This is a genomic window from Streptomyces sp. NPDC001002, assembly GCF_053599215.1.
In genome coordinates this window covers 1-52,627 of record NZ_JBSFLV010000062.1, presented here as the reverse complement: position 1 = coordinate 52,627, position 52,627 = coordinate 1, and the positions used below count along the sequence as shown (strand labels likewise).

The 52,627-nt window shown below is 70.9% G+C and carries 53 protein-coding genes and 1 riboswitch; of the genes, 11 read left to right on the top strand and 42 right to left on the bottom strand.

The genetic code is table 11. The annotated features are described in order from the left end of the window. The 5 genes from ACWDR3_RS26580 to ACWDR3_RS26560 form a co-directional block, all read right to left on the bottom strand. Positions 1-475 (bottom strand): aminotransferase class I/II-fold pyridoxal phosphate-dependent enzyme (locus ACWDR3_RS26580; RefSeq protein ID WP_450355089.1); only part of this gene is annotated, 475 nt, incomplete at its 3' end. 56 nt (positions 476-531) lie between these two features. Continuing rightward, complete coding sequence (gene tdh, locus ACWDR3_RS26575) at positions 532-1,560, bottom strand: L-threonine 3-dehydrogenase (protein ID WP_450355088.1); 1,029 nt, start codon at positions 1,558-1,560, stop codon at positions 532-534. A 152-nt stretch (positions 1,561-1,712) separates the two neighbouring features. Then, positions 1,713-2,087, bottom strand: a complete 375-nt coding sequence (locus tag ACWDR3_RS26570; protein ID WP_450355087.1) for a YybH family protein — start codon at positions 2,085-2,087, stop codon at positions 1,713-1,715. A 67-nt stretch (positions 2,088-2,154) separates the two neighbouring features. Continuing rightward, the gene (locus ACWDR3_RS26565) at positions 2,155-2,874 is read right to left on the bottom strand and encodes an SDR family NAD(P)-dependent oxidoreductase (protein ID WP_450355086.1); all 720 of its coding nucleotides are present in this window, start codon (positions 2,872-2,874) and stop codon (positions 2,155-2,157) included. A 205-nt stretch (positions 2,875-3,079) separates the two neighbouring features. Then, complete coding sequence (locus ACWDR3_RS26560; RefSeq protein ID WP_450355085.1) at positions 3,080-4,009, bottom strand: LysR family transcriptional regulator; 930 nt, start codon at positions 4,007-4,009, stop codon at positions 3,080-3,082. 138 nt (positions 4,010-4,147) lie between these two features. On the opposite strand from ACWDR3_RS26560, the gene ACWDR3_RS26555 reads away from it, so the two are divergent. From ACWDR3_RS26555 to ACWDR3_RS26545, 3 genes are read left to right on the top strand one after another with little or no spacing between them, the layout of a single operon-like run. Beyond that, on the top strand, positions 4,148-4,450 hold the full coding sequence (locus tag ACWDR3_RS26555) for a muconolactone Delta-isomerase family protein (protein WP_450355084.1): 303 nt from the start codon (positions 4,148-4,150) through the stop codon (positions 4,448-4,450). Beyond that, complete coding sequence (locus tag ACWDR3_RS26550; RefSeq protein WP_450355083.1) at positions 4,447-5,703, top strand: YbfB/YjiJ family MFS transporter; 1,257 nt, start codon at positions 4,447-4,449, stop codon at positions 5,701-5,703. Before ACWDR3_RS26555 ends, ACWDR3_RS26550 begins: the two co-directional genes overlap by 4 nt. 13 nt (positions 5,704-5,716) lie before the next feature. After that, positions 5,717-6,322, top strand: coding sequence for a GOLPH3/VPS74 family protein (locus tag ACWDR3_RS26545; RefSeq protein ID WP_450355082.1), 606 nt, complete (start codon positions 5,717-5,719; stop codon positions 6,320-6,322). A gap of 16 nt (positions 6,323-6,338) precedes the next feature. Here the strand turns inward: ACWDR3_RS26545 and ACWDR3_RS26540 are convergent, their stop codons facing one another. The 10 genes from ACWDR3_RS26540 to ACWDR3_RS26495 all read right to left on the bottom strand — a co-directional run bounded on the left by ACWDR3_RS26540 (position 6,339) and on the right by ACWDR3_RS26495 (position 15,078). Then, positions 6,339-6,932: a TetR/AcrR family transcriptional regulator gene (locus ACWDR3_RS26540; RefSeq protein WP_450355081.1), complete on the bottom strand. Its 594-nt coding sequence runs from the start codon at positions 6,930-6,932 to the stop codon at positions 6,339-6,341. 55 nt (positions 6,933-6,987) lie between these two features. Next, entirely contained in the window at positions 6,988-7,569 is a 582-nt protein-coding gene (locus ACWDR3_RS26535; RefSeq protein ID WP_450355080.1) for a GAF domain-containing protein, read from the bottom strand. A gap of 61 nt (positions 7,570-7,630) precedes the next feature. Next, the gene (locus ACWDR3_RS26530) at positions 7,631-8,230 is read right to left on the bottom strand and encodes a GTP-binding protein (RefSeq protein ID WP_450355079.1); all 600 of its coding nucleotides are present in this window, start codon (positions 8,228-8,230) and stop codon (positions 7,631-7,633) included. After that, positions 8,208-8,579, bottom strand: coding sequence for a DUF742 domain-containing protein (locus ACWDR3_RS26525; protein ID WP_124002318.1), 372 nt, complete (start codon positions 8,577-8,579; stop codon positions 8,208-8,210). The genes ACWDR3_RS26530 and ACWDR3_RS26525 overlap by 23 nt, the downstream gene beginning before the upstream one ends. A gap of 2 nt (positions 8,580-8,581) precedes the next feature. Next, positions 8,582-9,016, bottom strand: coding sequence for a roadblock/LC7 domain-containing protein (locus ACWDR3_RS26520; RefSeq protein WP_124002046.1), 435 nt, complete (start codon positions 9,014-9,016; stop codon positions 8,582-8,584). Between the two features lie 68 nt (positions 9,017-9,084). Then, a complete protein-coding gene (locus ACWDR3_RS26515) occupies positions 9,085-11,214 on the bottom strand; it encodes an ATP-binding protein (protein WP_450355078.1) in 2,130 nt (709 codons plus the stop codon). Positions 11,215-11,602: 388 nt separating this feature from the next. Next, the gene (locus tag ACWDR3_RS26510; RefSeq protein WP_450355077.1) at positions 11,603-11,890 is read right to left on the bottom strand and encodes a hypothetical protein; all 288 of its coding nucleotides are present in this window, start codon (positions 11,888-11,890) and stop codon (positions 11,603-11,605) included. Between the two features lie 60 nt (positions 11,891-11,950). Continuing rightward, a complete protein-coding gene (locus ACWDR3_RS26505; protein WP_450355076.1) occupies positions 11,951-12,784 on the bottom strand; it encodes a DUF1206 domain-containing protein in 834 nt (277 codons plus the stop codon). A gap of 79 nt (positions 12,785-12,863) precedes the next feature. Beyond that, a complete protein-coding gene (locus ACWDR3_RS26500; RefSeq protein ID WP_450355075.1) occupies positions 12,864-13,712 on the bottom strand; it encodes a ribonuclease BN in 849 nt (282 codons plus the stop codon). A gap of 166 nt (positions 13,713-13,878) precedes the next feature. Continuing rightward, positions 13,879-15,078 carry an MBL fold metallo-hydrolase gene (locus ACWDR3_RS26495; protein WP_450355074.1) on the bottom strand — a complete coding sequence of 400 codons (1,200 nt, stop codon included), beginning with the start codon at positions 15,076-15,078 and terminating at the stop codon, positions 13,879-13,881. A 267-nt stretch (positions 15,079-15,345) separates the two neighbouring features. Between ACWDR3_RS26495 and ACWDR3_RS26490 the strand changes: the two genes are divergently transcribed. After that, a complete protein-coding gene (locus tag ACWDR3_RS26490) occupies positions 15,346-16,524 on the top strand; it encodes a Glu/Leu/Phe/Val dehydrogenase dimerization domain-containing protein (RefSeq protein WP_450355073.1) in 1,179 nt (392 codons plus the stop codon). A 103-nt stretch (positions 16,525-16,627) separates the two neighbouring features. Continuing rightward, positions 16,628-17,248: a TetR/AcrR family transcriptional regulator gene (locus tag ACWDR3_RS26485; RefSeq protein ID WP_450355072.1), complete on the top strand. Its 621-nt coding sequence runs from the start codon at positions 16,628-16,630 to the stop codon at positions 17,246-17,248. Positions 17,249-17,359: 111 nt separating this feature from the next. Here ACWDR3_RS26485 and ACWDR3_RS26480 read toward each other — a convergent pair whose 3' ends face one another. The 3 genes from ACWDR3_RS26480 to ACWDR3_RS26470 all read right to left on the bottom strand — a co-directional run bounded on the left by ACWDR3_RS26480 (position 17,360) and on the right by ACWDR3_RS26470 (position 21,972). Next, positions 17,360-18,145: an SGNH/GDSL hydrolase family protein gene (locus ACWDR3_RS26480; protein ID WP_401712171.1), complete on the bottom strand. Its 786-nt coding sequence runs from the start codon at positions 18,143-18,145 to the stop codon at positions 17,360-17,362. A 266-nt stretch (positions 18,146-18,411) separates the two neighbouring features. Next, on the bottom strand, positions 18,412-19,413 hold the full coding sequence (locus tag ACWDR3_RS26475) for a M23 family metallopeptidase (RefSeq protein WP_450355071.1): 1,002 nt from the start codon (positions 19,411-19,413) through the stop codon (positions 18,412-18,414). 2 nt (positions 19,414-19,415) lie between these two features. Further along, a riboswitch (cyclic di-AMP (ydaO/yuaA leader) is annotated at positions 19,416-19,587 on the bottom strand. A 306-nt stretch (positions 19,588-19,893) separates the two neighbouring features. Further along, a complete protein-coding gene (locus tag ACWDR3_RS26470) occupies positions 19,894-21,972 on the bottom strand; it encodes an alpha-galactosidase (RefSeq protein ID WP_450355070.1) in 2,079 nt (692 codons plus the stop codon). Positions 21,973-22,151: 179 nt separating this feature from the next. On the opposite strand from ACWDR3_RS26470, the gene ACWDR3_RS26465 reads away from it, so the two are divergent. Further along, on the top strand, positions 22,152-22,949 hold the full coding sequence (locus tag ACWDR3_RS26465) for a tyrosine-protein phosphatase (RefSeq protein WP_450355069.1): 798 nt from the start codon (positions 22,152-22,154) through the stop codon (positions 22,947-22,949). Between the two features lie 37 nt (positions 22,950-22,986). Here the strand turns inward: ACWDR3_RS26465 and ACWDR3_RS26460 are convergent, their stop codons facing one another. The 20 genes from ACWDR3_RS26460 to ACWDR3_RS26365 form a co-directional block, all read right to left on the bottom strand. Continuing rightward, on the bottom strand, positions 22,987-23,112 hold the full coding sequence (locus tag ACWDR3_RS26460) for a DUF6126 family protein (protein ID WP_450355068.1): 126 nt from the start codon (positions 23,110-23,112) through the stop codon (positions 22,987-22,989). Beyond that, positions 23,109-23,732: a helix-turn-helix domain-containing protein gene (locus ACWDR3_RS26455; RefSeq protein WP_450355067.1), complete on the bottom strand. Its 624-nt coding sequence runs from the start codon at positions 23,730-23,732 to the stop codon at positions 23,109-23,111. Before ACWDR3_RS26455 ends, ACWDR3_RS26460 begins: the two co-directional genes overlap by 4 nt. A gap of 86 nt (positions 23,733-23,818) precedes the next feature. Then, entirely contained in the window at positions 23,819-25,204 is a 1,386-nt protein-coding gene (locus tag ACWDR3_RS26450; protein WP_450355066.1) for an aspartate aminotransferase family protein, read from the bottom strand. Next, positions 25,201-27,105 carry a 1-deoxy-D-xylulose-5-phosphate synthase gene (dxs, locus tag ACWDR3_RS26445; RefSeq protein ID WP_450355065.1) on the bottom strand — a complete coding sequence of 635 codons (1,905 nt, stop codon included), beginning with the start codon at positions 27,103-27,105 and terminating at the stop codon, positions 25,201-25,203. The genes ACWDR3_RS26450 and dxs overlap by 4 nt, the downstream gene beginning before the upstream one ends. Before the next feature lie 27 nt (positions 27,106-27,132). Continuing rightward, positions 27,133-28,290: a flavodoxin-dependent (E)-4-hydroxy-3-methylbut-2-enyl-diphosphate synthase gene (gene ispG / locus ACWDR3_RS26440; RefSeq protein WP_450355064.1), complete on the bottom strand. Its 1,158-nt coding sequence runs from the start codon at positions 28,288-28,290 to the stop codon at positions 27,133-27,135. Between the two features lie 4 nt (positions 28,291-28,294). After that, a complete protein-coding gene (gene hpnH / locus ACWDR3_RS26435) occupies positions 28,295-29,317 on the bottom strand; it encodes an adenosyl-hopene transferase HpnH (protein ID WP_450355063.1) in 1,023 nt (340 codons plus the stop codon). A gap of 5 nt (positions 29,318-29,322) precedes the next feature. Next, complete coding sequence (locus ACWDR3_RS26430) at positions 29,323-29,964, bottom strand: phosphorylase family protein (RefSeq protein WP_450355062.1); 642 nt, start codon at positions 29,962-29,964, stop codon at positions 29,323-29,325. Beyond that, positions 29,964-31,970 (bottom strand): squalene--hopene cyclase, encoded by a 2,007-nt coding sequence (shc, locus tag ACWDR3_RS26425; RefSeq protein ID WP_450355061.1) that lies wholly within the window; start codon positions 31,968-31,970, stop codon positions 29,964-29,966. Before shc ends, ACWDR3_RS26430 begins: the two co-directional genes overlap by 1 nt. A 119-nt stretch (positions 31,971-32,089) precedes the next feature. Then, positions 32,090-33,220: a polyprenyl synthetase family protein gene (locus tag ACWDR3_RS26420; RefSeq protein WP_450355060.1), complete on the bottom strand. Its 1,131-nt coding sequence runs from the start codon at positions 33,218-33,220 to the stop codon at positions 32,090-32,092. Beyond that, positions 33,220-34,647, bottom strand: a complete 1,428-nt coding sequence (gene hpnE / locus ACWDR3_RS26415; protein WP_450355059.1) for a hydroxysqualene dehydroxylase HpnE — start codon at positions 34,645-34,647, stop codon at positions 33,220-33,222. Before hpnE ends, ACWDR3_RS26420 begins: the two co-directional genes overlap by 1 nt. After that, complete coding sequence (locus ACWDR3_RS26410; RefSeq protein WP_450355058.1) at positions 34,644-34,781, bottom strand: DUF6380 family protein; 138 nt, start codon at positions 34,779-34,781, stop codon at positions 34,644-34,646. Before ACWDR3_RS26410 ends, hpnE begins: the two co-directional genes overlap by 4 nt. After that, on the bottom strand, positions 34,781-35,728 hold the full coding sequence (hpnD, locus tag ACWDR3_RS26405; protein WP_450355057.1) for a presqualene diphosphate synthase HpnD: 948 nt from the start codon (positions 35,726-35,728) through the stop codon (positions 34,781-34,783). The genes ACWDR3_RS26410 and hpnD overlap by 1 nt, the downstream gene beginning before the upstream one ends. Then, a complete protein-coding gene (hpnC, locus tag ACWDR3_RS26400) occupies positions 35,725-36,627 on the bottom strand; it encodes a squalene synthase HpnC (RefSeq protein ID WP_450355056.1) in 903 nt (300 codons plus the stop codon). The genes hpnD and hpnC overlap by 4 nt, the downstream gene beginning before the upstream one ends. A 390-nt stretch (positions 36,628-37,017) precedes the next feature. Next, positions 37,018-37,821, bottom strand: coding sequence for an ABC transporter ATP-binding protein (locus ACWDR3_RS26395; protein WP_450355055.1), 804 nt, complete (start codon positions 37,819-37,821; stop codon positions 37,018-37,020). Next, positions 37,814-38,743 (bottom strand): ABC transporter permease, encoded by a 930-nt coding sequence (locus ACWDR3_RS26390; RefSeq protein ID WP_450355054.1) that lies wholly within the window; start codon positions 38,741-38,743, stop codon positions 37,814-37,816. Before ACWDR3_RS26390 ends, ACWDR3_RS26395 begins: the two co-directional genes overlap by 8 nt. Positions 38,744-38,836: 93 nt before the next feature. Then, entirely contained in the window at positions 38,837-39,682 is an 846-nt protein-coding gene (locus ACWDR3_RS26385) for a glycosyltransferase family 2 protein (RefSeq protein ID WP_450355091.1), read from the bottom strand. A 32-nt stretch (positions 39,683-39,714) separates the two neighbouring features. Then, entirely contained in the window at positions 39,715-40,494 is a 780-nt protein-coding gene (locus tag ACWDR3_RS26380; protein ID WP_450355053.1) for a CDP-alcohol phosphatidyltransferase family protein, read from the bottom strand. Beyond that, positions 40,472-41,533 (bottom strand): iron-containing alcohol dehydrogenase family protein, encoded by a 1,062-nt coding sequence (locus tag ACWDR3_RS26375; protein WP_450355052.1) that lies wholly within the window; start codon positions 41,531-41,533, stop codon positions 40,472-40,474. Before ACWDR3_RS26375 ends, ACWDR3_RS26380 begins: the two co-directional genes overlap by 23 nt. Next, entirely contained in the window at positions 41,521-42,273 is a 753-nt protein-coding gene (locus ACWDR3_RS26370) for a phosphocholine cytidylyltransferase family protein (RefSeq protein ID WP_450355051.1), read from the bottom strand. The genes ACWDR3_RS26375 and ACWDR3_RS26370 overlap by 13 nt, the downstream gene beginning before the upstream one ends. Then, entirely contained in the window at positions 42,270-44,054 is a 1,785-nt protein-coding gene (locus tag ACWDR3_RS26365) for a DUF5941 domain-containing protein (protein ID WP_450355050.1), read from the bottom strand. Before ACWDR3_RS26365 ends, ACWDR3_RS26370 begins: the two co-directional genes overlap by 4 nt. A 290-nt stretch (positions 44,055-44,344) precedes the next feature. Between ACWDR3_RS26365 and galE the strand changes: the two genes are divergently transcribed. The 3 genes from galE (at position 44,345) to idi (ending at position 47,276) form a co-directional block, all read left to right on the top strand. After that, entirely contained in the window at positions 44,345-45,340 is a 996-nt protein-coding gene (gene galE, locus ACWDR3_RS26360; protein ID WP_450355049.1) for a UDP-glucose 4-epimerase GalE, read from the top strand. A gap of 135 nt (positions 45,341-45,475) precedes the next feature. Continuing rightward, positions 45,476-46,417 carry a cation diffusion facilitator family transporter gene (locus ACWDR3_RS26355; protein WP_450355048.1) on the top strand — a complete coding sequence of 314 codons (942 nt, stop codon included), beginning with the start codon at positions 45,476-45,478 and terminating at the stop codon, positions 46,415-46,417. Positions 46,418-46,682: 265 nt separating this feature from the next. Next, positions 46,683-47,276: an isopentenyl-diphosphate Delta-isomerase gene (idi, locus tag ACWDR3_RS26350; protein WP_450355047.1), complete on the top strand. Its 594-nt coding sequence runs from the start codon at positions 46,683-46,685 to the stop codon at positions 47,274-47,276. 3 nt (positions 47,277-47,279) lie between these two features. On the opposite strand, the gene ACWDR3_RS26345 is transcribed toward idi, so the two are convergent. Further along, positions 47,280-47,789, bottom strand: coding sequence for an ATP-binding protein (locus tag ACWDR3_RS26345; protein WP_450355090.1), 510 nt, complete (start codon positions 47,787-47,789; stop codon positions 47,280-47,282). A 174-nt stretch (positions 47,790-47,963) separates the two neighbouring features. After that, on the bottom strand, positions 47,964-48,596 hold the full coding sequence (locus ACWDR3_RS26340; RefSeq protein WP_450355046.1) for an HdeD family acid-resistance protein: 633 nt from the start codon (positions 48,594-48,596) through the stop codon (positions 47,964-47,966). Positions 48,597-48,662: 66 nt separating this feature from the next. Between ACWDR3_RS26340 and ACWDR3_RS26335 the strand changes: the two genes are divergently transcribed. Further along, positions 48,663-49,418 (top strand): enoyl-CoA hydratase/isomerase family protein, encoded by a 756-nt coding sequence (locus ACWDR3_RS26335; RefSeq protein ID WP_450355045.1) that lies wholly within the window; start codon positions 48,663-48,665, stop codon positions 49,416-49,418. On the opposite strand, the gene ACWDR3_RS26330 is transcribed toward ACWDR3_RS26335, so the two are convergent. Beyond that, the gene (locus tag ACWDR3_RS26330) at positions 49,390-50,040 is read right to left on the bottom strand and encodes a DJ-1/PfpI family protein (RefSeq protein ID WP_450355044.1); all 651 of its coding nucleotides are present in this window, start codon (positions 50,038-50,040) and stop codon (positions 49,390-49,392) included. The genes ACWDR3_RS26335 and ACWDR3_RS26330 overlap by 29 nt on opposite strands. Positions 50,041-50,105: 65 nt before the next feature. Further along, positions 50,106-51,065: a GlxA family transcriptional regulator gene (locus ACWDR3_RS26325; RefSeq protein ID WP_450355043.1), complete on the bottom strand. Its 960-nt coding sequence runs from the start codon at positions 51,063-51,065 to the stop codon at positions 50,106-50,108. 157 nt (positions 51,066-51,222) lie between these two features. On the opposite strand from ACWDR3_RS26325, the gene ACWDR3_RS26320 reads away from it, so the two are divergent. Continuing rightward, on the top strand, positions 51,223-52,627 hold a 1,405-nt coding region (locus tag ACWDR3_RS26320), incomplete at its 3' end, for a Tex-like N-terminal domain-containing protein (RefSeq protein ID WP_450355042.1).

Below are 52,627 nucleotides of genomic sequence, written 5' to 3'. Positions count from 1 at the left end.
CGGGGCCGACGATGTCGTACCAACTGCCCATCGACGCGCGGAGATCGGCCTCCGCCGAGCCGGCGAACTGGGGTTGCAGCAGCTGGCGGGCGACGCCGAGCAGCGTCTCGAAGACACCGCCGTTGGCGTCGAAGCAGGAGGAGTAGAGGATCGTGTCCTCCTGGCCGAGGAAGGCGGAAAGGCGCGCCTCCAGCTCCTTGTGCACCTCCTGCGTACCGCAGATGAAGCGCACGGACGCCATGCCGTAGCCCCAGCGGTCAAGCGCCTCGTGGGCGGCGGCGACGACCTCGGGGTGGTCGGCGAGGCCGAGGTAGTTGTTGGCGCAGAAGTTGAGGACCTCGCCGGGGCGGCCGCCCGCGGTGACGTTCACGGTCGCGGACTGCGGGCTGCCGATCACGCGCTCGGGCTTGTGCAGACCGGCGGCGCGGATCTCGTCGAGGGTGGTGCGGAGGTCGTCGCGCACGGAGTCGAACATGGGGGAAGCTCCTGAGAATGCCGTAGCCGAAGGGGAGTTGCGCGCTCGGCGCGGAGTCACGCGGTCCAGTCGAGGATGACTTTGCCGCCGCGACCGCTGGCCGCGTCGGCGAACGCCGCCTCGAAGTCGCGGTAGCCGTACCGGCCGGTGATCACGGGGGTGAGGTCGAGGCCGCCCTCCAGAAGCACCGACATCGCGTACCAGGTCTCGTACATCTCACGACCGTAGATGCCCTTGATGGTGATCATCGAGGTGACGATCCGCGCCCAGTCGACCGGGAACTCCTCGGACGGCAGGCCGAGCATGGCGATACGGCCGCCGTGCGTCATGTTGGCGATCATGTCGCGCATGGCCTCGGGGCGGCCGGACATCTCCAGGCCGATGTCGAAGCCCTCGCGCAGGCCCAACTCCCGCTGTCCGTCGGCGATCGACGCGTCGGAGACGTTCAGGGCGAGGCTCGCGCCGATCTTGCGGGCCAGGTCGAGGCGTTCCTCGCTGACGTCGGTGATCATCACATTGCGCGCGCCGGCGTGCCGGGCGACGGCCGCCGCCATCAGGCCGATCGGTCCGGCGCCGGTGATCAGGACGTCCTCGCCGACCAGCGGGAAGGACAGGGCGGTGTGCACGGCGTTGCCGAACGGGTCGAAGATCGCGGCGACGTCGAGGTCCACGGGGACGCGGTGCACCCACACGTTGGACGCGGGCAGGACGACGTACTCCGCGAAAGCCCCGTCCCGGCCGACGCCGAGCCCGACCGTGGCCCGGCACAGGTGACGGCGCCCGGCGAGGCAGTTGCGGCACTTGCCGCACACCAGGTGGCCCTCACCGCTGACCCGGGCGCCGACGGCGATGTCGGTGACGCCCGGACCCGTCTCGACGACCTCGCCGACGAACTCGTGCCCGATCACGAGCGGGGTGCGGATCGCCTGCTGCGCCCAGCCGTCCCAGGACCGGATGTGCAGATCGGTGCCGCAGATGCCGGTGCGCAGCACCTTGATCAGTACGTCGCCGGGTCCGACGGCGGGCTCGGGGACGTCCACGAGCGCGAGCCCGGGCTCCGCCTTCTCCTTGACCAGCGCCTTCAACGCAACGGCTCCTGTGGGTGAGGTCCCGGGCGTGGGCATGCCGAACGAGCCCGTTCCGGGGGAGAGTGGATTCTGCTGCAAATCTGCCCCACCGGAGCGCCCGGGTCCATCGAGGATTTCTTAAGCGGTGCCGCAGCTCTTCTTCACACCTGTCACCCGTCCAGCCGCGAGACCTGATAGTGCGCGATGTACCAGCCGTCCCCCAGCCGCCTCACCAGCACGGCGAGCTTGACGTCGACCGGCGGCCGGTCGGTGAAGGTGAACTGCGTGTCCAGATAGCCGAGTACGAGATCGTCGGCGTACCGCCGGGTCTCCAGGATCCGGTAGGCGGCCTTCATCCCGAGGGGCTGGGAGGCGTAGTACTCGGCGACACCCGGTCGGCCCACTCCGTAGGGGTGCAGCCCCTGGAAGATCGCGTCCTCGGTGAAGAGCCGGGCCACGTCCTCCGGTTCGTGGGCGTCGACGGCCGCCTTCCAGGCGTCGAGGACACCGCGCAGGATCGGTTCGTCGTCGTTGGTGCTGTGCATGTCCGTGGACCTTTCTCAGTGACCGGTGACCGGTTGACTGGTGACTGGTGTCTTACCGACCCGCGCCTCAGTGACCCGCGCTCATCCCGCCGTCGACGTGCAGGATCTCGCCCGTGACGTACGGGGCCGCCTCCAGGTAGAGCACGGCGTCGACCACATCGCTGACTTCACCCATCCGGCCGACGGGGTGCAGGGCCGCGAGGAAGTCGTGGGTCTCCGCGGAGTGCATGGGGGTCTTGATGGTGCCGGGCGAGACGGCGTTGACGCGGATGCCGCGGGTCGCGTACTCGATGGCGAGGGACTTGGTGGCGGACTGCAGGCCGCCCTTGGTCAACGAGGCGAGTACGGACGGCACTCGGGCGTCCGCGTTGTCGACCAGGCTGGTGGTGACGTTGACGATGTGGCCGCCACCCTGGGCGAGCAGGTGCGGGACGGCGAGCTGGGTGAGGTGGAAGAAGCCGGACAGGTTGATGCCGGCCACGACCGCGTAGTCCTCGAGCGTGTAGTCGGTGAAGGGCTTGGCGACGAAGACGCCGGCATTGTTCACGACGGTGTCGACCCGGCCGAACCGGTCGAGGGCGGCGGCGATCACGCGCTCGGCGGTGGCCGGCTCTGCGATGTCGCCCTGGACGGTGAGGACGTCGGCGTCGTCGACGGGCTCGATCGTGCGCGAGGTGGCGACGACCGCGTACCCGAGCTTGCGGTAGCCCTCGACGAGGGCGGCGCCGATGCCCTGCGAGGCGCCGGTGATGATCGCGACCTTCTGGTCCTGAGTGCTGGTGCTCATGGTGCTCTCCTCCGAAACAGTGGGACCGATCCACTAGACGACCGGTCGACTATTTAGAAGCTAGAGCGGACCACCGGCATCCGGAAGGCCCAGCTCAGGACCCTTTTCCTCCCGCCTGGGAGGCACAGACTCCCAGCGCGGATCAGCCGGAGAGCGCGTGCGGGCAGCGGAAGAGCGCGGGGCATCAGCCGGACGGCGTGTCCGGTCAGTCGGGCAGCGCGTACGGATCGTCGGCGGGCAGCCACGCGTCCGGGGCATGGATGCCGAGGTCGCCGACGCCCTCGCACAGGGCCTCGACCACCGCGAGCACCCCTTCGCGCTGCTCGTTCTCGCGCCGGACCACCGACCACGTCCAGTACACCTTCGGCCCGACGATCTCGCGTCGGACCAGGTCCGGCGGCAGCGGATTCGTCTGCCCCTTGGGCGAGTTGACGACCGGACGGCTGCAGCGGCGGACATGCTCGAAGAACGCCGGGCCGGTGATCGCCCCGTCGGAGATGCGCACCGCACGGGCCCCCGTGGTCCGCGTGAGCTCTTCGGCGTACACGTTCCAGGACGCCCAGGAGGTGATGTCGTCGTCGACGAGGACGTCGGTGTCCCGGGCGGACACGTCCGCCGTGTCGGTGCCGGTGGACACGGCGTAGAGCCGGTCGGCGCCGATCAGCCGGGCGCTCAGCCCGAGCCGCTTGATGTCCTCGGTGCGGACCCAGCACACCGCGAGGTCCAGGCTGCCGTCGGCGACCCGGGCGGCCTGGGTGTGGGAGGGGGCGACCCAGGCGTCGATGTGCACCCGGGCCACCGAGGCGGTACGCCGCATCAGGTCCGGCGGGAGCCAGTTGACGTAGCCGAGCCGTACCGACTCGGAGTCCGAGAGGCGGCCGGCCCGGTGCTTGAGGTCCTCGGCCCGTTCCAGGAGGTCGCGGGTGTGCGGAAGGAGGGCGGCGCCCGCCGGGGTGAGGGAGACGGACCGGCGGTCCCGGTCGAACAGCCGCACACCCAGGTCCCGTTCGAGCGCCTTGATCTGCTGGGAGAGCGAGGGCCCGGCGATCAACAGCCGCTCGGCGGCCCGGCCGAAGTTCAGCTCCTCGGCGACGGCGACGAAGTACCGCAACTGGCGCAGCTCCACGCCCGTCATGCTACGCGGCCACTGGGAGCCTGTGTCTACCAGCAGTGAGGAAGCCCGTCGTGGCGCCGGGCCGGTGCCGGGCCCAGGATGAACGTATGCCGGCCCTGCGGCTCAGGACCGCGGACACCGCCCGAACGGAGAGACGCCATGCGTGAGTTCCTGGTCGAGATCACCACGACCGTGCCGGAGGGCACCCCTCAGGAGGAGGTCGCCGCACGCCGTGCCGCCGAGGCGGTCCGGGCGAAGGAGCTGGCGGCGACCGGGCATCTTGCGCGGCTGTGGCGTCCGGTGGGCGAGCGGCGCAGTGTCGGTGTGTGGCGGGCCGCCGACGAGACGGAGCTGTACGAGAAGGTGCTGGGTACGCTGCCGTTGCACGCGTGGATGACGTTCGTCGTCACCCCGCTCGAATCCCACCCCAACGACCCGGGCCGGGCCGACAGCACGCGATGACGGCACCGGCTCTCCCGCCCGTCGGCCTCCCCTCCCCCTGGCCCCACGTCCTGCGGACCGCCACCGCGCTCGCGGCCGCGATGGGCGTCGGCCGCTTCGTCTACACGCCGATCCTGCCCCTGATGCACACCCAGGCGGGCCTGTCGGCAAGCGCCGGCGCGAACCTGGCGACCGCCAACTACGTCGGCTATCTCATCGGCGCGCTCGCGGGCACCCTGGCCCCGGCGCTGGTCCGGTCACGCGCGGTCCTGCGCGGCTCGCTGCTCCTGCTGACCGGCACGCTCGCCGCGATGCCGGTCACCCACAGCCCCGCCGTGTGGGGCGTGCTGCGGTTGCTGGCCGGGGTGGCGAGCGCCCTGGTCTTCGTGATCGCGGTGAACGCGCTCCTGAGTCAGCTGCGGGACCATCCGGCCCACCTGCCGGGCTGGGCGTTCGGCGGGGTGGGCACCGGCATCGCGCTCTCCGGCGTGCTGGTCCTGGTCCTGCGGTCGGTCGCCGACTGGCGGGCTGCCTGGTGGGCCGCGGCCGCGCTCGCGGCCCTGTTCGCCGCGGGTGCGTGGAATCTGCGGCCGCCCGAGGCCGCCCCGCGCTCCGAGGCGAAGGCGACCCGCACGCACCGCTGGTTCGGCGCGCTGTTCGTCAGCTACGCGCTGGAGGGCGTCGGCTACATCGTCGCGGGCACCTTCCTGGTCGCCGCGATCGCGCAGGGCTCCCCCGGCTGGATCGGCAGCGGTGCCTGGGTGCTGGTGGGGCTGGCCGCCGTACCGTCATCGGCGCTGTGGGCGCGGCTCGGGCGGCGCTGGTCACGGCCCGATCTGCTGCTGGCCGCGCTGGTGATCCAGGCGGTCGGCATCGCGCTGCCCGCGCTGGTCGGCGGGGTGGGAGCCGCACTGGTCTCGGCGGTGCTGTTCGGCGCGACCTTCCTCGGTGTCAGCACGCTCGCCCTGGCCACCGGCGCCGAGCTGCGGTTCCCCCGCTCGGTCGCGCTGCTGACCGCGGGCTACTCGGTGGGCCAGATCCTCGGCCCGCTGGTGGTGTCCCCGCTGCTCGGGCACGGCTACCGGTCCGCCCTGCTGCTCGGCGCCCTGGTGGTGCTCGCCGCGGCAGGGGCCGCCGCCGTGCTGCGGATCGGCTTCCCGCACCACATGGTCGTAGTACGCCACACGATGCCCGATCGGCGGCGAGAATCGACGCGGGACGATCGATCCGAGGCAGCCGGCCCCGATGTCGTCGCCCCGCACCCGCCCGACTGACCTGGAGTCACTCATGAACACCGCCCGGGACCTCGTCATCGTCGCCATCGACACGGCACCCGACCATCCGCTGGAGCGGGGGGACCTGTCGCTCGCGCTCGCCGGGGCCGAGGTGCTCGACCTCCTCGACGCGGGCGCCGTCGCGGTCGACGGCGACCGTCTCGTGCCCGGCACCGGGTCGAAGACGGGCGACCGCCTGCTGAACGAGGCCGCCGAGCAGCTCGTACGGCAGGAGCCGTACGAGTCGGTGGAGGACTGGCTGTGGCGCCGGGGGCGGGGGCTGTCCGCGGCCTATGTGACGGAGCTGGAGAAGGAGGGGCTGACCGCGAAGCCCCGCGGGCTGCGCAATCCGCTGCGGGCCGTGCCCACCGAACTGGTCGACTCGCCCGACCGGCGCCGCGCCGAGGAGCGCTGGACCGCGGGCGAGCCCGTCCTCGTCACCCTGGCCTCCGCCGCCGGCTTCGGCGACGAGCCCGCCGAGGACTCCGAGGACATCACCGAGGACGCGGTCACCGCGGTGCTGGCGGCCGTCGGGGACGCGGTGATGGAGCTGGAGGCGGTGCGGCAGCGCAAGCAGATCACGGACGCGGCCTACGACAACATCTGGCGCGGCATGTAGAGGTCGTCAGCGGGTGTCAGTGGGCGCCCAGCAGGGCCAGGCAGTTCTGCCACAGGGGGCTCAGACGCTCCGTGCTGTTGTACAGCTTGGCGAACATCACCTGGCCCTCCAGCTGGGCCACCACGGCCCGGGCCGCCTGGTGCGGGTCGGTGACGGCCACGTCCCCGCGCTCGCGGGCCTCGGCGACGACGGCCTCGACCATGTCGACCTGTGCGTCGAAGATCTCCTGCAGGCGGGCGCGGACGGGCTCCGTCTGGTTGCTCAGCTCCAGGGTCAGATTCCCGAACAGACAGCCCGAGACGGTGCCGCAACCCTGCTGCACCGCGCGCTGCCCGGCCTCGGTCTCCTCGAACAACTGCCGCAGCCGGCGCAGCGGTTCATCGCCGCCGCCCAGGATCCGGGTCCAGTCCCGGTGCTGGCCCGCCCAGTGCTCGTCCACGACGGCGAGGGCGAGGGCTTCCTTGGACTCGAAGAAGTAGTAGAAGCTCCCCTTCGGCACCCCGGCCGCCTTGCAGATCTCGGCCACGCCGAGCGCCGAGTACCCGCGGCCCTCGATGAGCGTGCGCGCGGCCCCGAGGATCTTCTCCCTGGCATCACTGGTCCGTCCCACGGCTTCGAGTGTACGTAGGTACTAGACCGGTCGGCTAGAAACCGGACGCCGGTGCTCACAGGGTGGGCAGGCCGTCCGCCTCGCGGCGCTCCAGCCGGGCCACCAGATCCGCCGCCGTCGCCTTTATGGTCTCCAGGCCCGGCTTCCCCCAGGGCCGCGGCTCCACGTCCACCACGCACACCGTGCCGAGCACCATCCCCGTGCTGTCGATGAGCGGTGCGCCCAGATAGGAGCGGATGCCGAACTCGTCGACGACCGGGTTGCCGGCGAACCGCGGGTAGTCGCACACGTCCTCCAGGACCAGCGCCTTGCGCCGGACCACCACATGGGGGCAGAAACCGTGGTCGCGCTCAAGGTGACGGCCCAGCTCCGGCTTCTCCTCGTCGCCCTCGGGCACGGGCGGCCGGACCGCCGGGAGGTGCAGGCCGGCGAAGAACTGCCGCCGCTCGTCGATGAAGTTGACCATGGCGTACGGCGCCGCGATGTGCTGGGCGAGCCGGTCCGCGTAGGCGTCCAGGGCCGGATCCGGCTGCTCGCCGAGACCGAGCCGGCGCAGTCGCTCGGTCCGGGCGGGCGCCTCCTTGTCCTCGGGGGTGAGCAGCAGACGACCGGCGGGGCGCACCGGGTCGTACCTCATGGGCGGGCTCCGTCGCGGTGGACGTGGTTCATGTGAGGGCTCCGTGGCGGGCGTGGCGGTATCACCTGGGGACGCCGTGGATCGGCGCGTGCGTGGGCGCGTGGTTGATGAGGTGGCGTACGAGGGTCAGCAGGGTCTGGACGCCTGAGCTGGAGATCCGCGCGTCGCACTGGACGATCGGGATCTCCGGCGACAGGTCTATGGCGGCACGGACCTCCTCGGGGTCGTAGCGGTAGGCGCCGTCGAACTCGTTGATCGCGACGACGAAGCCGAGGCCGCGCTGTTCGAAGAAGTCGACCGCCGCGAAGCACTCCTCCAGGCGGCGGGTGTCGGCGAGGATGACCGCGCCGAGCGCACCCTCGGAGAGTTCGTCCCACATGAACCAGAACCGCTCCTGTCCGGGGGTGCCGAACAGATACAGGACGTGTTCGGGGTCGAGGGTGATGCGGCCGAAGTCCATGGCCACGGTGGTCTCGATCTTGTTCTCGATCCCGTCGAGGCTGTCGGTCGCGGCGCTGACCGTGGTGAGCAGTTCCTCCGTGCTGAGCGGCGCGATCTCGCTCACCGCGCCGACGAAGGTCGTCTTGCCCACCCCGAACCCGCCCGCGACAAGGATCTTCAGTGCGGTCGGGAACGGGTCAGAGCTGTCGTCGTAGTCCATCGAGCACTGCCTCCAGTAGGGCCCGGTCAGTGGGAAATTCGTGGAACACGGGGGGCTTGGTGGTCAGCGCCCCGCAGTCGACGAGGTCCGACAGCAGCACCTTGGTGACCACCGCCGGCAGCTTCAGATGGGCGGCGACCTCGGCCACCGGGACGGGCGCGCGGCACAGGTCGAGCGCCTGCGCGTGCTCGGGGCCGAGATAGCCGAGGGGGGTGGCTCCGGTGGCCATCACCTGCGACAGCAGGTCGAGGGCGATGGTGGGCCGGGTGCGGCCGTTGCTGACGGTGAAGGGGCGCACCAGCCGACCGGCCGCGTCGTCGAGCCAGGGCCCGTCGCCGGCCGCCGCCACGCTCAAGGCCTCATCGCCGGGGGTTCGACGGCGTGCTGCCTCGGCGCGGTCGCCAGGTAGGGGCGCACGCTCTTGACCAGCATCGCCATCTCGTAGCCGAGCACGGCCGCGTCGGCCTCGCGTCCCGCGAGGACGGCGAGACACGTGCCGGATCCGGCCGTGGTCACGAACAGCAGGGTCGAGTCGAGCTCGACGACGACCTGGCGGACGTCCCCGCCGTCGCCGAACCGGACTCCGGCGCTGCGGCCGAGGGAGTACAGCCCCGAGGCCAGCGCGGCCATGTGGTCGGCACTGTCCGCGTCGAGGCCGTGAACCGACTTCACGAGCCCGTCGCAGGACAGCAGTACCGCACTGGTCGTGTGCGGTACGCGCTGCACGAGACCGCTCATCAGCCAGTCGAGATCGGATGCATGGCCGGTGGGCGCATCGCTCGCCATGGTGGATCGACTCCTTGGGGTACGAAGGTCTGCGGGAGCGCTGGGTGTGGGGGTGGAACGGGGGGTGGTCATCCGGCCGGCGCGCTCCCGTCGTGCCGGATGGTCGGGTGCTCGGCACCCCGCGCGGACGCGGGGCGCGCCTGGGCTATGTGGGCCGGGTCCATGGGGCTCACGTCCAGGGGCGCGAGGTCCCTGGGCGCCAGGTCGATGGGCGGCAGCGACACCGGTGATACGTCCATGGGTGGTACGTCCATGGAGAGCGCACCGGACGTGTGCGGTGACTCGCCGAAGGCCGGTTCCATGAAGTCCGCGGACGCCCTGCGCTCCGGCCCCCTGTGCTCGGCCTCCGACTGCTCGGCCTCCAGGGTCTGTTGGGCCTCCGCCAGGCCGATACCGCGCTGGAAGGCGGCCATCAGACCGGGGTCGTGGCCGGCCACGTGCTCGGAGTCCAGACGTGGCGCGGGGCCGTCGCGCAGTTCCGGAACCATGTGTTCCTGCGCCCGGCGCCTGGGCAGTTGGGGCTTGCCCATGGTGCCGCGGACGGGTCCGGTGCGGGGCGTGGGCGGCGAGGCGACGCGGTCCGCGACGAGCCGCCGGTCGTCGGCCCCGATGCCGGGCACGGCCTCCGCCGGGGTGGGCCGCTCCTCGTGGGCGCCGCGCACGGGGAGGGGTGGCGGTCCGCCGCCGTTGACGGAATGCCCGTTCGTGGTACGGCCGTTGAGGGCGGCGCCGTGGGAGATGCCGGCGCCGGACAGGTCGGTGCCGGGCATGCTGCCGTTCGGTGGCGGAGCCGTCGGCCGTGCGCCCTCCCGGTGCCGGGGCTGTCGCGGTGCGGAGGGCAGGGGTTCGGCGTGCCGCCCGGCGGTCGCGGGACCGCCCGCCGTGGGACCGGACGGCGCCTGCGGGTGCGCGTGTTGCTGAGGCGGCTGTTGCGCGAGGGCCGGTCCGGGCGCGCCCTGGGGCTGCGGTGCGGAGACTCCGGGCGCACCGGGCGCGCCGCCCAACAGGCCCTGCGGCACGACGAGTACGGCCTGCACTCCGCCGTAGATGTTGGTCTGGAGCCGGACGTGGATGCCGTGGCGCTTGGCGAGCTGCGAGACCACGAACAGGCCGATCCGGCCGTCCGACAGCAGGCTCGCCACGTTGACCTGGTCGGGGTCGGCGAGCAGGGCGTTCATCTTCTTCTGCTCGCCGACGGGCATGCCGAGCCCGCGGTCCTCGACCTCGACGGCGAGCCCGGAGGTCACGAGGTTGGCGCGCAGCAGGACTTGGGTGTGCGGGGCGGAGAACACGGTGGCGTTCTCGACGAGTTCGGCCAGCAGGTGGATGACGTCGGCGACGGCGTGGCCGCGCAGGGTGCCGTCGATGGGCGGCACGAGTTTGACCCGGGAGTACTGCTCGACCTCGGCGATGGCGGAGCGCAGCACCTCGGTCATGGAGACGGGATGGCTCCACTGGCGGCGGGAGTTGGCGCCGCCGAGCACGGCGAGGTTCTCCGCGTGGCGGCGGATGCGGGTGGCGAGGTGGTCGACGTGGAAGAGGCCCTTGAGCAGGTCGGGGTCCTCGATCTCGTTCTCCAGCTCGTCGAGGATCGAGATCTCCCGGTGCACCAGCGACTGCAGGCGCCGGGCGAGGTTGACGAAGACCTCCAGCTTCTGTTCGCTGCCCGCCTGGCTGGAGAGCTGGGCAGCCTGGACGACGGCGCCGACGGCTCCCTCGTGTGCGCGGGCCAGGTCGGCGGCGAGCAGTTCGAAGTCGTCGGCGTCGTCGGCGGGAGCGCCGTGCGGCCTGCGCTGGGGCAGGGTCTCGCCCCGGCGCAACGCCTCGACCAGGGCGCGCAGCTCGGCCTCGCCGCGGGCGCTGCTGCGGCGCAGCGCGGCGATGCGGTCGTGCACGGACTTCGCGGCCCGGTCGGCGGCCACTGCGGCGATCAGGATGCCGGTGAGGGCGACCCCGGTGGCTCCGGCCAGCACGCCCCACAGGGTGATCCCGGTCTGGGCGCCGGTGGAGCGGACGGTGAACAGGACGGCCGCGCACGCGCTGAGGGCGACCGCGAGGGGCGGGAGCACGGCGAGCCGCAGTAACTGCGGCCGTATGTGCGTCTCCGGGAGTGCGGGAGCGGTGTGGGAGACCGGCCGCCCGTGCCGTCCGCCCTCGCGGCGGTCTGCGCGTGCGGCCGGTGCGCGGAGGTGAGACATCGGTGTCCTCGTACTGATCCGTCGGGTGCCAGGGGCGCGGGCTGCGCGGCTCGGGCATGCGCCGTCGCGCAACGGACACCGACAGTAGTCGGCAACGCTTCATGTGCGGTGGGCAGTTGACAAAGTCCCACGGCGAGGGTCCCGCTCTGGTATGAGGCGTCGCACGGTAGACCGATAATCCCGGAGAGCGCGTGCACAAATGCGGCGAAGGATCGATCAGAGCTGTTCAGAAGCAGTCACGCGAAAGCCGGCGAGAATCCGGGGCGACCGCTCCCCCACCTCTCGCCGGGTATCGCTTTCTGCTCGTTCACGGACTCCGGGGAACCGTTTCGGGCGCTCCGAGGCCACCGCCGGTCACCCCCCGAACATTACTGAGCGTGTTCGAAGGCTAGGCGCGGCGGGTCCGCCCGGCCACCGCGTGACCGATGAACAGGTAGACGAGGGCGGGCAGTCCGTAGTTGACCACCGTGCGCCAGTTGTCCGAGTCGATGGAGAAGAGGTTGTGGGACCAGCCCGACAGCCAGTTCGCCGCGTCGTGGATCCACGAGACCACGTCGTTGGCTTTGTTGGCGTCGAACAGGTAGAAGGCGATCCACAGGATCAGAATCAGTGCCGCGATGTCCGCGACGACGGCGATGACCGTCCCCGCGGGGCTTCCTCCGTAGCGTCTGGACATGTACACCGACTGGCCCCGTCAAGGGAGTTGAAACCTCGCCGGCCCGCTCGGGCCGCGGATTCACAGGCGGCGGTACCGAGCCGAGGCGAACGAGAAGACGCCGAACAGGATCAGGCCGATCGCGACGGCGACCAGGAGCCACGGTCCCGCCGGTGTCTGGGCGAAGCTACGGAGCGTGGCGTCCACACCCTTGGCCTCGTCCGGGTCGAACTGAACGGCCGCCACCAGGATGAAGATCCCCGCCGCGGCGAACACCACGCCACGTGCCACACCGCCGCCCACTCCCAGCACGGTGACGACCTGCTTCGTACGACGGCTCATGCTGCCGGTGTCCAGCCTGCGCAGGAATTTCCGCATGGCCGCCCGGGCGGCGAGCACCACGCCGATGCCGATCAGCAGACAGCCCGCGGCACCCACCAGCACCTGGCCGAAGGGCAGTTTGAGCGCGGATGCCGTCCAGTCCTGCGACTGCTCGTTGCTGCTGGAGCCCTGACCGCCGCCGGAGGCGTACACGGCCGTTCCCCAGCAGACGAAGGCGTAGAAGACCGCCCGGCCGCCGTCCAGCGCACGCGAAGCGGCCTTGTGGTCGGGCCCTTTGCTGAGGACCGCGCGGGAGGCGCGCCACAGCGCCATGGCGCCGAAGCCGACGACCAGCGCCCAGAGCATCACCTCGCCGAAGGGCTTCGTCGCGATCTCGTGCAACGCCCCCTGCCGGTCCGCCTGGCCGCCGCCGCTGCCGACGGCGATCCGGATGGACAGCGCCCCGATCAGTACGTATACGACTCCGCGCGCGGAGAAGCCCGCCCGGCCCGCCGCGGTCAGCGTCTCGTTCTTGGTGGAACGGGCCGCGGACTTCGCGGCCCGGCCGCGCCCCTGCGTGTGCGACGACGTCACGATTGCCCTCCCCATTCCGTGGCCGCACGGTCGCGTCCACCGCCGTCGAGTGCCCTGGCCGGGGATTCTGATGCATGCGTCAGGGGCGCCGTCGCCACGTCCGCGGTCTCAGGGCCTGTGCCACGCGCGGGAGTTCCTCGTGCACCAGACGCCCGGCCAGCGCACCGCCGTAGACGACGACACCCACCCCGACCAGCCAGGACTGGACGACCAGGGCGGTGCCGAAGGGGCCGTAGGTGACGGCACTGGACGCGATGAGCGGGGAGAAGACGAGCCGGGAGAAGATGCGGAGACCGAGCAGCCCCAGCGCCGTCAGCGCCGCGCCGGGAAGCACCGCGCTCCAGGCGATCCGCCCGCCCAGCAGCATCCGTTGCGACCAGCCGAAGAACACGACGGCGCTCAGCGTCGCGGCCAGCGTGCCGGCCGCCGAGTGACGCCACAGCGTGGTGGTGGCGGTGAGGTAGAGGGTGCCGATGAGCACGGCGAGCCAGAGCACCTGGCGCCATCTGGCGTACCAGCGGGCCGAGGGCAGTTCCCAGATCTTCTCGTAGCCGGTCTGTACCGCCGCCCCGAAACTCAGGCCGAAGACGGCGAGCGCGGCGAGGCCGAAGGCGGTCGTGGTCTGCAGCACCTGACCGGGGCGCGCGAACAGCTGCGCGACCTGCTCCCGGGCCTCCCCCGACACACCCAGCCCGTCCGCGAGCCACTGCGCGAAGCCCCGCCCGTGTTCCGGATCGGCCGCGGAGACGACGACCAGCAGGGGCACCAGCGTGAGGAATCCGAGCGCCGCGAAACCCATCGACCGGGAGGCCAGTTCGATCTCCTGGCCGCGCAGCCAGCCACGCTCGACCGGTGAGTCGCGCAGCACCTGGCGCAGTCGTACCGACGCGGACGGGCTGTCCGCGGCCTCGGGAGACTTCTTCGGCATGGAGGTCGACTATCACACAAACGCAGGGCCATGCGCCCCGTCGGCGACCCCGATTTTCACCGTAGTGCCGATCAAGCCGGAGCGTCGGTCGAGCCGAGGCCCCTCCGCCCCGCCTCACCTCTCAACGGCCGTTCCCTCCGCGCCCGTTCTCCGTACGCCCCTCGGCTCAGCTCTCCTCGACGAGGTCGAGCGCGCCGGCCTCGACTCCAGGGGCGGCGGCCTTCGGAGCGAGCTCCGGCACCGGCCACTGACGCGTGAGCGGCTGCGACACATCGCGCCACCACGGACGTCCGGGAAGCTCTCCCCCGGGCTCGAACGGCTGGCCCGGGACGGGCACGGCGACCGGCTGCCCGACCGCCTCGCCGGCCGCCAGCGTCCACTCGCCGGGCTCGGCCCACGCGTGCGTGGCCAGGTTGAAGGTGCCCCAGTGGATCGGCATCATCGCGCCGTGCGGCCGGCCGCCCTGGAGGTCGAGGTGGGCGCGCATGCCCTCCTCGGGCGTCATGTGGATGTCCGGCCAGAAGTCGGAGTACGCGCCGATCTGGATCATCGTGGCGTCGAACGGGCCGTGCTGGGCGCCGATGTCCTTGAAGCCGTCGAAGTAGCCGGTGTCGCCGCTGTGGTAGATCCGGTGCTCGTCCCCGGCGACGGACCAGGAGGCCCAGAGGGTGTGCTGGGTGTTGCGCAGACCGCGGCCGCAGAAGTGCCGGGCCGGTGTGGCAGTCAGGGTGAGGCCGCCGATCCTCGTCTCCTCGTGCCAGTCCAGCTCGCGCAGCCGGTCGGCGGAGACGCCCCAGTGTTCGAGGTGGGAGCCGACGCCGAGCGGGACGGCGAACAGGGTGTCCGTGCCGGCCAGCGCCTTGATGCTGGGCAGGTCGAGGTGGTCGTAGTGGTCGTGCGAGATGACGACGACGTCGACCGGACCGAGCGCGGCCAGCGGCAGCGGCGCGGGGTGCAGCCGCTTGGGTCCGGCGAAGGAGAACGGGGAGCAGCGCTCGCCCCACACCGGGTCGAAGAGCACCCGGTGTCCGTCGATCTCCGCGAGCACGCTGGAGTGGCCCATCCAGGTCAGCCGCAGGCCGGTGGCGGGCGGCTTGGCGATGTCGGCGAGCGTGGTCGCGTGCACCGGGACCGTGCCCGTGGGGGCGCGGCGGGGGCGCTGCTCCTTGTCGAAGAAGACCTTCGCGAAGTCGACCATCGAGCCGGAGGGGCGGGTCCGGGCGGTGCCGCCGGGGTTCTGGAAGACCCCGTCCTTGAAGTGCGGCGATCTGCGGATGCGCGCGAGGCGCTCACCACTCGGGTCCGCGCCGAAGGCCGCGGGCTGCAGCGCGCGGAGCCCGGAGCTCAGGGAACGGAAACCGGACACGGTACCTCCTGGTGGAGACGGTGAGACATTCCATTATGGTCGGCCCCTCCGACAACACCGGACCGTCGGCTTCGCATCCCGGAGTTTCCAAAGAAAACCCAAAGGTACGGCGGAGCGTAACCACGCCATGACGTCTCGTATGCGGACATTTGCGCAGGCCGACGCGCCACCGACGATCAGCTCAACGCGTTGACATGCACGGCTCCGGATCCAGATACTGACCGGCGATTCAGTAGACGCTCGTCCGTGAGCACCCGAGGAGACCGCATGACCGCCCCCCTGATGACGCTCACCTGGACCGACCACGTCACCGGCCGCCAGGGATTCCTGGTCGTCGACCGGCTGGTTCGGGGCGTCTGCAGCGGCGGGCTGCGCATGCGCCCGGGCTGCACGCTCGACGAGGTCGCGGGACTCGCGCGCGGGATGACCATGAAAGAGGCCCTGCACTACGACCCCGAGGGCCGCTACATCCCCCTGGGCGGCGCCAAGGGCGGCATCGACTGCGACCCCCGGGACCCGGGAGCGTACGAGCTGCTGGTGCGTTACCTGCGTGCCATGAAGCCGTACATCGAGAACTTCTGGACCACTGGCGAGGACCTCGGCCTCACGCAGGACGTGGTGGACCGGGCGGTCGAGGAGGCGGGGCTGGTGTCGTCGATCCAGGCGGTGTATCCGCTGCTGGACGACGAGACGGCGGCGCGGCGGCGGCTCGCGGACGCGTTCGCGGTCCAGGTGGACGGCATCGGCCTCGACGAGCTGGCCGGCGGCTGCGGGGTCGCCGAGTCGGCGCTGGCGGCCCTGGACCGCGCGGGCGTGCCGTACGCGGGCGCGCGGGTCGCCGTGCAGGGCCTGGGCACCATGGGCGGCGCCACGGCGCGCTTCCTCGCCCGCGCGGGACTCACCGTCGTCGCCGTCGCCGACGTCAAGGGCACGATCGCCAACCCGGCGGGCCTCGACGTCGAGGCGCTGCTGGCCGCGCGGGACGCGTACGGCACCGTGGACCGCTCCGTGTTGCGCCGGGACGACCGCGAACTGCCCGGCGACGCCTGGCTGTCCGCCCGCGCGGAGGTGCTGGTGCCGGCGGCCGTCTCGTACGCGATCGACACGGCGAACCAGGGGCGGATCACCGCCCGTTGGATCGTCGAGGCCGCCAACATGCCCGTCCTGCCGGCCGCGGAGCAGCTGCTGGCCGCGCGCGGGATCACCGTGCTGCCCGACGTGGTCGTCAACTCCGGGACGAACGCCTGGTGGTGGTGGACCCTGTTCGGCGACATCGGTCCGGACGCGGACGAGGCGTTCGCGCACATGCGCCGCTCGATGCGCGCCCTGATCGACCGGACGCTGGCCCGCGCGGAGGCCGACGGCACGACCCCGCGGGCGGCCGCGCATGCCATCGTCGCGGACCGGCTGCCGGTGATCGCCGAGCGGTTCGGCTGGTACCGCTGACGGAGTCGCGGTGAAGGCCGAACAGGTGCGGCGATGTTGCCCGTTGGGGCCGGGTCGGACACCGCGGAGGCATCGTCCTGCGCGAACGGAATAAGGTGACCGGGTGGCGAGAGTGCGGTTGAGCGTGGCCGAGCGGCGCGAGGAGTTGCTGCGGGCCGCCATCGAGCAGATCGAGGTACGGGGCGTGGCGGCGGTCAGGATCGCCGACGTGGCCTCGGCGCTCGGCGTGAGCAACGCGCTGGTGCTCTATCACTTCTCCACGAAGGAGAAACTGGTCGCTGCCGCGTTCACGTACGCCGCCGAGGACGACCTCGCCCATCTGCGCAAGCTGCTCGGCCGCCGCACGACGGCGCTGCGACGGCTGCGCTCGGCGGTGCGCTGGTACGCGCCGACCGGCCCGGCCAAGGGCTGGCGGCTGTGGATCGAGGGCTGGGCGGCGGCGCTGCGCGAGCCCGCGCTGCGGGAGGTCACCCGGGACCTGGACCGGCAGTGGAAGGCCGCGCTCGCCGAGGTCATCGCGGAGGGCGTCGCCGCCGGCGAGTTCCACTGCCCCGACCCGCACGGCACGGCTCTGCGCCTCACGGCCCTGCTCGACGGGCTCGCCGTCCAGCTGACGTCGTACCCCGGCGCGGTGCCGCGGGCGCGGGCGCAGGAGTGGGTGGACGAGGCGGTGGCCCGGGAACTGGGTCTCGCGCAGGAGGCGTTGACCGCGTCCGACCGCTGAGAGCCACCCTCTCCCCCGGTCACCCCGCCACCGCGGGGTCGATCGCCTCGATACTCCAGCGGTGTGGGCCGCGCCGTTTCAGGTCGGCACGGCCCACACCGCTGGCACCCGTCAAGCCACCCGGGCGATCCGCGACTTGATGTCGTCCGGGGACAGCGCGCCCTTCGCCGTGACGTGGTCGCCCGACGACTCGCCGCGCAGCCGCCGTCCGATCCACGGCACCAGGTACTCGCGCGCCCAGTGCACGTCGTCCCGCCGGACCTCCAGGGTGCCGCGGGGCGGCAGCGGGGGCCAGGCCTGGTCCGGGTCGGCCGGTACCTCCAGACCGAGCACCTGGCCCGCGCGCAGCGCCACGCGCGTGTGCCCCTCGGGCGAGAGGTGCAGCCGGTCGTCGTCCCAGGCCCGGCGGTCCTGGACGGTCTTGAGGGACCACAGGTCGAGCACGGGACAGCCGTACCGGTCGGCGACCGCGCGCACATGTCCGTTGTAGGTGGCGATCTTGCCGCGCAGATGCTTGAGCACGGGGACGCCTCGGGTGTCGAAGCCGGTCGTCACCAGGACGGTGCCGGCCGACTCGGTGAGCCGGGCGATCGCCAGCTCGAACCGCTCGGCGACCTCGTCGGGGTCGGTGCCGGGCCGGATGATGTCGTTGCCGCCGGCGCTGAAGGAGATCAGGTCCGGGGCGAGTTCGAGCGCCTGCGGAAGCTGGTCCGCCACGATCTGGTCGAGCAGCTTTCCGCGTACGGCGAGGTTGTTGTACGTGAAGTGGCCCTCGGGCTCCCGGTCCGCGAGCAGTACCGCGAACCGGTCGGCCCAACCGACCATCGCCCCGTCGGGGCCGGGGTCGCCGACGCCTTCGGTGAAGCTGTCCCCCACCGCAACGTACGACCCGATCACTGATCTGCTGTCATTCTTCGAATCGTCTGCCACAAGCGAACATGATTCACCTTCGAATGTGACCTACGCGACCGTAGGAAGGGGTTGACGTGCGGTGAGATAAGCCACTCCTAAAGTGTTCACCAAACCAGGAATAGCTTTCCGGCCACGGCTGTTGACGGCTGGAACGCCCTGCCGAAGGCGGCACCACGTCACACCGAAGGCCGGACCCGGGGATCGGGATCCGGCCTTCGGCAGCGTGTCAGGCAGGTGGTTCAGGGGGCGCGTCAGCCGACGGCGACACCCTTCGTACGGAGGTAGGCGACCGGGTCCACGTCGGACCCGTAGTCCGGGGTCGTACGGATCTCGAAGTGCAGGTGCGGTCCGGTCACGTTGCCGGTCGCGCCGGAGAGGCCGACCTGCTGGCCCTCGGTCACGGTCTGGCCGGCCGAGACGGAGAGCTGCGAGAGGTGGGCGTACTGGGCGTAGTAGCCGTCGTTCAGCTTGATGACGACCTGGTTGCCGTACGCGCCGCCCCAGCCCGCGGAGACGACCGTGCCCGCGGCGACGGCCTTGAGCGAGGTGCCGGTCGGGACGACGAAGTCGACGCCCGTGTGGTAGCCGCTGGACCACATACTGCCGGCCACGCGGTAGCCGGTGCCGATGGTGGCACCGGTGACCGGGAGGGTGTAGCCGCTGGAGCTCGCGGAGTCGGCGGACTGCGTGCTCGTCGAGTTCGAGGAGGCCTGGCTGTCCGAGGAGGAACTCTTCGAGGAGGAGTCCTTCGAGGACGACGAGCCCGAATTCTTCGAGGACGACGAAGAAGAGGACGAGGAAGAGGGCGACGAGTCGGTGGTGCCGGTCGCGGCCTTCTTGCCGAGCGTGAGCTTCAGGCCGGGGTGGATGAGCGACGGGTCGTCGCCGACCGCCTCACGGTTGTCCGAGTAGAGCTTCTGCCAGCCGCCGGTGACGTTCTCCTCGTCGGCGATCTTCGCCAGCCAGTCACCGGATCGCACCGAATAGGTGCGCACACCTTGGGTGTTGGCTGTGCTCTTCTTGGCGGACTTCTGTGCCGTCGACTTCTGCTGGACCGACGCATTCTCGGCGGCCGGAAGCGACTGGACGGCCTTTTCCGAAACGCCCTGGGAAGCCGATTCGGAGGTGGCCGCGTGGGCGCCGGTGGCCCCCATCAGCGGGAGGGCGAGCGCGGCGCCCCCGGTGCCGGCGACGGCGATGGTGCGGGTCAGGCGCTGGGACTTGGGGCGACGGTGCTTACCCTTCGCGGGCATGACGAATTCCTCTCCGGCGCCTGCGAGGTGAGCTGTCGGGTGCGAGCTGGAGATGCCCGGCCGCGCTTTTCGGCACGGCTTTACCCCAAGCCTCTTCCGGAGACCGGAACAGGCGGTTGTACCTGTGGGTCCCCCGCTCCTGCCGTTCACGGGTGAGTTGAGCGGACTCCGGTCGGCGGCAGGATTGGGCGTCCGTCCGGATTGGTGGCGAACGTAAGCGACCAGGACGCGAAGGAACAAGTAGAGGTTCCCTGTGAATACGTTTCTCTTGATCCCTTGTGAGAATTCACGGTCACCCTGCGTGAATTAAGGACCCGCCACCAGGCACAAACACCCTTGAAAAGCACGTGAATTACGTGGACATGCAGAACCACGCACGGTCACGGATATGACGCTCCTCACGTGACGTCACCCCAGTCCGCCTTATTCCAGAGCGAGTTGGAACGAAGGCGAACCAAGGCGCCAATTCGGACAGAAGAGTCAGATGCGACGGAGTCGGAGAACCGTCGCATCGAAGTCGCCGCGCAGCCCGGTCCGCAGTCCGTGATGCAGCAGTACGGCACCCCTGTGAACTTCGCCCGTTTCGAGGCATTCGTACGACGCTGTCGGGTCCAGTCCGCGCAGCCGCACCGCCGGCACGGGCTCGCCGTAGCTCTGCGCCTGAAGCCAGGCCAGGACCACGGTCTCGTCCCCGAGCACGTACTGGACGGCACTGAGCCCGCCCTGCGGGGCCCGCAGACGGTGAAGGTCACCGCGCTGCACGATGTGCCGGATCTCCTTGTAGAGGGCCACCCAGCCGCCCGCCTCGGCCAGCTCCTCCTCGGACCACTTGGCGAGGTCTCCGCCGACCCCCAGCACGCCCGCCATGGAGCTCACGAACCGGAAGCGCAGCGAGCTGACCCGGTCGTTGAGCTGGGTGTTGGGGCTGTCGGTGACCCAGGCGGCCATCACGCGCGCGGGGTGGATCTGGGTGAAGCCGTGCTGGATGGCGAGCCGGTCCAGCGGGTCGGTGTTGTCCGAGGTCCACACCTCGTCCGTACGGCTCATGATCCCGAGGTCGATCCTGCCGCCGCCGCCCGAGCAGGACTCGAAGGAGACCCCCGGGTGGGCCGCCCGCAGCCGGTCCAACAGGGCGTACAGCGCGCGCACGTGGTCGATCCACAGCCGCTGCGGGTACGCCTCGCCGGGCCAGCCCGCGTCGGTGAAGCAGCGGTTGAAGTCCCACTTGACGTAGTCGATCGGGGCGCTGGAGAGGATGGCGTCGAGCTTCTCCCAGAGGTACTCCTGGACGTCCGGCCGGGCCAGGTTGAGTACGAGCTGATTGCGGAACTCCGTCCGCTTTCGTCCCGGTTGGAACTGCACCCAGTCGGGGTGCGCGCGGTACAGGTCGCTGTCCGCGTTGACCATCTCGGGCTCGACCCAGATGCCGAACTGCATGCCGAGCGCGTGCACCTCGTCGGCGAGCGGCTTGAGGCCCCCGGGGAAGCGGTCGGGGTTGGGCGTCCAGTCGCCGAGTCCGGCCCGGTCGTTGACGCGCTTGCCGAACCAGCCGTCGTCGACCACGAAGAGCTCGACGCCGATCGCCGCGGCCTGCCGGGCGAGGGTGCCCTGCTGCTCCTCGGAGATGTCGAACTCGGTGGCCTCCCAGGAGTTGAACAGCACGGGCCGGTCCCGGTCCGCGTCCGGGATGACGTACGCGCGCTGGTAGGCGTGCCAGGCGCGGCTCGCGCCGCCGAAGCCGCCGTCGCTCCACAGGCCGGCGAAGACGGGGGTCGTGAACGACTCCCCGGCCGCCAGGCGCAGCAGCCCGGATTCGTCGTAGCCCACACCGCCGTTGATCTGCACGCGCGCGTCGGGGAGTTGGGCCACCGCGATCCGCCAGGAGCCCGACCAGCCGAGCGCGCAGCCGTACACCTCGCCGCGCTCCTCGGTCGCGTCGGTGTCCAGGGCGACCCAGGGCAGGTGCTGGTGGCTGGTGTGGCCGCGACGGCTGCCGATGACCCGCTCGCCGTAGGTGAGCGGTGCCGAGGTCAGCTGAGACTCCGCCGCCCAGCGGCCGTGCAGGTGGGACAGTCGCCAGTCCTCGCGGTCGGGCAGCGTCCAGGTGGCCGAGTCGGCGCGCAGCAGTTCCACGACCGGCCCCTCGTTGTCGAGGGTCACCCAGCGCTCCACGACGTCGTGCCGCATCCGGTAGTGCAGGGTGATGGATAGCCCGTCGTCCCGGAAGCGCAGCCGCAGTTCACCGTCCTCGCCCGCTTCGGCCTCGTACGCCTCGAACCGCCACTCCGTGCCGCGCCGCTCCTCGGTGCGCACGGACAGGGCGGGCCGGACGAAGCGCGGGCCGCCCTCGACGGGGTACTCCTCGCGGCCGTCGAGCTGCGACTCGAAGCCCCGGTACTCGGGCTCCGGAAGTGCGGCCAGCGCCTCGGCGTCGGCGAGCGCGATCCGGGGGCCCCAGTGCAGATGCAGCAGTACGTCGTCCTCGGTGAGGTGGACGGCGTAACTGCTCAGAGGCCCCGAGAGGAGCCACGTACGACCGTTGTCGGAGATCTCCAGCATCAAGCTTCCACACTTCCCAACAGGCGCGATCAAGGATCAACATCATCAATGGTCGTGCGGCCCGAGGCAACGCCTGTGGACAACTCATTGCCTCGGGAACCCGTGTCGTATCGTCGAAGACGCACCCCGTCGGCCATCATGCCGAGCCGCGCCGACCGGGTGGACTGGGAGGAGCCCCCGTGACGCAGCAGATCCCGTCGACCGAGCCCGAGCTGACCGGAGTCCGCAATTTCCGCGACGTGGGCGGGCTGCCGACGGTGGACGGACGGCGGGTGCGGCAGGGAGTGCTGTTCCGCAGCGGGCACTTGGCGCACGCGACCGCGGAGGACGCGGTGTTCCTGTCGTCCCTGGGGCTGCACACGATCTTCGACTTCCGCAACGCGGCGGACCAGAAGCTGGAGGGCCCGGACGTCGAGCTGCCGGGCGTGCTGAACGTGAACCTCCCGCTCACCGACCCGGCCCACGGCGCCGACTTCTGGACGATGGTCCGGGACGGCGAGATCGAGCAGCTGCGCGAGATCCTCGGCGACGGCAAGGCCGCGAACCGGATGATCAGTTCCTACCGCTCGATCATCAAGACCCGCACCGCCGAGCACGCACGCGTACTGCACGCGCTCGCCGAGGACAGCGCGCCCGCGCTGATGCACTGCGCGGCGGGCAAGGACCGCGCGGGTCTCTCCATAGCCGTGACGCTCCTCGCCCTGGGCGTCGAGCGCGAGGCGATCCTCGCCGACTACCTGGAGTCGAACGCGAAGCACCGCCGCTACAAGGTGCGCCGCAGCAGCGGTGCCGAGTCCGCGTACTCCCCCGAGGTCATGGAGCTGCTCAGCCCCCTCTTCGAGGCACGCGCCGAGTATCTGACGGCGGCCTTCGAGACCATCGAGGAGACGTGGGGCGACGTCGACACCTATCTGGAGCAGGGTCTCGGCGTCACCCCGGAGATCCGGGAGCGGCTGCGGGAGCGCCTGCTCGACTGACGCCACGAGACGACCGCCGACCGGGCGCTGCCCGGGGCTACTTGGCGTTCGCGCCGACCTCGAACAGCAGGAACAGGAACGCCGCGAACACGTGCCCGGCGGCGATGTAGATGAGGAGCCGCACCCACAACGCGCGCGGGAACTTCTCTTCCATGTCTCTCATGGCGTCTCTCCGGTAACGGGTCCCAGGCACAGCGTGGCCGTGGGACTCTGCAGCAGGGTGTGGACGAACAGCAGCTCGACCCCGTCGGGGTCCTGCGCCGCGATCCGGTGCGGGGTGAGGGAGTCGAAGTGCGCGCTGTCGCCGGGTGCGAGCCGGTGCGCGGTGTCCCCGAGGCGCAGCCGCAGCCGGCCCTTGAGGACGTAGAGCCACTCCTCGCCGGGATGCACGCGCACGATGTCGCCCTGCGAGCCGTGCGGTACGTGGACGCGCAGGGCCTGCATGCCGCGGCCGGGCGCCCCGGCGGGCCAGTAGGTCCAGCCGCCGGCCGCGGTCGGTTCCATGTCGGCGGCGCGCACGACGGAGTCCCGGTCGGCGACCGTCTCGCCGAGCAGCTCCGAGACCGTCGTACCGTAGATACGCGCGAGAGCGAGCAGCATCGGCAGCGAAGGCTGGCGCTGTCCGGTCTCCAGTCGGGAGAGGTGGGCCGGCGACAACCCGGCGGCCAGGCCCGCGGCCTCCAGCGTGAGGGAGGCACGGCGGCGCAGGGCGCGCAGCTGTGGAGCGACGACGGGCAGGATCTCGTCCTGCCCGTCCACCGGCTCGGTCTCGGGAGAGCTCATGCTCTCCATTCAGCCGCAGGCTTGTCTCTGGGGCAAATTTCTTGCCTCAGAGACAAAACCCGCAGCCCCGCCGCGAGCGACGCCCGCTAGCGGTTGGCGACCGCCTGCTTCACCAGCGTCTTGCTGAAGTCCCACATCAGCCCGCCACCGCTGTGCGCGTCGTCCATCACGGCCGTGAACGCGTCCACGAACCGGTCCACCTCCCGCTCGCCGACGACCAACGGCGGGATCAGCTTGATCACCTCCAGGTGATCGCCGGAGACCTGCGTGAGGATCCGGTGCCGTTGCAGGAGCGGTACGACGACCATCTGCGCGAACAGGCCCTTGCGCGCGGCCTGCAACATCGTCCAACGGCCGCGCAGCTTCAGCGACTTGGGCCGGCCGAACTCGATGCCGATCATCAGACCCCGGCCGCGCACGTCGGCCAGCAGCTCGTACTTGTCGATCAGCGCCGCGAGCCGCGTCCTCAACAGGTCCCCGGTCACCCGGGCGTTGGCGACGACCTGCTCGTTCTCCATGACGGACAGCACGGCGAGGCCCGCCGCCATGGCCTGGGCGTTGGACCCGAAACTCGCCGAGTGGACCAGGACGCGGTCCATGGACGAGTAGACCTTCTTGAAGATCCAGTCCTTGCCGAGGGTCGCGCCGACCGGCACATAGCCGCCGGACAGCGCCTTGGCCACACACACCAAGTCCGGTTCCACGCCGTCCTCGTGCTGGTAGGCGTAGAAGTCGCCGGTGCGGCCGAGGCCGGTCTGCACCTCGTCGGCGATGAGCAGCGCCTTGTGCTGACGCAACAGCTCCTGGGCGGCCCGCAGATAGCCGGGCGGGGCCTCGTGCACACCCTTGCCCTGGATCGGCTCGACGACCAGGGCGGCGACGTCGCCCTTCTTCAACTCCCGTGCCAGGGCGTCGAGATCACCGAGCGGGACCGCCGTGTCGGGCAGCAGCGGGGCGAAGCCGTCCCGGAAGCCGTCCTCGCCGTTGACCGACAGGGCGCCGGTGGTCAGGCCGTGGAAGGCGTGGTCGCAGTACAGGACCCTGGGCTTCCCGGTGGCGTACCGGGCGAACTTCAGCGCGGTCTCCACGGCCTCCGTGCCGCTGTTGCCGAAGAACACGCGGTCCAGGTGCGGGCTGTAGGACAGCAGCTTCTCGGCCAGCAGCCCGGGCAGCGGCTGGCAGTCGAAGCGGGTGAGGTCGGCGAGGTCGGCGTCCAGGACGTCGTGCAGCGCCTTGCGGACGACGGGGTGATGGCGTCCCAGGCCCATCACCCCGAACCCGGCCAGCATGTCCAGGTAGTCGTTGCCGTCCGCGTCCCAGAAGTAGGCGCCCTCGCCGCGCTCGTAGACCTTGTCGAAGCCGATCGTGTGCAGCATGCGCGGCAGTTGGTGGTTCAGGTACTTGCCGTGCAGCTCGTAGCGCTCGGCTCCGCGCTCGGCCAGCAGCGCGGCGAGGTCGAACTCCTTGGTCATTCAGCTTTCTCCTTGACTGGGCCGTCCAACTGCTCCTTGGCGGCCAGGCTCGCGCCGATCCGTCCCGCCACCTCGACCGGCGTGAGGCCGATGTCGGCCAGCACCTCACCGCGCTTGGCGTGCGCGAGGAACTGCTCCGGGATGCCGAACCGCCGTACGGGTACGTCGACTTCGGCGTCGCCCAGCGCCAGCGCCACCGCCGCGCCGACGCCGGAGGCCCGGCTGTTGTCCTCGACGACGGCCACCATGCGGTGTTCGGCGGCGAGGCCGGGGAGCGCAGGGTCGACGGGTTTGACCCAACGGGGGTCCACGACCGTGCAGTTGATGCCCCGGGCCGCCAACAGCTCGGCGGCCTGGAGGCAGACCGGCGCCATCACGCCGACGGCCACCAGAAGGACGTCCGGCCGCTCGCCCCGGTGCAGGACGTCGATTCCGCCGATCCGGTCCACCGCCGGGATCTGCGGTCCCACCGACTCCTTGGGGAAGCGGATCAGCGTCGGCGCGTCGTCCACCGCGACGGCCTCGCGGAGTTGGGCGCGGAGCTGGTCGGCGTCACGTGGTGCGGCGATTCTGAGGCCGGGCACGACCTGAAGGATCGACATGTCCCACATGCCGTTGTGCGAGGCCCCGTCGACGCCCGTGACGCCGGCCCGGTCCAGGACGAAGGTGACCCCGCAGCGGTGCAGGGCCACGTCCATCAGGAGCTGGTCGAAGGCACGGTTGAGGAAGGTGGCGTAGACGGCGACGACGGGGTGCAGTCCGCCGGTCGCCAGGCCCGCCGCGGACACGGCCGCGTGCTGCTCCGCGATGCCGACGTCCCACACCCGGTCCGGGAAGCGCGCGGCGAACTTGCCGAGCCCCACCGGGTGCAGCATGGCCGCGGTGATCGCCACGACGTCGTCCCGCTCCTCGCCGATCGCGAGGATCTCGTCGCCGAACACCGAGGTCCAGGAGGGCCCGTTGGACGGCGTGAGCGGCTCGCAGGTGAGCGGGTCCATCACGCCGACGGTGTGGAAGTGGTCCTCCTCGTGGGCGAGGGCGGGTTCGTAGCCGCGCCCCTTCTCCGTGAGGCAGTGCACGAGCACGGGCCCGTGGAACCGTTTCGCCCGGCGCAGCGCGGACTCGACGGCCCCGAGGTCGTGCCCGTCGATCGGACCGACGTACTTCAGGCCCAGGTCCTCGAACATGCCCTGCGGCGCGAACGCGTCCTTGAAGCCCTTCTTCGCGCCGTGCAGCGACTCGTAGAGGGTGTTGCCGACGACGGGGGTGCGCAGGAGTACGTCCTTGCCCCAGGCGAGCACCTTCTCGTAGCTGTCGGTGGTGCGCAGGGTGGCCAGGTGGTTCGCGAGGCCGCCGATGGTGGGCGCGTAGGAGCGCTCGTTGTCGTTGACCACGATGATCAGCGGCCGGTCCTTGGCGGCCGCGATGTTGTTCAGCGCCTCCCACGCCATCCCGCCGGTGAGCGCGCCGTCGCCGATCACCGCGACGACATGCCCCTTCTCCCCCTGCACCTGACGGGCCTTGGCGAGCCCGTCGGCCCAGCCGAGCGCGGTGGACGCGTGGCTGTTCTCGACGATGTCGTGCTCGGACTCCTCGCGCGAGGGGTAGCCGGACAGGCCCCCCTTGCCGCGCAGCTTCGAGAAGTCCTGACGGCCTGTCAGCAGCTTGTGTACGTAGCTCTGGTGACCGGTGTCCCACACGAGGCGGTCGACCGGTGACTCGAAGACCCGGTGGAGGGCGATGGAGAGTTCCACCACCCCCAGATTGGGCCCGAGGTGACCTCCGGTCCTGGCCACCGCGTGCACCAGGAACTCCCTGATCTCTTCGGACAGTTCACCGAGTTCCGCCTCGGACAGCGCCTTAAGGTCGCGTGGTCCCCGGATGTTCTCCAGAATCGTCACGCTCGGGCCCCCTTCGGTCCGTGCTGTTCAGCTCACGGTGACGGCCGGCTCCCCCGACGCGACGCCGTCCTGCTCCATCTGTTCGGCGATCTTCATCGCTTCCTCGATGAGGGTCTCCACGATCTTCGACTCGGGCACGGTCTTGATGACCTCGCCCTTGACGAAGATCTGCCCCTTGCCGTTGCCGGAGGCGACCCCCAGGTCCGCCTCGCGCGCCTCACCGGGTCCGTTCACCACGCACCCCATGACGGCGACCCGCAACGGGACTTCCATGCCCTCCAGGCCCGCCGTGACCTCGTCGGCCAGCTTGTAGACGTCCACCTGGGCACGCCCGCAGGACGGGCAGGAGACGATCTCCAGCCGCCGCTGCTTGAGGTTGAGCGACTCCAGGATCTGCAGGCCGACCTTGACCTCCTCGGCGGGCGGTGCGGACAGCGAGACCCGGATGGTGTCGCCGATGCCCTGGCTGAGCAACGCCCCGAAGGCGACGGCCGACTTGATCGTGCCCTGGAAGGACGGGCCCGCCTCCGTCACGCCGAGGTGCAGCGGGTAGTCGCTCTGCGCGGCCAGCTGCCGGTAGGCCTCGATCATCACGACCGGGTCGTTGTGCTTGACCGAGATCTTGATGTCCCGGAAGCCGTGCTCCTCGAAGAGCGACGCCTCCCACAGCGCGCTCTCCACGAGCGCCTCCGGTGTGGCCTTGCCGTACTTCTGCAGCAGCCGCTTGTCGAGCGACCCGGCGTTGACCCCGATCCGGATCGGCGTGCCGTGATCCTTCGCGGCCCGCGCGATCTCCTTCACCTTGTCGTCGAACTGCTTGATGTTGCCGGGGTTGACGCGGACGGCCGCGCAGCCGGCCTCGATCGCCGCGAACACGTACTTCGGCTGGAAGTGGATGTCCGCGATCACCGGGATCTGCGACTTCCTGGCGATGGTCGCCAGCGCGTCCGCGTCGTCCTGCGTGGGACAGGCGACGCGCACGATCTGGCAGCCGGACGCGGTGAGTTCGGCGATCTGCTGGAGGGTGGCCCCGATGTCCGAGGTGCGGGTCGTCGTCATCGACTGCACCGACACCGGGGCGCCGCCCCCGACCGCCACCGGCCCGACATGGATCTGCCGCGACACGCGCCGCTCGGCGATCGGCCGGGCCGGTACCTCGGGAACTCCCAAGGAGATGGCGGTCATCGTGCTACTCCCGGTTTCCGGAGACCGTCTCGCGCATGGCGCGCAGCGACTCCTTCAGGGACCCCATGGTGGCCAGGACGGCGGTGGGCTCGTAGCCGCAGTGCGCCATGCAGTTGGCGCAGCGCGGGTCCTTGCCGCGGCCGTACTTGTCCCAGTCGGTCTCCTCGATCAGCTCGCGGTACGTGGGCACGTACCCGTCGCTCATCAGGTAGCAGGGGCGCTGCCAGCCGAAGAGCGAGTAGTTCGGGATCGCCCACGCGGTGCACGGGAAGTCGACCTTGCCCTCCAGGAAGTCCAGGAAGAGCGGGGAGTGGTTGAGGCGCCACTTCTTGCGGTTGCCGCCCGAGAAGGCCTTCTTGAACAGCTCGCGGGTCTGCTCCACGCCCAGGAAGTGCTCCTGGTCGGGCGCCTTCTCGTAGGCGTACGCGGGCGAGATCATCATCTCGTCGACCTTGAGGTCGTCATTGAGGAAATTGAGCACCTCGATGATGGTCTGCGGGGTGTCGGTGTTGAAGAAGGTCGAGTTGGTGGTGACCCGGAAGCCGCGCTTCTTGGCCTCCTTGATCGCCTCCACCGCCTCGTCGAACACACCCTCCTTCGCCACCGACTCGTCGTGGCGCTCACGCAGCCCGTCGATGTGCACGGCGAACGCGAAGTAGGGCGAGGGCGTGAACTTGTCCATCTTCTTGCGCAGCAGCATCGCGTTGGTGCAGAGGAAGACGTACTTCTTCTTCGCCACCAACTGCCGCACGATCTCGTCGATCTGAGGGTGCATCAGGGGCTCTCCGCCCGCGATGGACACCATCGGCGCACCGGACTCCAGCACCGCCCCGACGGCCTGTGCGACCGGCATGCGCTGCTTGAGCACTCCGGCCGGGTGCTGGATCTTGCCGCAGCCCTCGCACTTCAGGTTGCACGCGAAGAGAGGTTCGAGCTCCACGATCAACGGGAACTTGTCCCGCTTGCGGAGCTTCTGTTCGGCCAAGTATGTAGCGACCTTGATGGACTGGCGCAGCGGCATGGCCATCTGGCTCACCTCCTGGGGAGCAGCAAAGAACGGTGCCATTCGAAGAAAGCTGGAAGTACGGAACGAAGGACGCGGAAAGCTGATATTCCACCGCGCACTGTGCCGATCCGGACGAGTTCATGTTCAGGAGCGTCCACGACCACCCGTACGGCCGCAACGGGGCGCTCACCGGTGCGTACGGCGCTCAGGAGCGTCGCCGCGGATTCCATGTCGACCGCGATTGCGCCGGTCGCGAGCAACTCCGACCGTTCGTGACCGCGGATGACGTGATCGGAGCCGGTGAGCGGTCCGGTGTGGACCGTGCGCCCGGGCACGGCGCGCATGAGCTCCTTGACCAGCAGATCGGTTCCGACGCACGGGACGTTCCCGCGCGAGTGCCGGGTCTCCTCGGCGACCACCAGGTCGCCGGGGTGCATCCCCGGGGCGAGGCCCGCGCAGAAGCCCGTGGCGAGGACGGCGGCCCCCGCGAGCTCCGGCTGGGCCAGCACCCGGGTGGTGGAGGCCTCGGCGGCCTCCGGTCCCATGCCCGTGCGCAGGACGGTGACCGGCCCGTCGGCCCCCCGGTGGTCGCGGCTGCGCAGGGCGAGGCTCTCGATGCCGAGGGCGCAGGCGATCACCAGCGGGGCCGGTGCGGACGGTGTGCTCATCAGCCCCCCTCGACCTCTGGGAAGGGTTTCTTCGCGAAGGGCTCCCCGTGCACGTACCGGCCGAGCGCGGTGAGCGGGAACACCTGCCGGTAGAGGTGGTAGTTGATGGAGAAGTCCCCCGGGAAGCCGGTCCCGGTGAAGTAGGGCTCGTCCCAGGAGCCGTCCTCCAGCTGGGTGACGGCGAGCCACTCCACCCCGCGCTCGACGGCCTTGGAGTCGTGCTCCCCGGCCGCCAGCAGAGCCATCAGCGCCCATGCCGTCTGCGAGGGGGTGGAGGCGCCGCGGCCGCTCCACTTCGCCGCGTCGTCGTAGGAGCGCAGGTCCTCGCCCCAGCCGCCGTCGTCGTTCTGGACCGACTCCAGCCAGGTGACCGCCCGGCGGATCGCCGGATGCGAGCCGGGCAGGCCCGCGGCGGCGAGGGCGGGTACGACGGACCCGGTGCCGTAGATGTAGTTGACGCCCCAGCGCCCGAACCACGAGCCGTCCGGCTCCTGTTCGGCGAGCAGCCACTCGATGCCGCGCCGGGTGCGCGGATCGTGCGAGAGCCCCTCGACGGCCAGCATCTCCACCACGTGCGCCGTCACGTCGGACGACGGCGGGTCGATGACCTCCCCGAAGTCGCAGAACGGCAGCCGGTTGGGGAACGGGCTGGTGTTGTCGACGTCGAAGGCGCCCCAGCCCCCGTTCTTCGACTGCATCCCGAGGTTCCAGCGCACCCCCCGTCCGATCGCCTTCTCCACCCGCTCCGGGTCGTGATGGCTGACCCGGCGCAGTGCGAGGACGACCTCGGCGGTGTCGTCGATGTCGGGGTAGTTGTCGTTGTGGAACTCGAACGCCCAGCCGCCAGGCGGCAGTTGGGGTCGCTTCACGGCCCAGTCGCCGGGTCTGACGATCTCCTCCCCGAGCATCCAGTCCGCCGCGCGCACGAGTTGCGGATGATCGGCGGGCACGCCCGCGTCGACCAGCGCGATGGTGGCGAGGCAGGTGTCCCACACCGGCGACTGACAGGCCTCGATCATCCGGGCCCCGTCCTCGCGCCAGACGGCGAACCGGTCCAGGGACGCCAACCCCTCGCGCATGACGGGGTGTTCGAGGTCGTAGCCGAGCAGGGACAGCGCGATCACCGAGTACACGGCCGGCGGCTGGATGCCGCCCCAGGCGCCGTCGTTCTCCTGCCGCTCGACGATCCAGCGGGCGGCGGAGTTCATGGCCGCCCTGCGCAGCCGGCGCGGCGCGACCTTGCGCAGCCGGTGCAGCGCCTTGTCGAGCCGCTGGAAGGCACCGTCCCAACTCACCGCCGGAGCAAGGGGCTTGGGCGGATTGGGCCGGGCAGGGTCGGTGTGCAGCTCGTCGAGCGCGAACGGCGCGGGCCGTACCGGCCGCTTCGCGGAGACGACGGTGAGCGGGACGATGGTCTGCCGCGCCCAGCACCCGAAGTCGTAGATGTTGAGTGGGACCCACTTGGGGAAGAAGATGAGTTCCGGCGGGAGTTCGGGCAGGTCCTCCCATTTCCACCAGCCGAACAGGGCGAGCCAGATCCGGGTGAAGACCCGGGCCGAGGCCACGCCGCCCCGGCCGCGGATCCACGCCGCGGCCTTCGCCATGTGCGGCGCGTCCGGCGCGTCGCCGGCCAGCCGCAGGGCGACGTACGCCTCGATGGTGGTGGAGAGTTCGCCAGGGCCGCCGAAGAACGACGCCCAGGTGCCGTCCTCGCGCTGCTCGCCGCGGATGAACAGGCCTGCGGCGCGCGTGGTCTCCTCGTCGCGGATGCCCAGGAACTGACGCAGGAGCAGATCCTCGGCGTCCATGGTGACGTTGGTCTCCAGGTCGCCCTTCCACCAACCCTGGGGGTCCTGCCGCGACAGCAGGTAGTCGGTGGCGCGTTGTACGGCCCGTACGGCGGTGTCCGGTCCCCCCGCCGCCACGGGGGTCGTGCTGTCGGTTTCGCGGGCCGAGGCAGCGCGGGGCGGCAGAGCCCCGGTGCTTCCGTCGGTCGTCGCTGTCATGGCTTCCCCTTCGTGCAGTCGTTCAAATCGTGCTGCTGTGGGTCCGCCGTCGGCCGGTGCTCGGGTGGTGCCCAGGGCACCGGTCGGCGACTACGCGAGGGTTATTCGACCGATAGTGATCATCTCTTTCGTACGACGACGAAGTCGGCGAGCGCCGCGAACTGTGCCCGCACCCGGTCGGGCATGTCGATGGCGTCGAGGGCCTCGATGGCGGTGGTGTGCTGACGGCGTGCTTCCTCGGCCGTCCATTCGCGGCCGCCCGCGTCCTCGATGAGGGCGGCGCGGGCCGCGAACTCCTCCTCGGAGAAGTTCTCGAAGTCGCTGCTCTTGGCGTCCGCGGCGAGCATCTCGCCGAGCCGGTCGGAGGCGGGGCCGCCGGCCGCGAGCGCGGCCACGACCGGCAGGGACTTCTTGCGCTGGCGCAGATCGCTCCAGGCCTGCTTGCCGGTCGAGACCGGGTCGCCCCAGATACCGAGCAGGTCGTCGACGGCCTGGAAGGCCAGGCCGAGGTGGTGGCCGTACTTCTCCAGCGTGTCGGCGGTCCAGTCGTCCGCGCCGCCGAGCACCGCGCCGACCGAGGAGGCGCAGGCGAGCAGGGCGCCGGTCTTGTTGCCCTCCATCTCCAGGCACTCCTCGACGCTGACGCGGTCGCGGTGCTCGTAGGAGATGTCCTGGGCCTGTCCGTCGATGAGGGCGCGGGTGGCGGTGGTCAGGCGGCGGGCGGCGCGGCCGGCCTCGGCGGTGCCGAGTTCCAGCAGCACCTCGTTGGCGAGGGCGAACAGGGCGTCGCCGACCAGGATCGCCTGGGCGGGGCCGTGCACCTTCCAGACGGTGTCGCGGTGACGGCGCTGTTCGTCGCCGTCCATCAGGTCGTCGTGCAGCAGCGAGAAGTTGTGGACCAGCTCTACGGCGACGGCGCCGGGGATGCCGATCTCGGGCGCGGCGCCGGTGACCTCGGCCGACAGGACCGCGAGGGCGGGACGCACGGCCTTGCCGCCGTCGCCGTGCGCGGGGTTGCCGTCGGCGTCGATCCAGCCGAAGTGGTAGGCGGAAACGGTGTCCATGGGAGGGGCCAGGCGGTCGATCGCCGCCCGCAGTACCGGTGTGGCCAGGGTCCGGCCGCGCTCCAGGAGCGCGGTCACGTCCACCGCGTCGGCAGCCGTCGAGGCCGGGGGCACAGTGGGCACAGTCTCTCCTCTTGTTGCGGTACCGGAGGTGCGGGGGTCGCCTGCCGCCTGCTGATCGAGCATCACGCCGCCTCCTCGACTTCGAAGAGGTGACGGGGGCGGGGCCGGCCCAGGGCGGCGAGAGCGGCGTCCGCCGCGCTCACCCCACTGCGGACCGCGCTCTCCATGGTCGCGGGCCACCCTGTGGCGGTCCACGCACCGGCCAGGTACAGGCCGGGGGCTTTGGTGCGGGCGCCGGGCCGCAGCCGCCCGACGCCGGGGGTCGGAGCGAACGTCGCCGTGCGCTCCCTGGTCACGAAGAAGTCCTTCACCTCGGCACCGCGGGTGCCGGGCAACAGCCGCTCCAGCTCCGGGAGGTAACGCTCCCTCAGCTCGGCCACGGGTGCGTCGATCTCGTCCTGGGCGGCCGACTGGGACAGCGCGAGGTACTGGCCCTCGCGCAGCCCGGAGGCGTCGGTGCGGTCGAAGACCCACTGCACCGGGGTGCCGAGCGCGGCGAAGAAGGGCTTGTCGAGCACCTTGCGGTCGTAGACGACGTGCACGTTGAGGATCGGCGCGGTGGCGATGTCGAGGAGCCGTTCGGGGGCGTCGAGCGCGCCGTCGGGCAGCAGATCGTGGGCCTCGCGCTGGGCCACGGCGAGGACGACCGTGTCCGCCTCGATGGTCTCGCCGGGAACCTGAACGTTCCAGCGCCCGTTCTCGTCAGTAGAGATGGAGGTGACTCGTGTACGGATCTCGGTACGCACGCCCGCGGAGTCGAGCGCCTTGCGGGCCAGCCGGTCGTGCAGTTCACCCAGCGGGACGTGCGCCCATCCGATGTCGGCCGCGCCCGGTTCGGACAGCAGACCGGTCTTGAACACCATCGCGGCGAGCCCCAGCGAGGCGTCGCCCGCGACCGCGTTGAGAGTGGCGACCCCGACCAGGTCCCACAGGGCCTCGACGGCACGCGCCGACTGACCGTGCGAGGTCAGCCAGCTGCCGAAGTCCTGTGCGTCCAGGCTCGGATCGGCGAGGTCGAGCCCTTTGAGCGCGAGCGCGGCACGTCCGACCCTGGCACGTTCGGCGAGCGAGAGATGCGGATACGTGGCGAGGCTGCGCCCCAGGTGCAGCGGTACCGGCAGCGCGTCGCGGCGCAGCCGTCCCAGCCGCCGTCCCTCTGGCTTGTCGACGTCGAGAACGGGCACGTCGAGACGATCCTGCAGCGGTGCCAGCGCCGTGCCCTCGATCCGGTCGAGGAACCAGCGGTATGCGGTGCAGCAGCGCAGGTACACGTGCTGGCCGTTGTCGACGGTCAGTTCGCCGCGCTGGAAGGAGAAGGCGAGGCCGCCCAGTCTCGGCCTGCCCTCGATCAGGGTGACGCGGACACCCGCGTCGGCCAGTGCGAGCGCGGCGGTGATGCCGGCGAGCCCGCCGCCGACCACCACGGCGTCCCGCCCGGCCCGTGCCGGGACGTCCGCGGGCAGCCCCTCGGACTGCGTCCCGTCGTTCATCGTGCGCCCTCCCCCGAGCGGCCGCCGCGGTCGATCTCCGCGCGGCGAGCCGTTTCAGTCATGGACGCCGTCTCCGACCGGAGGGTTGCGTGCCGTTTTTCTCCGGTGGAATCACCTTGGACCGAATTGTCCATCAGGCGCGCCTCCTGATGGTCCTCCGCGTCACACCGCGGGCGTCCAGGCCGGACAGCCCGCGCACGGCGACGTACGCCTTCTCCCGTCCGGGCAGCGAGACCCGGCCGCGCAGCACGGCCTCCGGGTCGCGCTCGATCCGGTCGAGGAGCCGGCGGTAGATCCCGGCCATGGCGGCCACGCAGGCGCCGCTGCGCCGGTCGAGCATGGGGAGCAGCCGGTAGCCCTCGGCGAAAAGGGTGCGGGCCCGTCGCACTTCGAAGTGGACGAGACCCGCGAAGTCGGAGCCCTCCGGTGGGGTCGGCCCGTTGAACCCGGCCGAGCACCCGAATTTCGCGAGGTCGTCGGCGGGAAGGTAGGTCCGCCCGTTCTCGGCGTCCTCGCGGACGTCCCTGAGGATGTTGGTGAGCTGGAGCGCAAGGCCGAGCGTGTCGGCGTACTCCGACGCGCGCTCGACGCCGGGCGCCCCCGCCTCGGGGCCGAACACACCGAGCGAGAGCCGCCCGATCGCGCCCGCCACGCAGCGGCAGTAGACCTTCAGGTCGTCCCAGGTCTCGTAGGTCTCGCCCTGTACGTCCATCAGGACGCCGTCGATCAGCTCGTCCAGGCCGTCGAGCGGGATCGGGAAGGCCTGGGCGGCATGGGTGAGGGCGACCGCGACCGGGTCGGTGTCGTCCTCCTCGACCGCCCCCTCGCGCACCCGGGTCAGCAGCGCCCGGGTGTCCTCGAGTCTCGCGCTCTTGACGTCGACCGCCAGCGTGCCGTCCCCGATGTCGTCGACCCGCCGGGAGAACGCGTACAGCGCCGACATGGCGCGACGTTTCGGCGTGGGCAGCAGACGGATCCCGTAAGCAAAGTTACGGGCCTGCTGTCCGGTGACGGCCTCGCAGTAGCTGTAGGCGGCGAGTACCGGCGGGGACACCTGTGGTGCGTCCACGGTCCGGATCACCCCTCTCCTCGCAGAGTCACGCCCACCTCGCGCAGCAGCTGGATCTTGCCGGGCTTGGGCGGGCCGGGAAGTACGTCGTATTCAGCGGCGGCGATCGCCTTGATCGCCGCCCTCCCCCCCGCCACGAACCCCGCGAGCAGCAGCTTCAACCTGCCGTGGACGCTACCCACCAGGGGGGCGCCTTCATTCAGGAGATCGCGTGCGCGTTCCGCTTCGTATGCAACCAGGGCGCGCACCGATGCGCCCGCGCTGGCCGTGGCGAGATCCGCTTCCTGGACATGGAACCGCTTCATGTCCTCGGCGGGCAGGTAGATGCGGTCGTTGCCGAGGTCCTCGGCGACGTCCTGCAGGTGTTCGACGATCTGAAGTGCGGTACAGATCGCGTCCGAGAGGTGGATCCGCTCGGGGGTCGAGGTGCCGGTGACCGAGAGGACGAGGCGGCCGACGGGGTTGGCCGAGAGCTCGCAGTAGGCGAGCAGGTCGTCGTAGGTCTCGTAGCGGCTGACGAGCTGGTCCTGGCGGTTGGCGGCGATCAGGCCGAGGAAGGGCTCGGGGGTCAGGGCGCAGCGGCGGACGGTCGGCTGGAGGCGGCGCAGCAGGGGGTGGCGCGGGGTCGAGTCGAAGACCCGGTGGAGGTCGTCCTCGAAGGCGTCCAGGAGCAGCAGCCGGTCCTCGGCCGCCGCGCCCTCCACGCCGAGCAGCCTGGCGTCGGCGCCGCCGGGGGCCAGGTCTCCGTCGCCGATGTCGTCGACGAGGCGGGCGAAGCCGTAGACCGCCATCAGGTCGGTGCGCCAGGCCTTGGGCAGGAAGAAAGGTGCCACGGGGAAGTTCTCACCCGCGGCCTTGTCGAGCGTGCCGCGCTCCGGATCGTCGGAGGCCGGCGTGCCGGTTCCCGTCACCGCTCACTTCCCGGCGCGGGGACGGCACAGGCAGCTCCGTTGAGCTGGGGAGTTTCCGTAGCCATTGCCGTCACATCTCCCGTTCTACACTGCCGACCCAATACACACTATTTCGGACACGCCGCCCGGCCGTCCGCACAGTCGTCCCGTACGAGGGTGTCGCGCATTATCGCCCCACTTGCCGCGTTTCGGGACCGGTCCAGCTTACGTTGTACAACGCAGCGAGGTTCTCTGGGGTGTCCTGCACATCACAACAACACACCGATTGGCGCCAAGATTCCTAAGGCGACCACGAGTTGACGTTTCCTTTGCAGACGCGGGGCCCCGCCGGAGAGGTTCCGGCGGGGCCCGTGGAAGCGTGCTGGGCCTGACTGCCCATGTCGGGGTGGACTACTTGCCCGTGAACTTCTCGTACTCCTGGAGGACCTCTTCGGTGGGTCCGTCCATCCGCAGCTCACCGCGTTCCAGCCACAGGACGCGGTCGCAGGTGTCCCGGATCGACTTGTTGTTGTGACTGACGAGAAACACCGTGCCGGCTTCCTTGCGCAGCTCGCGGATGCGCTGCTCGGAACGTTTGCGGAAGGCCGCGTCGCCGGTGGCGAGGGCCTCGTCGATCATGAGGACGTCGTGGTCCTTGGCGGCGGCGATGGAGAAGCGCAGCCGGGCCGCCATGCCGGAGGAGTAGGTGCGCATCGGCAGGGTGATGAAGTCGCCCTTGTCGTTGATCCCGGAGAAGTCGACGATGTCCTGGTAGCGCTCCCTGATCTGCTCGCGGGACATGCCCATGGCGAGCCCGCCCAGGATGACGTTCCGTTCGCCGGTCAGGTCGTTCATCAGGGCCGCGTTGACGCCGAGCAGGGAGGGCTGGCCACCGGTGTAGACGCGGCCGCTCTCGGCGGGCAGCAGCCCGGCGATGGCGCGCAGCAGGGTCGACTTGCCGGAGCCGTTGGAACCGATCAGGCCGATGGCCTCGCCGCGGTAGGCGACGAACGACACGCCCCGCACGGCGTGCACCTTGCGCACGCCCCGCTCCTCGCCGCGCTTGATGATCCGGCTCAGCGCCGAAGTGGCGCTGCCCTTGCCGGTCTTGGCGCCGTTGACGCGGTAGACGATGTGCAGTTCCTCGGCGACGACGGTGGGGATGCGGTCCTCACCCTGTTCGACACCCTGCTCGACGGGATTGTGCTCAGCCACGGCCGTACCTTTCCTCCGCCTTCCAGAAGTAGACGAACCCGCCGACGGCCAGGCACACGGCCCACAGGACCGCGACCGCCCAGACGTGGTCGGGGAGGTTCTCGGCGCCGTAGCCGTCGATGAGCGCGAAGCGCATCAGGTCCATGTAGATCGCCGCCGGGTTCCACTGCAGGACGTTCGCCAGCCACTGCGGCTTGTCGGCCAGGAAGATCGGGATGGAGAACATCACGCCGGACGCGTACATCCAGGTGCGCAGCACGAACGGCATCAGCTGCGCGAGGTCCGGGGTCGCCGAGCCGGCCCGGGCGAAGACCAGGGCCAGTCCGGTGTTGAACAGGAACTGCAGGGCGAGCGCGGGAACGATCAGCAGCCAGGACAGGTCCGGGTAGCTGCCGAAGGCGGTCGCCACGGCGAACAGCACGATCAACGAGTAGAGCAGCTGCTGGAGTTGCTGGAGCGCGAAGGAGATCGGCAGCGAGGCGCGCGGGAAGTGCAGGGCGCGGACCAGGCCGAGGTTGCCGGAGATCGCGCGGACGCCCACCATCACCGAGCTCTGCGTGAAGGTGAACACGAAGACGCCCGTGACCAGGAACGGGATGTAGACGTCGTGCGACAGACCGCGGTTCGCCTTCAGGATCATGCCGAAGATGAAGAAGTAGACCGCCGCGTTCAGCAGCGGGGTCGCCACCTGCCAGAGCTGGCCGAGCTTCGCCTGGCTGTACTGGGCGGTCAGCTTCGCCCGCGAGAAGGCGAGGATGAAGTGCCGCCGGTCCCAGAGCTGACGGACGTACTCGGCGAGGGAGGGCCGGGCCCCGCTCACGGTCAGCCCGTGCTTGGAGGCGAGCTGGGCCGCCGTGAGGCCCTCGGCGGGCAGCGCGGTCGCACCGGGTGCGACCGTGCCGTCGTGCGTTGTCTCACTCACCAGTGGAAAACCTTCGTCTTCGGGATGCGCACCCGTGCGGGCCGGCACGGGACCGGAGCCGATCGGACGCGACGGCTCACAGCAGAGAGCTTGTCAGATCACAGGGGGACGGCCCAGTCGGGTCAGCCGCCACACCGTACGCCACTTCATGGGCCTGCGCGGTCCGCAGGGCGTGCTCCAGCCCTCCCGGAAGCCGCCGAACCACGCCCGCAGGGCGGACCGCGAGGGGCGGCGGACGAGGGTGAGCAGCAGCCAGCTGCCGAGGTAGACCGGGATCAGCGGCGCGGGGAGGTTGCGGCGGGCGAGCCAGACGCGGTTGCGGGCGACCATGCGGTGGTAGACCGCGTGCCGCGAGGGGGCCGTCGTGGGGTGGTAGAGCACCATGTCGGACCGGTAGTCGATCATCCAGCCGGCGTCGAGGGCGCGCCAGGCCAGGTCGGTCTCCTCATGGGCGTAGAAGAACGCGTCCGGGAGGCCGCCGACCTCGGCGAAGACCTTGGTGCGGACGGCGTTGGCGCCGCCGAGGAAGGTGGTGACCCGGGAGGAGCGCAGCGGGTCGGCGGCGCGCAGGCGGGGGACGTGCCGGCGCTGGGTGATCCCGGTCTCGGGATCGGCGATGCGGAAACTGATGATGCCGAGGCGGGGGTCGTCCTCGAAGGCCCGGCGGCACAGCTCGGCGGTGTCGTGCTGAGCGAGCAGTCCGTCGTCGTCGAGGAACATCAATATGTCGACATCACGACCACTGGGGCCGAAGGCCTCGATGCCGACGTTGCGGCCGCCGGGGATGCCGAGGTTCTCGGGCAGCTCGATCGTGCGGACGCCGTCGGGGACGTCCGGGACGGGCGAGCCGTTGCCGACCACGACGACCTCGACCGGGTCGCCGTCCTGCTTGGCGACCGAGTCGAGCAGGGCCCGCAGCTCCTCGGGGCGGTTGCCCATGGTGATGATCACCGCGCCGACCCGCACGGCGCTCACTTCAGCCTGCTGGAGGCGAGGATGGACACGAGGTGCAGCAGCGTCTGCACCAGCGCGATACCGGCGAGTACGGCGACACCGAGCCGCGAGAAGAACAGGTCGCCGCGCACCTGGTCGGCGATGGCCAGCACCAGGATCAGCAGGGACGCCTCGATGCCGAGGACCAGCCGGTGGAACTTGAGCGCGGCGGCGGCCCGGCGGGCCAGCGCCATGCCGGAGGAGCGCATCTCGGACGCGGCCTCCTTGACCGGGGCCTGGCCGGTCTGGTGCCGGGCGACACCGACCAGGTCGGTCTCGGCCTTGATCAGGATCGCGCCGAGCGCGGCGAGCGTGCCGAGGAAGGCCCACAGCCAGTCGATACGTCCGCTGCCCCACAGGTCGGCGGCGCGCAGCCCGAAGCCGACGAGCACCGCCGCGTCGGTCAGGTAGGCGCCGACCCGGTCCAGATACACCCCGCCCAGCGAGTACTGCTTCTTCCAGCGGGCGACCTCGCCGTCCACGCAGTCGAGCAGCAGATAGAGCTGGACCGCGAGCACGCCGAGCGCGGCGCCCGGGATGCCCGGCACCAGGAGCGCGGGGGCCGCGAGCACGCCGAAGACGGTCATCAGGTACGTGAGCTGGTTGGGCGTGACCCTGGTGTTCACCAGGTAGCGGTCGACGCGCAGGGACACCTCTCGCATGTAGAGGCGCCCCATCCAGTGCTCACCGCTGCGCCGGTCCTTGACCCCCGGGGGGTGGACGACCGGGCGGAGTTCAGCTACCGATGGCCTTGACATAGTCGGCGTAGATGTCCTTGATCTGGTCGGTCTTGAGGTCGAGGTGTTCGAGGATGGTGTAGCGGCCGGGCCTGGTCTCGGGGGCGAACTCCACGATCCGGACGAACTCCTCCGTCGTGAAGCCGATCTCCTCCGGGAGCACCGGCAGTCCGTGCCGGCGCAGTACCTCGGCCATGTAGGCCGCCTCCTCGTGGGCTCCGCGCAGGTACATCGCGAAGGCCGCGCCCAGGCCGCACTGCTCGCCGTGGCTCGCGGCGCGTTTGGGGTAGAGCAGGTCGAAGGCGTGGTTGATCTCGTGGCAGGAGCCCGAGGCGGGCCGGGAATCGCCCGAGATGGACATGGCGACACCGGTGAGGACCAGCGCCTCGGCGAGGACCTGGAGGAAGTCGTTGTCCCCGATGCCGCCGGGGTGCCGCAGCACCGCCTCGCCGGCCTGGCGGGCCATGGCCGCGGCGAGTCCGTCGACCTTCTCGCCGTTGACGCGGTGGGACAGCTCCCAGTCCGCGATCGAGTTGATGTTGGAGATCGCGTCGCCGATGCCGGCCCGTACGAAGCGGGCGGGGGCCTCGCGGATCACGTCCAGGTCGATGACCACGCCGATCGGGTTCGGCACACCGTAGGAGCCGCGCCCGGCGTCGTTGTCGAGGGTGGCGACCGGTGAGCAGAGGCCGTCGTGCGCGAGGTTGGTCGGCACGGCGACCAGGGGCAGGCCCACGCGCGCGGCGGCGAACTTGGCGCAGTCGATGATCTTGCCGCCGCCCAGGCCCACGACCGCGTCGTAGTGACCGGCCTTGATCTCGCCGGCCAGCCGCACGGCGTCGTCGAGGGTGCCGCCGCCGACCTCGTACCAGGTGGCGCCGGGCAGCGTCGGCTCCAGGCGGGCGCGCAGCCGGGCCCCGGAGCCGCCGCTGACGGCGACGGCGAGGCGCCCCGACTGCGAGATCCGCTCGTCGGCGAGCACTCCGGCCAGGTCGTCGAGGGCACCCGGGCGGATGTCGACGACGAGCGGCGAGGGAATGAGCCGGGTCAGTACTGGCACGCGATCTCCCGTCCGCGGGCGAGGTCGGCGTGGTTGTCGATCTCCACCCACTGCACGTCACCGATCGGCGCGGTGTCGATCCGGAAGCCGCGGTTCACCAGCTCCTGGTAGCCGTGCTCGTAGAACTGCTGCGGGTCGGTCTCCCACACCGTCTTGAGCGCGTCGACCAGTTCGGGGGCCGCGTCGCCCTCGATGAGCGTGACGCCGATGTACTCGCCGGTGGCTTCGGCGGGGTCCATCAGCTTGGTGATCCTCGTCATCCCCTGCTCGGGGTCGACGACGACCTTCATCTCCTCGTCGGCGAGGTCCTTCACCGTGTCCAGGGCCAGGATGATCCGCTTTCCCTCGCCCCGCGCGGCGAGCAGCGCCCGCTCTACGGAGACCGGGTGGACGGTGTCGCCGTTGGCGAGGATCACGCCGTCCTTGAGGACGTCACGGCCGCACCAGAGGGAGTAGGCGTTGTTCCACTCCTCGGCCTTGTCGTTGTCGACGAGGGTGAGCCTGACGCCGTACTTACGCTCCAGCTCCGCCTTGCGCTCGTAGACGGCCTCCTTGCGGTAGCCGACGATGACGGCGACCTCGGTCAGGCCGATCTCGGCGAAGTTGCCGAGGGTCAGGTCGAGCACGGTGATCGAGTCCTCGGCGCCCGCGGGCCCCACCGGCACCAGTGCCTTGGGCAGGGTGTCGGTGTAGGGGCGCAGACGCCGTCCGGCGCCGGCCGCCAGCACGAGGCCGATCATGCGGTTTCTCCTTCATCGTGTACTGCGGGCGCCCCTGCGGACACCCAGAAGCGGATGCTCTCGGCGAGCACCACCAGGGCCACGGCCACCGCGAGGACCGTGAGCGCGAGCGTGAACTGCGAGGCCGTGAGCAGCGCGGCCAGAGCGGTGACGAGCAGCGTCCGCCCGTCGTGTCCCCCGATGACGCGCACCAGCCACGCGGGGGGCGCTCCGGCGTCGCCACGGATGCGGTACACCGTGTCGTAGTGATGGTAGGCGACAGCGGCCACCAGGCCGAAAGCTGCGGGCAGTGCTCCGTTCACGTCCGCGTCGGCCGCCAGGATCAGGACGGTGCCGTACTCGGCCGCCCGGAAGAAAGGGGGAACCAACCAGTCCAGAGCGCCTTTGAGGGGGCGCGAGAGGGCGACGCCGGAGAGCAGGACGTAGCCGACGGCACCGGCCACGGTCGGCCATGTGGTGCCCCAAACTGCGGCGGAGATCACCACGAGGAGCCCGCCGGCCGCGGCGCTCACCGGGGCCGGGAAGCGGGGAGCGACCCGCGCGACCAGTCCGGCCAGCGGTCCGTTGTCCGCGAGGTCCGCCAGCGCCTGCGCCGCCCGGTCCGTGCGCCGCGCCTTGCGGGTCAGCGAGCGCAGCACGCGTCCCGCCGTGGTGTACGTCGCCGCGAAGGCGCAGCCGATGAGAAGGACGTAGAAGGTGATGCGCGGGGTCGTGACCGCGGTGAGGACCGCGATCATCGCCCAGCGTTCGCCGATCGGCAGCACGATCATGCGGCGCAGCCACACCGTCCAGCCGACGCTGTCGAGCTTGTCGGAGAGGGCGGCGGTGGGGCTGGTGTTGGCGGTGGCGTCGTGGTTGGCCTCGTTGAAGGAGAAGTCGACGACATGCCGGCAGGTCTGCAGGATCATCGCGCCCAGCGCGAGGGCCCATACGTCGTCACCGCCGCGGGCGGCTCCGAGGGCGAGGCCCGCGTAGTAGGCGTACTCCTTGGCCCGGTCGAAGGTGGCGTCGAGCCAGGCGCCGAGCGTGGAGTACTGCAGGGAGTAGCGGGCGAGCTGGCCGTCGGTGCAGTCCAGGACGAAGGACGCGATCAGCAGGACGCCGGCGGCGACGAACCCGGCGCGGGTGCCGGTGGCCGCGCAGCCCGCCGCGATCAGCGCGGTGATCAGAGAGGCGGTGGTGACCTGGTTCGGGGTGAGGCCGCGGCGGGCGCACCAGCGGGCGATGTAACGGGAGTACGGGCTGATGAAGTACGTGGTGAAGAAGCCGTCGCGGGCCTTCACCGCCGACTTCAGGCGTACGGCCTCGTCGTCCACCTCGGCGACGGCCTGCCGTGCCTCGTTGCGGGCCTGCGGGTCGGCCGGGACGGCGGCGACCAGGCTGCCGAGCTCGGGGCTGCGGACGTCGGCGCCGTCGTCGGCCAGGGCGGTGACTATGCGGTCGGGGAGGCTGTCGACGGCCAGGGCCGTACCGCCGCCCGCCGAGGTCTCTCGGGCCAGCGCCCGAGTGAGGGTCGTCCGGGCCTCGGGCTGCGCGGTGACGGCACCGGCGATCGCGGCGAGCGGGAAGCGGGGGTCGGTGAGACCGAGGCGCAGCGCGTGCACATGGCCGACGAACCGGGCGTCGACCAGCGCGACCCGTCCGTCGGAGGGCACCTGCGCGACGAGCCGTTCCGCGTCGACGGCGTCGACGGCCACCAGCACGTCGAAGCCGAGGGACCGCAGATCACCCTCGATCGACGATCCGGGGACCGGCTGACCGGTGAGGATGGCGGTCGACAACCGAACTCACTCCCTGGGTGCCGACGCCCGGGCGCCGGTCATGTACACGATGGGGGGCGCCCCTTGGTCGGACCAGGCGGGCGGCATGTCGGCAGAGGCTATCGGATGCCCGAAGGCCTGCGTTCACCGCCCGTTCATGAGCTGATCAACGCCGGATCCACTGGCCTTTGCCGAGATCATCATCGGTGATTCCGGGCTCCACCCACAAACCGTGCCCGCTATCACCCCCTTCGGGCCGGGCATCCGGGACATCGAGGGCGCCCGGCGGTGCCGACATAGGGTGGGCGACCATGACATGGCTGATCACAGGCGGAGCGGGATACATCGGAGCCCATGTGGCGAGAGTCATGGCCGGGGCCGGGGAACGCGTCGTCGCGCTGGACGACCTCTCCGCGGGTGTGCCGGCCCGGCTGCCCGCCGGTGTCGCGCTGATCGAGGGCTCGACGCTGGACGCCGGTCTGCTCAAGCGGGTCTTCGCCGAGCAGGAGGTGACCGGGGTGGTGCACCTGGCCGCCCGCAAGCAGGTCGCCGAGTCCGTCGCGCAGCCGACCCGCTACTACTTGGAGAACGTCGGCGGCCTCGCCACGCTCCTGGAGGCGGTGGCCGAGGCCGGGATCGGACGGTTCGTCTTCTCCTCGTCCGCGGCCGTGTACGGCAACCCCGATGTGGACCTCATCACGGAGGACACCCCGTGCGCGCCGGTGAACCCGTACGGCGAGACCAAGCTGGCCGGCGAGTGGCTGGTCCGGGCGGCGGGCCGGGCGCACGGCATCTCGACCGTGTGCCTGCGCTACTTCAACGTGGCGGGCGCCGCCGCGCCGGAGCTGGCCGACACCGGTGTCTTCAACATCGTGCCGATGGTCTTCGACCGGCTCACCCGCGACGAGGCCCCGCGCATCTTCGGCGCCGACTACCCGACACCGGACGGCACGTGCGTCCGTGACTACATCCACGTCGCCGACCTGGCCGAGGCACATCTGGCGGCCGCCCGGCGGCTCGGCGAGGACGCCGGCACCGGTGACCTCACGGTGAACATCGGTCGCGGCGAGGGCGTCTCGGTACGGGAGTTGGTCACGCTCATCGGTGAGGTCACCGGCGACACCCGGCCGGCGCTAGTCGAGGGACGCCGCCCCGGGGACGCGCCCCGCGCCGTCGCCTCGGCCGCGCTCGCCGAGCGGGAACTGGGGTGGACGGCCCGGCGCGGGGTACGCGAAATGGTGGAGTCGGCATGGCGGGGCTGGCTGCTGCACCACGGCGGTCGAGCAACCGGCCGAAGCGCCGGCTGAGCAACTGAGGGTGCCCTGACCTGCGTATCGTTTCCGCAGGTCACGGCACATGACAACGGTGTTCAGTGCCGCGTTGCCCGATACCCCCCACCCGTAGTTCACTGTGATCCCGGGCCGACCACAGGAAGGGCTGTCATGGGGGCAGGACACGACCACGGACACGCGCATGCGCACGCGCCGACGACGGGTACGGCCGCTTCGGCGTACCGCGGTCGGCTGCGTGTGGCGCTGTCGATCACGCTCGGCGTGATGGTGATCGAGGTGGTCGGCGGAGTGCTCGCGGACTCGCTGGCGCTGATCGCGGACTCCGCCCACATGGCGACCGACGCGCTGGGCCTGGGCATGGCGCTGCTCGCCATCCACTTCGCCAACCGCCCGCCGACCGGCAACCGCACCTTCGGGCTCGCCCGCGCCGAGATCCTCGCCGCGCTCGCCAACTGTCTGCTGCTGCTCGGGGTCGGCGGATACGTCCTGTACGAGGCGATCCAGCGGTTCGTCACACCGGCCGCCACCGAGGGCGGGCTGACCATCGTGTTCGGCGCGATCGGTCTGGTCGCCAACATGGTGTCGCTGACGCTCCTTGTGCGCGGCCAGGAGGAGAGCCTGAACGTGCGCGGGGCGTTCCTGGAGGTCGTCGCGGACGCCCTCGGTTCGCTCGCGGTGATCATCTCGGCGCTGGTGATCCTGGGCACCGGCTGGCAGGCCGCCGACCCGATCGCCTCGCTGGTGATCGGCCTGATGATCGTGCCGCGCACCCTGAAGCTGCTGCGCGAGACGCTGGACGTGCTCCTGGAGACGGCGCCCAAGGGCGTCGACATGGCGGACGTGCGCTCCCACATGCTGGCCCTGGACGGGGTGGAGGACGTCCACGACCTGCACGCCTGGACGATCACCTCCGGCATGCCGGTGCTGTCGGCGCACGTGGTCGTGCGCTCCGACGTGCTCAGCGCGATCGGCCACGAGAAGATGCTGCACGAGCTCCAGGAGTGCCTCGGCGACCACTTCGACGTGGAGCACTGCACCTTCCAGCTGGAACCGGTCGGGCACGCGGAGCACGAGGCGAAGCTCTGCCACTGAGGCACGCGGGGCACATGGGGCGCCTCCGGCGCGGAATGCAGCCGTCCGGCGCGCGTCCGCGTCCTGCACATCAGTACGACTGCCCCGCGCGGTTCCCCGCCGACCACCAAGGGCACGATGACCTACCGGGCCCCTGTTCCGGCGTCCGACCGGTGACGGTCGCTGCCCGTGCCGCGCGCGGGACATGCGGGCGCGCCGCGAAGTGCCGGGAGTGCCGGATTCGTACGGCAGACTTGGGCGGCGAGAACCGATGCGAAGGATGGGTATGCCGATCACACCAGCCACCGCGACGCACAGTCCGTCGAACGGCACCGCAGACGCCATTTTGCTCGAACTGGTCGATGAGAACGGCGTCACGATCGGCACCGCGGAGAAGCTCTCCGCCCATCAGCCCCCGGGGCGGCTGCACCGCGCGTTCTCCGTGTTCCTCTTCGACGAGCGCGGCCGGCTGCTGCTCCAGCAGCGGGCGCTGGGCAAGTACCACTCCCCCGGTGTGTGGTCCAACACCTGCTGCGGCCACCCCTACCCCGGCGAGGCGCCCTTCGCGGCGGCGGCCCGGCGGACGTACGAGGAGCTGGGGGTGTCTCCGACGCTGCTCGCCGAGGCGGGCACGGTCCGCTACAACCACCCGGACCCGGCCTCGGGCCTGGTCGAGCAGGAGTACAACCACCTCTTCGTCGGCCTGGTGCAGTCGAAGCTGCGGCCCGACGAGGAGGAGGTCGGCGACACGGCGTTCGTGACCCCCGCCGAGCTGGCCGAGCGGCACGCCAAGGACCCGTTCTCGTCGTGGTTCATGACGGTCCTCGACGCGGCCCGGCCCGCGGTGCGTGAGCTGACCGGCCCGTCGGCGGGCTGGTGAGGCTCAGAGGACCCGCACGGGTTTGAGCGGCAGCGCGGCCCAGATCACCTTGCCGCCGCTCGACGTGTGCTCGACGTCGCAGACACCGCCCGCCTCCCTGGTGATCTCGCGCACCAGCAGCAGCCCCCGGCCGCCGGTCCGGCCGTGGTCGGCCTCCAGGGCGGTCGGGCGGTAGGGGTGGTTGTCCTCGACGGACACCCGCACCCACTCGGCGCCCACCGCGACCTCCACGGCGAGCATCGGCGACAGCAGGGCCGCGTGCCGGACGGCGTTGGTGACCAGCTCCGAGACGATCAGCAGCAGGCCTTGGACGAGGTCGTCGGAGAGAGGTACTCCCTGGCGGTACAACAGGTCCCGCACGGCGTGTCGCGCCTGCGGGACCGAGGCGTCGACGGCGGCCGCGGTGAACCGCCAGACACCTTCGTACGGCAGCGGATCCGGGGCCCCCGGGTCACGGGGCTCGTCCGTGTCGCCGTCTGGGCGTGGGCCGGACCCGCGCCCGTGGTTCTCCATCGTCCGGTCGCCACCCTTGCGCTCGATTGTCACCACACCTCGAGTGTTGATAACGACCCGCTCCGCTCCGGATGACTGAACAGAAGTCAGCGGATATCGAACGCTTATGACCGTTGCCGCATGACGAGGACGGCTACGCGACCGTTCCTGTCCACTCCGCGCCGACTTCGCGACCTATTCGGGGGGTACGGGTTTGGCGTGCGCCCGACCCGGTTCGTCCCGCGCGTCGTCCTCCCCGGCGAGCCGCTCGGAGACCAGGCCGACGATCCGGCGACCGCCGAACCCGGTCGCGATCAGTCCGAGTCCGTCGAAGAGCAGCGCGAGCGAGAAGAAACAGCCGATGACGTACTTGCTGCTGCTCGGCCAGTTCGCCAGCACCAGGATGCCGAGCAGCAGGTCGAAGGCGCCGAGCAGCAGGGTCCAGCCGAACTGCGGACCGCGCACCACCAGACTGCCCACGAGCCGGAAGAGACCGGCGGTGAGGAAGAGCAGGGCGGCGAACATGGTGAGTGCCGCGGCTGCCGCGTCGGGGCGGCGGATGACGACCACGCCCGCGGCGATGTTCAGGGCCGCGACGATGACACCGAGCCAGAAGAAGTTGGTGCCGCGCGCCTGGACCGCGTGCAGCAGTCCGACCGCGCCGCCGATCAGCAGCAGCCAGCCGAAGAGCAGCATCGAGGTCAGGGTGGCGACCCCGGTGTAGACGAGCCCGACGAGTCCGGCGAGCACCAGGATCACGCCGAGCGCGGCGAGCCAGCCGAATCCGCGGTGCAGTTTCGCGGCCTCGTCCTGTCGGGCAGTGGCCATCGGAGTCTCCTCGCGCTCGGCCCCCTCCTTGATCGTACGGTCGGGTGCTGCGGCTAGCATCCGGCCATGGAGCCCCAGCTGCTGCACACGGTCACCGACTCCGTCGCCACCGTCGTCGTCCACCACCCGGCCAAGCGCAACGCCATGACGGCCGCGATGTGGGCCGCGCTGCCGCCGCTGCTCGACGCGCTGGCGGCCGACCCCGAGGTGCGGGCGCTGGTGCTGACCGGGGAGGGCGGGACGTTCTGCGCGGGCGCCGACATCTCCACGCTGCGGGGGTCGCCGAAGGAGGCGCAGTCGCTGGCGGTGGGCGCCGAGGAAGCCCTCGCGGCGTTTCCGAAGCCGACGCTGGCCGCGATCCGCGGGCACTGCGTGGGCGGTGGCGCGCAGCTCGCGGCGGCCTGCGATCTGCGGTTCGCCGAGGAGGGCGCGCTGTTCGGGGTGACACCGGCGAAGCTGGGGATCGTGTACGCGGCCTCGTCCACGCGGCGGTTGGTGTCGCTGGTGGGTCCGGCCGCCGCCAAGTACCTGTTGTTCTCGGGCGAGTTGATCGACACCGAGCGGGCGCTGCGCACGGGCCTCGTGGACGAGGTGCTGCCGGCCGGTGAACTCGGCAAGCGGGTCGCGGAGTTCACCAAGGTCCTGGCCGCCCGCTCGCAGCTCACGCAGGCCGCGGCGAAGGAGTTCGCCAACGGGCGTACGGACAGGGACGGTTACTGGGCCGAGCAGGCGCGCGGCAGCGATGACACCGCGGAGGGGGTCGCCGCGTTCCTGGAGCGCAGGCAGCCGCGCTTCACGTGGTCGGTTCCTTCCCGAGGATGAACCGGCTCATCGAGCGGATCAGTTCGACGACGTCCGCGGGCGCCTTCTGCGGGGACCCCGCGTCGTAGGGCGGCTGCGGGTCGTACTCGATGCCCAACTGCACTGCCTGGGCGACGACATCGCCGGAGATCCGGCCGAGCAGGGTGAGGCCCATGTCGATGCCCGAGGAGACCCCGGCCGCGGTGACGTACTTGCCGTCGAAGACGACCCGCTCCCCCGTCGGCTCGGCGCCGAACTTCTTCAGCTCGTCCAGGGCCAGCCAGTGCGAGGTCGCGCGACGGCCGTCGAGCAGCCCGGCGGCGGCAAGGAGCAGCGAGCCGGTGCACACGGACGTCGTCCAGGTGCTCGTGGCGTCGGCGGCGCGGATCCAGTCCAGCAGCGCGCCGTTCTCCATCTGCGGGGTCTGGCCGGGGCCGCCGGGGACGACCACGACGTCGGGGTTCGGCACCTCGGCCAGGGTCTTGTCGGCGATCAGCGCGAGGCTCCCGTTGTCGCTGCGGACGGGACCGGTCCGCTCGGCGACGAAGACGACCTCGGAGTTCGGGAGGCGGCCCAGGGTCTCGTAGGGGCCGACGGCGTCGAGGGCGGTGAAGCGGTCGTAGAGGACGATGGCGAACTGCATGGGGCTCCCCCTTCGGTCTGCGGGTGTTCAGCCGGTCTGCGGATGTCCGGCCGGCCTGCGGGTGCTCAGTGGGCGGGTGCCGGGCGGAAGCGACGCCGGTACTCGGCCGGGGCCGTCCCGAGGGACTTGACGAAGGCGCGCCGCATGGCCTCGGGCGTGCCGTAGCCGCAGGCGCGGGAGATCTCCTCGATGCCGTCGGAGGTGTCCTCCAGGAGGCGGCGGGCGTGTTCGAGGCGGACGCGGTCGACGTAGCGGCCCGGGGTCATGCCGGTCTCGGTCTGGAAGGCGCGGGCGAAGTGGCGGGGCGAGAGGCTGGCGCGGGTCGCGAGGGCCTCCACGGAGAGGTCGTCACCGGGGTGCTCGGTGATCCACTGCTGGACCTCGCGCAACGGCTCGCGCTGGGCCGTCTGCGCCACGAGCTGGGCGCTGAACTGGGCCTGGTTTCCCGGGCGTCGGAGGAAGACGACAAGGTGGCGGGCGATGGAGAGGGCGGCCTCCCGGCCGACGTCCTCCTCGACCAGGGCGAGCGCGAGGTCGATGCCGGAGGTGACGCCGGCCGAGGTCGCGAGGTGTCCGTCGCGGATGTAGATGGGGTCCGGATCGACCTCGACGGCCGGGTGGTCGCGGGCGAGCTTCTCGCACACCGACCAGTGGCTGGTCGCGCGGTGGCCGTCCAGCAGGCCCGCCTCGGCCAGCAGCAGCGCTCCGGTGCACACCGAGACCAGCCGCTTCGCGCGCGTGCCGTGCTCGCGCAGCCAGTCGACCAGGCGCGGGTCGGGGCTGCGGGTGCCGGCGCCGCCGGGGACCAGCAGGTTGTGCGGGTCGGACGCCGTGGTGAGCGCCTCGTCCGGCACGAGGGTCAGGCCGCTGGAGGTGCGCACGGGGCCGCCGTCCAGGGAGGCCGTACGGATGCTGTACGAGCCTGGCACGCCCTTCTCCGCACCCGCGAACACCTCCACCGGGCCGGTGACGTCGAGGCTCTGGACGCCGTCGAAGAGGACGACGAGAACGGTTCGCTGCGCCATGCCGTCGATTCTCGGCGGGTGTGCGCATGGCCGCAATGACGGGCTTCCCACCTTTCCTGCCATCCGGGTTTTCCACAGGGCGGCGCCCTGATCCCCGGGTGTCGGTGCGACCTGCCACAATTGCCGCGCAACCCCAGCGAGAAGGCGGTACGGGATCGTGACGACAGCCGGATCCATCGAACCAGGGTCCATCGAAGGCAGGATCGCCGAGGAACTCGGCGTACGGGAGCGGCAGGTCAAGGCGGCCGTAGAGCTGCTCGACGGCGGCTCGACGGTGCCTTTCATCGCGCGCTACCGCAAGGAAGCGACCGAGATGCTCGACGACGCGCAATTGCGCACGCTCGAGGAGCGGCTGCGCTATCTGCGGGAGCTGGAGGAGCGGCGCACCGCGATCCTGGAGTCGGTGCGCGAGCAGGGCAAGCTCACCGACGAGCTGGCCGCGCAGATCCGCGCCGCGGAGACCAAGGCGCGGCTTGAGGACATCTACCTGCCGTACAAGCCCAAGCGGCGCACCAAGGCGCAGATCGCGCGCGAGGCCGGTCTGGAGCCGCTCGCGGAGGGGCTGCTGGGCGACCCGACCGTCGAACCGCTGGCCGCGGCCGCCGCGTTCGTCGACGCCGACAAGGGTGTGGCCGATCCGCAGGCCGCCCTCGACGGCGCCCGGGCGATCCTCACCGAGCGGTTCGCGGAGGACGCCGACCTGATCGGCGAGCTGCGCGAGCGCATGTGGGTGCGTGGCCGGCTGGCCGCCAAGGTGCGGGAGGGCAAGGAGGAGGCGGGCGCCAAGTTCGCCGACTACTTCGACTTCGCCGAGCCGTTCACCGCCCTGCCCTCGCACCGGACCCTCGCCATGCTGCGCGGCGAGAAGGAGGAGGTCCTCGACCTCGTCCTGGAGCCGGAGGAGCCGACGGAGGGGCCTTCGTCGTACGAGGGGATCGTCGCCCACCGGTTCCAGGTCGCCGACCGCGGTCGTCCCGGTGACAAGTGGCTGACGGACACGGTCCGTTGGGCCTGGCGCACCCGCATCCTGGTGCACCTCGGCATCGACATGCGGCTGCGGCTGCGCACGGCGGCCGAGGACGAGGCGGTCAACGTCTTCGCCTCCAACCTCCGCGACCTGCTGCTCGCCGCCCCGGCCGGCACGCGCGCGACGCTCGGCCTGGACCCCGGGTTCCGGACCGGTGTGAAGGTCGCCGTCGTCGACGCGACCGGCAAGGTGGTGGCGACCGACGTCATCTATCCGCACGTCCCGGCCAACAAGTGGGACGAGGCGATCGCCAAGCTGTCCCGCCTAGCCAAGGAGCACGCGGTCGACCTGATCGCGATCGGCAACGGCACGGCGTCCCGCGAGACCGACAAGCTCGCCGGTGAACTCATCACCAAGCACCCGGAGTTGAAGCTCACCAAGGTGATGGTGTCCGAGGCCGGCGCCTCCGTGTACTCGGCCTCCGCGTTCGCCTCGCAGGAGCTGCCCGACATGGACGTGTCGCTGCGCGGCGCCGTCTCCATCGCGCGCCGCCTCCAGGACCCGCTCGCCGAGCTGGTGAAGATCGACCCCAAGT

Excerpts from the sequence above, each read along its gene's own strand:
- ACWDR3_RS26570 (WP_450355087.1), bottom strand. The coding sequence starts at position 2,087 with ATGCACAGCACCAACGACGACGAACCGATCCTGCGCGGTGTCCTCGAC.
- ACWDR3_RS26565 (WP_450355086.1), bottom strand. The coding sequence starts at position 2,874 with ATGAGCACCAGCACTCAGGACCAGAAGGTCGCGATCATCACCGGCGCC.
- ACWDR3_RS26560 (WP_450355085.1), bottom strand. The coding sequence starts at position 4,009 with ATGACGGGCGTGGAGCTGCGCCAGTTGCGGTACTTCGTCGCCGTCGCC.
- ACWDR3_RS26555 (WP_450355084.1), top strand. The coding sequence starts at position 4,148 with ATGCGTGAGTTCCTGGTCGAGATCACCACGACCGTGCCGGAGGGCACC.
- ACWDR3_RS26550 (WP_450355083.1), top strand. The coding sequence starts at position 4,447 with ATGACGGCACCGGCTCTCCCGCCCGTCGGCCTCCCCTCCCCCTGGCCC.
- ACWDR3_RS26545 (WP_450355082.1), top strand. The coding sequence starts at position 5,717 with ATGAACACCGCCCGGGACCTCGTCATCGTCGCCATCGACACGGCACCC.
- ACWDR3_RS26535 (WP_450355080.1), bottom strand. The coding sequence starts at position 7,569 with ATGAGGTACGACCCGGTGCGCCCCGCCGGTCGTCTGCTGCTCACCCCC.
- ACWDR3_RS26530 (WP_450355079.1), bottom strand. The coding sequence starts at position 8,230 with ATGGACTACGACGACAGCTCTGACCCGTTCCCGACCGCACTGAAGATC.
- ACWDR3_RS26520 (WP_124002046.1), bottom strand. The coding sequence starts at position 9,016 with ATGGCGAGCGATGCGCCCACCGGCCATGCATCCGATCTCGACTGGCTG.
- ACWDR3_RS26515 (WP_450355078.1), bottom strand. The coding sequence starts at position 11,214 with ATGTCTCACCTCCGCGCACCGGCCGCACGCGCAGACCGCCGCGAGGGC.
- ACWDR3_RS26510 (WP_450355077.1), bottom strand. The coding sequence starts at position 11,890 with ATGTCCAGACGCTACGGAGGAAGCCCCGCGGGGACGGTCATCGCCGTC.
- ACWDR3_RS26500 (WP_450355075.1), bottom strand. The coding sequence starts at position 13,712 with ATGCCGAAGAAGTCTCCCGAGGCCGCGGACAGCCCGTCCGCGTCGGTA.
- ACWDR3_RS26490 (WP_450355073.1), top strand. The coding sequence starts at position 15,346 with ATGACCGCCCCCCTGATGACGCTCACCTGGACCGACCACGTCACCGGC.
- ACWDR3_RS26475 (WP_450355071.1), bottom strand. The coding sequence starts at position 19,413 with ATGCCCGCGAAGGGTAAGCACCGTCGCCCCAAGTCCCAGCGCCTGACC.
- ACWDR3_RS26470 (WP_450355070.1), bottom strand. The coding sequence starts at position 21,972 with ATGCTGGAGATCTCCGACAACGGTCGTACGTGGCTCCTCTCGGGGCCT.
- ACWDR3_RS26460 (WP_450355068.1), bottom strand. The coding sequence starts at position 23,112 with ATGAGAGACATGGAAGAGAAGTTCCCGCGCGCGTTGTGGGTGCGGCTC.
- ACWDR3_RS26455 (WP_450355067.1), bottom strand. The coding sequence starts at position 23,732 with ATGAGCTCTCCCGAGACCGAGCCGGTGGACGGGCAGGACGAGATCCTG.
- ACWDR3_RS26450 (WP_450355066.1), bottom strand. The coding sequence starts at position 25,204 with ATGACCAAGGAGTTCGACCTCGCCGCGCTGCTGGCCGAGCGCGGAGCC.
- ispG (WP_450355064.1), bottom strand. The coding sequence starts at position 28,290 with ATGACCGCCATCTCCTTGGGAGTTCCCGAGGTACCGGCCCGGCCGATC.
- hpnH (WP_450355063.1), bottom strand. The coding sequence starts at position 29,317 with ATGGCCATGCCGCTGCGCCAGTCCATCAAGGTCGCTACATACTTGGCC.
- ACWDR3_RS26430 (WP_450355062.1), bottom strand. The coding sequence starts at position 29,964 with ATGAGCACACCGTCCGCACCGGCCCCGCTGGTGATCGCCTGCGCCCTC.
- shc (WP_450355061.1), bottom strand. The coding sequence starts at position 31,970 with ATGACAGCGACGACCGACGGAAGCACCGGGGCTCTGCCGCCCCGCGCT.
- ACWDR3_RS26420 (WP_450355060.1), bottom strand. The coding sequence starts at position 33,220 with ATGCTCGATCAGCAGGCGGCAGGCGACCCCCGCACCTCCGGTACCGCA.
- hpnE (WP_450355059.1), bottom strand. The coding sequence starts at position 34,647 with ATGAACGACGGGACGCAGTCCGAGGGGCTGCCCGCGGACGTCCCGGCA.
- ACWDR3_RS26410 (WP_450355058.1), bottom strand. The coding sequence starts at position 34,781 with ATGGACAATTCGGTCCAAGGTGATTCCACCGGAGAAAAACGGCACGCA.
- ACWDR3_RS26385 (WP_450355091.1), bottom strand. The coding sequence starts at position 39,682 with ATGGGCAACCGCCCCGAGGAGCTGCGGGCCCTGCTCGACTCGGTCGCC.
- ACWDR3_RS26380 (WP_450355053.1), bottom strand. The coding sequence starts at position 40,494 with ATGTCAAGGCCATCGGTAGCTGAACTCCGCCCGGTCGTCCACCCCCCG.
- ACWDR3_RS26370 (WP_450355051.1), bottom strand. The coding sequence starts at position 42,273 with ATGATCGGCCTCGTGCTGGCGGCCGGCGCCGGACGGCGTCTGCGCCCC.
- galE (WP_450355049.1), top strand. The coding sequence starts at position 44,345 with ATGACATGGCTGATCACAGGCGGAGCGGGATACATCGGAGCCCATGTG.
- ACWDR3_RS26355 (WP_450355048.1), top strand. The coding sequence starts at position 45,476 with ATGGGGGCAGGACACGACCACGGACACGCGCATGCGCACGCGCCGACG.
- idi (WP_450355047.1), top strand. The coding sequence starts at position 46,683 with ATGCCGATCACACCAGCCACCGCGACGCACAGTCCGTCGAACGGCACC.
- ACWDR3_RS26345 (WP_450355090.1), bottom strand. The coding sequence starts at position 47,789 with ATGGAGAACCACGGGCGCGGGTCCGGCCCACGCCCAGACGGCGACACG.
- ACWDR3_RS26340 (WP_450355046.1), bottom strand. The coding sequence starts at position 48,596 with ATGGCCACTGCCCGACAGGACGAGGCCGCGAAACTGCACCGCGGATTC.
- ACWDR3_RS26335 (WP_450355045.1), top strand. The coding sequence starts at position 48,663 with ATGGAGCCCCAGCTGCTGCACACGGTCACCGACTCCGTCGCCACCGTC.
- ACWDR3_RS26330 (WP_450355044.1), bottom strand. The coding sequence starts at position 50,040 with ATGCAGTTCGCCATCGTCCTCTACGACCGCTTCACCGCCCTCGACGCC.
- ACWDR3_RS26325 (WP_450355043.1), bottom strand. The coding sequence starts at position 51,065 with ATGGCGCAGCGAACCGTTCTCGTCGTCCTCTTCGACGGCGTCCAGAGC.